This is a genomic window from Chryseobacterium sp. NFX27 (assembly GCF_049887855.1).
Taxonomy (GTDB): Bacteria; Bacteroidota; Bacteroidia; order Flavobacteriales; family Weeksellaceae; genus Chryseobacterium.
In genome coordinates this window covers 1-57,671 of the sequence record NZ_JAGEKK010000020.1, presented here as the reverse complement: position 1 = coordinate 57,671, position 57,671 = coordinate 1, and the positions used below count along the sequence as shown (strand labels likewise).

55 protein-coding genes (1 of these 55 running past the window's edge) are annotated in these 57,671 nt (G+C 38.2%); 25 read left to right on the top strand and 30 right to left on the bottom strand.

The genetic code is table 11. The features are described from left to right. The 9 genes from hflX to J4Q03_RS18205 all read left to right on the top strand — a co-directional run. Positions 1-848 carry the 3' portion of a GTPase HflX gene (gene hflX, locus J4Q03_RS18245; RefSeq protein ID WP_426049549.1) on the top strand. The gene continues 379 nt to the left of window position 1, outside the view, so the window shows 848 of its 1,227 coding nt (coding positions 380-1,227); the start codon falls outside the window, past its left edge; the stop codon is at positions 846-848. Next, positions 848-1,477 carry a DUF4919 domain-containing protein gene (locus J4Q03_RS18240; protein WP_426049548.1) on the top strand — a complete coding sequence of 210 codons (630 nt, stop codon included), beginning with the start codon at positions 848-850 and terminating at the stop codon, positions 1,475-1,477. Before hflX ends, J4Q03_RS18240 begins: the two co-directional genes overlap by 1 nt. Positions 1,478-1,497: 20 nt before the next feature. Continuing rightward, positions 1,498-2,784: a cation:proton antiporter gene (locus J4Q03_RS18235; protein ID WP_426049547.1), complete on the top strand. Its 1,287-nt coding sequence runs from the start codon at positions 1,498-1,500 to the stop codon at positions 2,782-2,784. 49 nt (positions 2,785-2,833) lie between these two features. Continuing rightward, a complete protein-coding gene (locus J4Q03_RS18230; RefSeq protein ID WP_426049546.1) occupies positions 2,834-3,553 on the top strand; it encodes a DNA alkylation repair protein in 720 nt (239 codons plus the stop codon). Positions 3,554-3,638: 85 nt separating this feature from the next. Then, positions 3,639-4,307 (top strand): hypothetical protein, encoded by a 669-nt coding sequence (locus J4Q03_RS18225; protein ID WP_426049545.1) that lies wholly within the window; start codon positions 3,639-3,641, stop codon positions 4,305-4,307. Positions 4,308-4,323: 16 nt separating this feature from the next. Beyond that, entirely contained in the window at positions 4,324-6,354 is a 2,031-nt protein-coding gene (locus J4Q03_RS18220; protein ID WP_426049544.1) for a hypothetical protein, read from the top strand. Beyond that, on the top strand, positions 6,355-7,587 hold the full coding sequence (locus tag J4Q03_RS18215) for a hypothetical protein (RefSeq protein ID WP_426049543.1): 1,233 nt from the start codon (positions 6,355-6,357) through the stop codon (positions 7,585-7,587). Between the two features lie 36 nt (positions 7,588-7,623). Next, complete coding sequence (locus tag J4Q03_RS18210) at positions 7,624-7,962, top strand: DUF6122 family protein (protein WP_426049542.1); 339 nt, start codon at positions 7,624-7,626, stop codon at positions 7,960-7,962. A 241-nt stretch (positions 7,963-8,203) separates the two neighbouring features. After that, positions 8,204-9,274 carry a calcium:proton antiporter gene (locus J4Q03_RS18205; RefSeq protein WP_426049541.1) on the top strand — a complete coding sequence of 357 codons (1,071 nt, stop codon included), beginning with the start codon at positions 8,204-8,206 and terminating at the stop codon, positions 9,272-9,274. Between the two features lie 66 nt (positions 9,275-9,340). Here the strand turns inward: J4Q03_RS18205 and J4Q03_RS18200 are convergent, their stop codons facing one another. Beyond that, positions 9,341-9,721 (bottom strand): group III truncated hemoglobin, encoded by a 381-nt coding sequence (locus J4Q03_RS18200; protein ID WP_426049540.1) that lies wholly within the window; start codon positions 9,719-9,721, stop codon positions 9,341-9,343. A gap of 204 nt (positions 9,722-9,925) precedes the next feature. On the opposite strand from J4Q03_RS18200, the gene J4Q03_RS18195 reads away from it, so the two are divergent. From J4Q03_RS18195 to J4Q03_RS18175, 5 genes are all read left to right on the top strand, one after another. Further along, positions 9,926-10,927, top strand: coding sequence for a hypothetical protein (locus J4Q03_RS18195; protein WP_426049539.1), 1,002 nt, complete (start codon positions 9,926-9,928; stop codon positions 10,925-10,927). A 259-nt stretch (positions 10,928-11,186) separates the two neighbouring features. Then, positions 11,187-12,152 (top strand): ion channel, encoded by a 966-nt coding sequence (locus J4Q03_RS18190; protein WP_426049538.1) that lies wholly within the window; start codon positions 11,187-11,189, stop codon positions 12,150-12,152. A 3-nt stretch (positions 12,153-12,155) separates the two neighbouring features. Further along, positions 12,156-12,644 carry a YkgJ family cysteine cluster protein gene (locus J4Q03_RS18185; RefSeq protein WP_426049537.1) on the top strand — a complete coding sequence of 163 codons (489 nt, stop codon included), beginning with the start codon at positions 12,156-12,158 and terminating at the stop codon, positions 12,642-12,644. A 113-nt stretch (positions 12,645-12,757) separates the two neighbouring features. Next, entirely contained in the window at positions 12,758-13,090 is a 333-nt protein-coding gene (locus J4Q03_RS18180) for a hypothetical protein (RefSeq protein WP_426049536.1), read from the top strand. A 176-nt stretch (positions 13,091-13,266) separates the two neighbouring features. Beyond that, positions 13,267-13,527 (top strand): hypothetical protein, encoded by a 261-nt coding sequence (locus J4Q03_RS18175; RefSeq protein ID WP_426049535.1) that lies wholly within the window; start codon positions 13,267-13,269, stop codon positions 13,525-13,527. Between the two features lie 36 nt (positions 13,528-13,563). On the opposite strand, the gene J4Q03_RS18170 is transcribed toward J4Q03_RS18175, so the two are convergent. The 5 genes from J4Q03_RS18170 to J4Q03_RS18150 all read right to left on the bottom strand — a co-directional run bounded on the left by J4Q03_RS18170 (position 13,564) and on the right by J4Q03_RS18150 (position 17,692). Continuing rightward, entirely contained in the window at positions 13,564-13,770 is a 207-nt protein-coding gene (locus J4Q03_RS18170; protein WP_426049534.1) for an iron chaperone, read from the bottom strand. After that, entirely contained in the window at positions 13,737-13,925 is a 189-nt protein-coding gene (locus J4Q03_RS18165) for a hypothetical protein (protein ID WP_426049533.1), read from the bottom strand. The genes J4Q03_RS18170 and J4Q03_RS18165 overlap by 34 nt, the downstream gene beginning before the upstream one ends. Before the next feature lie 127 nt (positions 13,926-14,052). Next, positions 14,053-15,411 carry an NADP-specific glutamate dehydrogenase gene (gdhA, locus tag J4Q03_RS18160; RefSeq protein ID WP_223558007.1) on the bottom strand — a complete coding sequence of 453 codons (1,359 nt, stop codon included), beginning with the start codon at positions 15,409-15,411 and terminating at the stop codon, positions 14,053-14,055. 190 nt (positions 15,412-15,601) lie between these two features. After that, complete coding sequence (gene dprA, locus J4Q03_RS18155; RefSeq protein WP_426049532.1) at positions 15,602-16,711, bottom strand: DNA-processing protein DprA; 1,110 nt, start codon at positions 16,709-16,711, stop codon at positions 15,602-15,604. 213 nt (positions 16,712-16,924) lie between these two features. Continuing rightward, positions 16,925-17,692, bottom strand: a complete 768-nt coding sequence (locus J4Q03_RS18150) for a rhomboid family intramembrane serine protease (protein ID WP_426049531.1) — start codon at positions 17,690-17,692, stop codon at positions 16,925-16,927. A gap of 257 nt (positions 17,693-17,949) precedes the next feature. Here J4Q03_RS18150 and J4Q03_RS18145 point away from each other — a divergent pair, with 257 nt between their 5' ends. Both J4Q03_RS18145 and J4Q03_RS18140 read left to right on the top strand, forming a co-directional pair. Continuing rightward, complete coding sequence (locus J4Q03_RS18145) at positions 17,950-18,876, top strand: DUF3078 domain-containing protein (protein WP_426049530.1); 927 nt, start codon at positions 17,950-17,952, stop codon at positions 18,874-18,876. Between the two features lie 222 nt (positions 18,877-19,098). After that, positions 19,099-20,019, top strand: coding sequence for a DUF3078 domain-containing protein (locus J4Q03_RS18140; protein ID WP_426049529.1), 921 nt, complete (start codon positions 19,099-19,101; stop codon positions 20,017-20,019). A gap of 72 nt (positions 20,020-20,091) precedes the next feature. Here the strand turns inward: J4Q03_RS18140 and sufD are convergent, their stop codons facing one another. The 5 genes from sufD to J4Q03_RS18115 all read right to left on the bottom strand — a co-directional run bounded on the left by sufD (position 20,092) and on the right by J4Q03_RS18115 (position 24,754). Then, positions 20,092-21,399: a Fe-S cluster assembly protein SufD gene (gene sufD, locus J4Q03_RS18135; protein ID WP_426049576.1), complete on the bottom strand. Its 1,308-nt coding sequence runs from the start codon at positions 21,397-21,399 to the stop codon at positions 20,092-20,094. 117 nt (positions 21,400-21,516) lie between these two features. After that, positions 21,517-22,260, bottom strand: coding sequence for a Fe-S cluster assembly ATPase SufC (gene sufC, locus J4Q03_RS18130; RefSeq protein WP_426049528.1), 744 nt, complete (start codon positions 22,258-22,260; stop codon positions 21,517-21,519). A gap of 108 nt (positions 22,261-22,368) precedes the next feature. Further along, positions 22,369-22,755, bottom strand: coding sequence for a GxxExxY protein (locus J4Q03_RS18125; RefSeq protein WP_426049527.1), 387 nt, complete (start codon positions 22,753-22,755; stop codon positions 22,369-22,371). A 150-nt stretch (positions 22,756-22,905) separates the two neighbouring features. Then, a complete protein-coding gene (sufB, locus tag J4Q03_RS18120) occupies positions 22,906-24,354 on the bottom strand; it encodes a Fe-S cluster assembly protein SufB (protein ID WP_426049526.1) in 1,449 nt (482 codons plus the stop codon). 70 nt (positions 24,355-24,424) lie between these two features. Next, entirely contained in the window at positions 24,425-24,754 is a 330-nt protein-coding gene (locus tag J4Q03_RS18115) for a HesB/IscA family protein (protein ID WP_111954251.1), read from the bottom strand. A 145-nt stretch (positions 24,755-24,899) separates the two neighbouring features. On the opposite strand from J4Q03_RS18115, the gene J4Q03_RS18110 reads away from it, so the two are divergent. Further along, entirely contained in the window at positions 24,900-25,739 is an 840-nt protein-coding gene (locus J4Q03_RS18110) for a GLPGLI family protein (protein WP_426049525.1), read from the top strand. 52 nt (positions 25,740-25,791) lie between these two features. Here J4Q03_RS18110 and ypfJ read toward each other — a convergent pair whose 3' ends face one another. Further along, complete coding sequence (gene ypfJ / locus J4Q03_RS18105; protein ID WP_426049524.1) at positions 25,792-26,649, bottom strand: KPN_02809 family neutral zinc metallopeptidase; 858 nt, start codon at positions 26,647-26,649, stop codon at positions 25,792-25,794. Positions 26,650-26,725: 76 nt separating this feature from the next. Here ypfJ and J4Q03_RS18100 point away from each other — a divergent pair, with 76 nt between their 5' ends. Genes J4Q03_RS18100 through J4Q03_RS18090 form a run of 3 tightly spaced genes read left to right on the top strand, consistent with a single transcriptional unit; the run spans position 26,726 to position 28,503 of the window. Then, complete coding sequence (locus J4Q03_RS18100; protein WP_426049523.1) at positions 26,726-27,046, top strand: hypothetical protein; 321 nt, start codon at positions 26,726-26,728, stop codon at positions 27,044-27,046. After that, positions 27,046-27,372 carry a hypothetical protein gene (locus tag J4Q03_RS18095; RefSeq protein ID WP_426049522.1) on the top strand — a complete coding sequence of 109 codons (327 nt, stop codon included), beginning with the start codon at positions 27,046-27,048 and terminating at the stop codon, positions 27,370-27,372. Before J4Q03_RS18100 ends, J4Q03_RS18095 begins: the two co-directional genes overlap by 1 nt. A gap of 3 nt (positions 27,373-27,375) precedes the next feature. Further along, positions 27,376-28,503, top strand: a complete 1,128-nt coding sequence (locus J4Q03_RS18090) for a glutathionylspermidine synthase family protein (RefSeq protein ID WP_426049521.1) — start codon at positions 27,376-27,378, stop codon at positions 28,501-28,503. Here the strand turns inward: J4Q03_RS18090 and J4Q03_RS18085 are convergent. From J4Q03_RS18085 to J4Q03_RS18030, 12 genes are all read right to left on the bottom strand, one after another. Further along, positions 28,493-30,571 carry an LTA synthase family protein gene (locus J4Q03_RS18085; protein ID WP_426049520.1) on the bottom strand — a complete coding sequence of 693 codons (2,079 nt, stop codon included), beginning with the start codon at positions 30,569-30,571 and terminating at the stop codon, positions 28,493-28,495. The genes J4Q03_RS18090 and J4Q03_RS18085 overlap by 11 nt on opposite strands. Before the next feature lie 223 nt (positions 30,572-30,794). Then, positions 30,795-31,313, bottom strand: a complete 519-nt coding sequence (ribH, locus tag J4Q03_RS18080) for a 6,7-dimethyl-8-ribityllumazine synthase (protein ID WP_426049519.1) — start codon at positions 31,311-31,313, stop codon at positions 30,795-30,797. Between the two features lie 3 nt (positions 31,314-31,316). Beyond that, positions 31,317-32,024, bottom strand: a complete 708-nt coding sequence (locus J4Q03_RS18075; protein ID WP_426049518.1) for a tetratricopeptide repeat protein — start codon at positions 32,022-32,024, stop codon at positions 31,317-31,319. Positions 32,025-32,228: 204 nt separating this feature from the next. Further along, positions 32,229-32,765 carry an adenine phosphoribosyltransferase gene (locus J4Q03_RS18070; RefSeq protein ID WP_426049517.1) on the bottom strand — a complete coding sequence of 179 codons (537 nt, stop codon included), beginning with the start codon at positions 32,763-32,765 and terminating at the stop codon, positions 32,229-32,231. Continuing rightward, the gene (locus J4Q03_RS18065) at positions 32,765-33,958 is read right to left on the bottom strand and encodes a hypothetical protein (protein WP_426049516.1); all 1,194 of its coding nucleotides are present in this window, start codon (positions 33,956-33,958) and stop codon (positions 32,765-32,767) included. Before J4Q03_RS18065 ends, J4Q03_RS18070 begins: the two co-directional genes overlap by 1 nt. Positions 33,959-34,097: 139 nt before the next feature. Then, the gene (locus J4Q03_RS18060) at positions 34,098-35,117 is read right to left on the bottom strand and encodes a hypothetical protein (protein ID WP_426049515.1); all 1,020 of its coding nucleotides are present in this window, start codon (positions 35,115-35,117) and stop codon (positions 34,098-34,100) included. A gap of 172 nt (positions 35,118-35,289) precedes the next feature. After that, on the bottom strand, positions 35,290-36,621 hold the full coding sequence (locus tag J4Q03_RS18055; RefSeq protein ID WP_426049514.1) for a quinol:cytochrome C oxidoreductase: 1,332 nt from the start codon (positions 36,619-36,621) through the stop codon (positions 35,290-35,292). A gap of 8 nt (positions 36,622-36,629) precedes the next feature. After that, positions 36,630-37,340 carry a c-type cytochrome gene (locus tag J4Q03_RS18050; protein ID WP_306840767.1) on the bottom strand — a complete coding sequence of 237 codons (711 nt, stop codon included), beginning with the start codon at positions 37,338-37,340 and terminating at the stop codon, positions 36,630-36,632. Then, positions 37,333-37,854 carry a DUF3341 domain-containing protein gene (locus tag J4Q03_RS18045; protein ID WP_426049513.1) on the bottom strand — a complete coding sequence of 174 codons (522 nt, stop codon included), beginning with the start codon at positions 37,852-37,854 and terminating at the stop codon, positions 37,333-37,335. Before J4Q03_RS18045 ends, J4Q03_RS18050 begins: the two co-directional genes overlap by 8 nt. Further along, the gene (gene nrfD / locus J4Q03_RS18040) at positions 37,841-39,238 is read right to left on the bottom strand and encodes an NrfD/PsrC family molybdoenzyme membrane anchor subunit (RefSeq protein WP_306840765.1); all 1,398 of its coding nucleotides are present in this window, start codon (positions 39,236-39,238) and stop codon (positions 37,841-37,843) included. Before nrfD ends, J4Q03_RS18045 begins: the two co-directional genes overlap by 14 nt. Positions 39,239-39,263: 25 nt before the next feature. Further along, positions 39,264-42,329 carry a TAT-variant-translocated molybdopterin oxidoreductase gene (locus J4Q03_RS18035; RefSeq protein ID WP_426049512.1) on the bottom strand — a complete coding sequence of 1,022 codons (3,066 nt, stop codon included), beginning with the start codon at positions 42,327-42,329 and terminating at the stop codon, positions 39,264-39,266. A 23-nt stretch (positions 42,330-42,352) separates the two neighbouring features. Further along, the gene (locus J4Q03_RS18030; protein ID WP_426049511.1) at positions 42,353-43,714 is read right to left on the bottom strand and encodes a c-type cytochrome; all 1,362 of its coding nucleotides are present in this window, start codon (positions 43,712-43,714) and stop codon (positions 42,353-42,355) included. A 182-nt stretch (positions 43,715-43,896) separates the two neighbouring features. Between J4Q03_RS18030 and J4Q03_RS18025 the strand changes: the two genes are divergently transcribed. Continuing rightward, the gene (locus J4Q03_RS18025; protein WP_426049510.1) at positions 43,897-44,445 is read left to right on the top strand and encodes an SPOR domain-containing protein; all 549 of its coding nucleotides are present in this window, start codon (positions 43,897-43,899) and stop codon (positions 44,443-44,445) included. A gap of 47 nt (positions 44,446-44,492) precedes the next feature. Here J4Q03_RS18025 and J4Q03_RS18020 read toward each other — a convergent pair whose 3' ends face one another. The 6 genes from J4Q03_RS18020 to J4Q03_RS17995 all read right to left on the bottom strand — a co-directional run bounded on the left by J4Q03_RS18020 (position 44,493) and on the right by J4Q03_RS17995 (position 52,718). Then, positions 44,493-45,770: a DUF6080 domain-containing protein gene (locus J4Q03_RS18020; protein WP_426049509.1), complete on the bottom strand. Its 1,278-nt coding sequence runs from the start codon at positions 45,768-45,770 to the stop codon at positions 44,493-44,495. A gap of 74 nt (positions 45,771-45,844) precedes the next feature. Beyond that, entirely contained in the window at positions 45,845-46,759 is a 915-nt protein-coding gene (locus J4Q03_RS18015; RefSeq protein ID WP_426049508.1) for a choice-of-anchor J domain-containing protein, read from the bottom strand. An 87-nt stretch (positions 46,760-46,846) separates the two neighbouring features. Continuing rightward, positions 46,847-48,388 carry a protein adenylyltransferase SelO gene (locus J4Q03_RS18010; protein ID WP_426049507.1) on the bottom strand — a complete coding sequence of 514 codons (1,542 nt, stop codon included), beginning with the start codon at positions 48,386-48,388 and terminating at the stop codon, positions 46,847-46,849. A 75-nt stretch (positions 48,389-48,463) separates the two neighbouring features. Continuing rightward, positions 48,464-50,842, bottom strand: coding sequence for a penicillin-binding protein 1A (locus J4Q03_RS18005; protein WP_426049506.1), 2,379 nt, complete (start codon positions 50,840-50,842; stop codon positions 48,464-48,466). Between the two features lie 6 nt (positions 50,843-50,848). After that, the gene (locus J4Q03_RS18000) at positions 50,849-51,313 is read right to left on the bottom strand and encodes a gliding motility lipoprotein GldH (protein WP_426049505.1); all 465 of its coding nucleotides are present in this window, start codon (positions 51,311-51,313) and stop codon (positions 50,849-50,851) included. Next, complete coding sequence (locus J4Q03_RS17995) at positions 51,306-52,718, bottom strand: PSP1 domain-containing protein (RefSeq protein ID WP_426049504.1); 1,413 nt, start codon at positions 52,716-52,718, stop codon at positions 51,306-51,308. The genes J4Q03_RS18000 and J4Q03_RS17995 overlap by 8 nt, the downstream gene beginning before the upstream one ends. 279 nt (positions 52,719-52,997) lie before the next feature. Here J4Q03_RS17995 and J4Q03_RS17990 point away from each other — a divergent pair, with 279 nt between their 5' ends. The 4 genes from J4Q03_RS17990 (at position 52,998) to J4Q03_RS17975 (ending at position 57,530) form a co-directional block, all read left to right on the top strand. Further along, complete coding sequence (locus J4Q03_RS17990; RefSeq protein ID WP_426049503.1) at positions 52,998-54,236, top strand: OmpP1/FadL family transporter; 1,239 nt, start codon at positions 52,998-53,000, stop codon at positions 54,234-54,236. Positions 54,237-54,246: 10 nt separating this feature from the next. Next, a complete protein-coding gene (locus J4Q03_RS17985; protein WP_426049502.1) occupies positions 54,247-55,809 on the top strand; it encodes a G-D-S-L family lipolytic protein in 1,563 nt (520 codons plus the stop codon). 85 nt (positions 55,810-55,894) lie between these two features. Next, positions 55,895-56,833, top strand: a complete 939-nt coding sequence (locus J4Q03_RS17980; protein WP_116010304.1) for a ribose-phosphate pyrophosphokinase — start codon at positions 55,895-55,897, stop codon at positions 56,831-56,833. 55 nt (positions 56,834-56,888) lie between these two features. Continuing rightward, positions 56,889-57,530, top strand: coding sequence for a 50S ribosomal protein L25/general stress protein Ctc (locus J4Q03_RS17975; RefSeq protein ID WP_426049501.1), 642 nt, complete (start codon positions 56,889-56,891; stop codon positions 57,528-57,530). The last annotated feature ends 141 nt before the right edge of the window (positions 57,531-57,671 follow it).

The window sequence follows — 57,671 nt, the reverse complement described above, 5'->3', positions numbered from 1 at the left end:
AGGTGGAACTGGCACAGTACCAATATCTTTTGCCGCGTCTGACGAGAATGTGGACCCACCTTGAACGTCAGAAAGGGGGAATCGGGATGAGAGGTCCCGGGGAAACAGAGATTGAAACTGACCGCCGTATCATCCGTGACAGGATTTCCCTGTTAAAAGACAAACTAAAAACCATCGACAGGCAGATGGCTACTCAGCGTAACAACCGCGGAAAGGTAGTGCGCGCTGCTTTGGTGGGATATACCAACGTAGGAAAATCTACGCTGATGAATGCGCTTTCCAAATCTGAGGTTTTTGCAGAAAATAAATTGTTTGCCACCTTAGATACAACGGTAAGAAAAGTGGTTATTGGCAATTTGCCGTTTCTGCTTACCGATACGGTAGGATTCATCAGAAAACTTCCGACACAGCTTGTAGAGTCTTTTAAATCTACGCTGGATGAGGTCCGTGAAGCAGATTTGCTTATTCATGTGGTGGATATTTCCCATGAAAGCTTTGAAGATCAGGTTGAATCTGTTAATCAGACGTTAATGGAGATCAATGCCCATCAGAAACCGATGATCATGGTCTTTAATAAAATTGATGATTTCAGCTATGATAAAAAGGATGAAGATGATCTTACACCATCTACAAAAAAGAATGTTTCTCTGGAAGAGTGGAAAAAAACATGGATGGGTAAATCTAAATATCCGACTGTATTTATCTCTGCTCTAACGAAAGAAAACTTCCCGGAAATGAAGAAAATGATCTACGATGAGGTAATGAGGATACACATCTCCAGGTTCCCATACAATGATTTCCTTTTTGAATATTTCGACAACGATGAAGAAGAAGAAAACAACGATTAATGAAATATAACTTTTTCCTGTTATTGCTTTTCATTTCGGTTTTCGGCTTCAGCCAGAAATCAAAAATTGATTTAAAACAAATTGAGAAAAGCCTTAAGAATCCGGATTCTCCCTACAATTATGAGAAACTGATTTTTAAATACAAAGGATATCCTAAATCTCTGGACAGTATTGAAGCCCAGTATCTTTACTATGGCAGAAATTTCAGGGATGATAAAGTTTCAGCAGTTGATGAGAATTTTAAAAGTCTGACGGATGCCTTTAAGCAGGGGAATTTTGAAGAGTGCATCAGGCTGGGTAAAGTTCTTTACGGTAAAGATCCTACCAATCTGGATGTACTTCTTGTCCTTCTGAGGGCCTATGACTCCCGGAAAGACGGAAGCAATTTTATGCATCATCTGAACCAGTTCCGACTGCTTACCGAAGGAATAAAGAACTCCGGAAACGGAAGCTCTGAAAAAACAGCCTATTTAGTCAATTCTGTAGGCGATGAATACATCCTGCTGAATATACTGAATATCGGAAAAGACTATGTAAGAGGGTCACAGCCTGCCAAAGACGGAATGTTTGATATTTGGGAAAAAGACGGGCGTAAACTGTATATAAAAATCCTTTATTCAGACCTATAAATTAATTAAAAAAACACTTAGTGGAATTATATTATTCATTTTCAGCCTTAATAGTATTAGCATCAATTTTTGCATATCTCAATTACAGATTCCTGAAACTTCCCAGTACTATCGGGATTATGGTGATTGCCATCGTGGTTTCTATTTTTCTGGTGATGTTTGGAGAAACAGTGCTTCCGAGAACTTTTGGGCATCTTAACAAGTTAATGAATGGTATAGACTTTACAGAAGTTCTGATGGGTGCCATGCTTAATTTCCTGCTCTTTGCAGGAGGAATTCATATCAATATCAATGATCTCAAGGAGCAGTTCAGGCCGGTATTGATATTTTCTACGGCTGGAGTGGTTATTTCCACATTTGTAGTAGGATTCGGGATGTTTTATCTGCTGCCTTTTTTAGGAATTCAGCTTCCGTTTATCTTCTGTCTGCTTTTTGGAGCGCTTATTTCCCCTACCGATCCGGTAGCTGTTTTAAGTATTCTGAAGCAGGCCAATGTTTCTAAATCACTGGAGACAAAAGTGGCTGGAGAATCTCTTTTCAACGATGGTATGGCCGTAGTGGTATTTACAGTCGTAATGCAGCTTGCCATTGGGAAAGAAGTGGATCTGGGTGTTGAAAGTATCGGATTGCTTCTGCTGAAAGAAGCAGGTGGTGGAATCCTGCTCGGTGTTTTATTGGGATGGATCACTTCCAGGCTGATGCGTGAGGTGGATGACTATATCATTTCTGTTCTGGTAACACTTTCCGTAGTAATGGGAGGGTATCTTGTTGCAAGACAGATGCATATTTCCGGGCCTTTAACGATGGTTGCCGCAGGTTTATTCATGGGTAATTTTAACGTAAGTTTCAAAATGAAATCCATTACCCAGGATTATCTCATCAAATTCTGGGAGCTGATCGATGAAATTCTTAATGCTGTTCTATTCCTTTTTATAGGTTTTGAACTGTTGATGATCAAAGACTTAAAACATTTTATGGTTCCGGGACTTTTGGCCATTGCAGTCGTTTTAATTGCCCGTTTTATTTCGATCTGGGTCCCTACAAAATTTATGTCTCTTCGAACAAGATTTAGTCCGCAAACCGTAAAGGTTCTCGTCTGGGGAGGAATCCGAGGTGGAGTTTCCATTGCATTGGCGATGTCTATCCCGAAAAGTGAATACAGTGAAATTATCTTAAGTATCACTTACTGTGTAGTTGTATTTTCCATTATTGTTCAGGGACTTACTATTGCCAAGGTAGCCAATCCGAAAGCCATTGCAAAAGAAGAAGAAACGCAGGAAAGTGTTGTGGCGGATGAACATGCTTAATAAACAGTTTATAATTGTTCATCATTAATTAGATTCATAAAACCACTGCATGAGCAATATAATCAAAGAAATACAAGAAGCATTAGCGGTTCTTTCCGTTCCCGAAAAAGCTGAATTCTTTCCGAGGTTCTTCAAAACAGGAAAAGGAGAATATGGAGAAGGAGACCTGTTCTTAGGCGTGAAAGTTCCGGATCAGAGATCTGTTGCTAAAGAATATTATGCTAAGATAAGCCTGCAGGATCTCAGTGTTCTCTTATCTTCAAAATACCACGAACACAGGCTTACTGCACTCTTCATGCTCATCTTTAAATTTGAAAAAACAAAGGATAAAACTGTGAAAGAAGAAATCATAGAGTTTTATCTGAACCATCTTCCGTATGTTAATAACTGGGATCTGGTAGATTCAAGCTGCTACAAGATTTTGGGAAGGTATGCTTTTGAAAACGGAAGAGAAGAATTGTTGAGAAACCTTTCAGATTCTGAAGAAATGTGGCACAAGAGGATTGCTGTTGTAGGTACAATGCACTACGTGAAAAAAGGCTCTTTTGAACTGACTAAAGAATTTGTAACCAAAAACCTGAAACATACGCATGACCTGATGCATAAAGCCAACGGATGGCTGCTTAGAGAAATGGGACAGAAAAACGAAACTGAGCTGATCAGTTTTTTAAATAAACATTATCAGGAGATGCCGAGAACCTGTCTGAGATATGCCATCGAAAAGTTGGATGAGGAAGTAAGACAGGATTATCTGAAAGGCAGAATTTGAAAAAATGGCTGTTTTCAGTGAAATAACAGCGTCCATAAAGTATTTTCAAACGGAATTAAGTAGTTTTGTGTTTTAAAATTCAATTATGAAAAATCTTCTGAAGCTTTTTTTACTGCTTTTTCCTTTATTATTGCTGACCAGCTGTTTTGATATTTTGGATAAAGTGAATGTTAAGGCCGACGGAACAGGAGAATATACCATTATTCTTAACGCCAGTAAAAGCAAAACAAGGCTGGCTTCCATTTCTAAGATGGAGACGATTAACGGAAAAAAAGTTCCCAAAAAAGGTGAAATTGAAAATAAAATCAATGAAGCTGCCAGAATTTTTAAAGCAACCCCGGGAATCAGCAACGTAAAAACTTCAATGGATTTTGATAATTACATCATCAAACTTAGCTGTAATTTTAAAAAGATTGAAAATATTAATGCCGGACTGGAGCAGCTGAAAGCCAAAAATATCCTTGGAAAAATGGTTCCTACACAAATTTACAGCCAGAACCTTCAGAAAAAAACATTGATCAGAAACAAGGTCAACACCTTCAAAGCGGATTACGACAAAATGGGAAAGGCAGATAAGGAGATTTTCAATAATGCCAGATACACCTCGGTAATGCAGTTTGAAAATACCGTAAAATCACAGACCAACAGTGCTTATCTGCTGGCTCCGAATAAAAAAGCGGTAAAACTGGAAGCGGATATCCTGGACCTCATTTTTCAAAAAAAACAATTACAAAACACAATATTATTTCAATAAACTTTAACATTTAACCATGAAATCTATATTATTAAAAACACAAATAATTACTTTCGTACTATTTGGTTTTATGCTTGTTTTTGCACAAAAAAGCATGAAACTTCCCAGCGATGCCATATTTTATATGGAAATCAACGGAAAACAGCTGAATCAGAAAATCAACTGGCAAAAGCTTAATCCTTTATTGCATGAATTAAGCAAAAAAAGTAAAGAAAAATCTTCGTGGAATGATTATTCCAAGACGGGAATTAAGTATGATGCTATCCAATATCATTATGCCAGTTTTAATGACTCAATACAGACCTATACGACTCATTTTATTGTAGATAATAAAGAAAAGTTTCAGGAATTCATCAATTCTACCAAGAAAAAAGGATTGGAAATTTCTAAGAAAAAGAATTATTCTTATGTGGATATAGATGATAATATTTTTGTTGCATGGAATAATGACCGTGCTGTTTTGAGTATGGTGAACTATACCAAGCCTTATAAAGATATGTGGACTGAAACTGTTATAGACAGTACTGCAACCGTTGCAGACAGTGTGGCTGTTGCTGCTGTGGACAGTGCTTATGCCATAGAACCGGAAATACCCTTCGATTATAAAGAGGAAATAATCAGTCTGAAACAAGATATTAAATATTTAAAAGATAACATCAGGGAAAATAACAAGGAGATCACCAGAATTCAGAAAGATATCAAGTATCTGGAAAAGAATCACAAATATCCGAAGGAAAACGTAGACACCCAGCATTCTGAAGGTGAAGGTAAAGCTGAAGAAGTTTATCCAAGAGAGGAAGAATATGCAGAAACTGAAATAGATACGGCCTACCAGAAAGAACTGGATTCTGCGCGCATTGAAAACTTCAAAATAGTGAAGAAACTTGCAGAAGACCGTTTCGACCAGTACTTCAGCTCAAACTTAGAAATTGAAGTGCCGAAAGCTATGCTTACATTCAGAGATACTAACGCCGATGCCTATGTTTACACAGATTACGGAAAGATGGTCAATGACGGCATCTATGGAAAAATGATGAAGCGTTTTGAATTTGGGCAGTTTTTAAGAAATGCATACGAATCAAGTTCATACTACAATTTATATTTTGACAAGGATAAAGTAAAGCTGGTCAATAACTATCAGCATAAAAATCCGGAAATCCAGAAGACCATTTCATCCTTTTATAAAGGCAAGAAAAATAAGAAACTGGCGGCACTGATCAATGAAAAAAGCATTGGCTATTATGTTATGAATGTAAACGGCGCTAAAACTTTTGATTTGATGTACGACCTTCTTAAAGACACGGGAGACAGTGAGTATAAAAAAGAAATGGAGCTCATGATGGAAACCATGAAAATTGTTCTGGATGAAGAAGCCATCACCAAAATAGCGCCGGGCAACGGAATCTTTGTCCTGAATGAATTAAAGTCCAAAAAAGTAGAGTATACAGATTACGAGTATGATGACGACTACAATGAAAAAGAAGTAAAGAAAACCAAAGATGTAGCCGTTCCCAACTTTACATTTGCTTTTGCAACAGAAAATGAAGGCTATTGGAACCGTGTTTTCAATGTAATGGCTACCAATAAGCATTTGTCTAAGAAATTCTCAAAAATAGGAAGCTTTTACTCATTCAAGGATGAAAAAGGAGGCGGATATATGGATCAGCTGTACATGACGGTAAAAGACGGTATCGTTTACCTGACCAGTTCTACAGACAATATCAGCCCTCAGGGTCAGTCTGATGTTTCTAAGCAATGGGCGAAAGATTCATCTAAATATCCATTATCCGGAAGGCTGGATATTCAGAAACTTTTAATCGGTTTGGAAAAAGAATTCAAAACACCTTCCGAAAGAAAATCACTGGATCTCTTCAGAAAGAATGTGGGTGAAATGTATTATAAAACAGAGGTGAAAGGAGAAAGCGTAGAAACAGAAATAGACTATAATATTAAAAATTCTTCGGAAAACAGCTTAATGTATTTCTTTGATCTGTTCGATGAGATTTATAAAATCAATGAAGAAGAAAAGAAGACTCAAATACTGTAAATGAACAAGAAAAAAATTATTGTCCCGTTAACTCTTTTACTCGCAGCTGCGTTCTATTTTGTATTTTTCTATAAAAACAAAACATTACAGTTTGTTCCTGGAAATGCAAATGCCGTTGTTTTGATCGATGTTAAAAAATTAACGGGACAGTATATTTTAAGCTTCATGGCGCATCCCTCAAAATGGACAGAAAGTAAAACGAAGGATAAAAAAACGGTTTCATTACAAAATTCAGGAATCAAAACTCCGGATTTTTTACAGATATTCCACCTCAAAGACACTAAATTCTCAGAATGGTACAGTGTGGTTGAACTAAAAGATCCGCAAAAATTCTCAGCTTATTTAAAGGGCCATCAATTTGTGAACCAAGGGAAAAATGTATTCCGGAAAGATCAGATTTTTGTCAAAATACAAGGCGGAAATGGGATCGTCGGAACTTCTGCTTCTGCTTTTGAGAAGATCGGGCAATGGCTTTCTTCAGAAAAAAAAATCCTGAATGCAGATCGGTTTATCAATAAGTCTTTAGGAAGTATCTCTTTTATTTCCGGACAGAAAATTCAGAATTTTTCTATTGAACTGAAAATGGATGAAATTGAAATAAAAAACACTTCAGAAACAGGTTCTTTAGCTTTCATTGCTGCTGACATTCAGAAAAAAAACCGCTTTTTAGACGTCGAGCTGGATGCCCGTAATGTGAAGAATTATGCTTCTCTTTTGAATAAAAATCTTGTAGATTCTGCCCAGATCAGTTATTTTAGAGCTACCGCCGATCTAGAACGGGTGAATGACACTATCATCAGCTACGGCTACGATGATAATTTTAATGAGATTGAGAAAAAAACCGTTCAGAAAATCATCCAGCCTAAGTATATAATTGATATTCAAAGCTCAGCTTCCGAAAAGGCCTGGGAATATTTTCAGCATAAAAAATGGATCAATGCCCAGAATCAATTCACGGCAATTCCTTTTCAGCCGAATACTATAGAACAAAATAATAGCGGATTTATCATAAAATCTACCAGAAAACCGATCGCTTTATCCCCAAAGATCAAAGAAAATTATATCTTCGTCAGAAACAGTCCCATGCTGGTCTCTTCATTAAGTATTTTATCAACGACAGAGAAAAAGCTGTTTACCGATATAGAATATGTATTTTACGGGAATAAGGCCCAAAGCTATTGGGTGAAAATCAAAGCGAAGAAAGGAGAACTGCCATTGATTTTAAGATGGTAAAGGCTCCGTAAACCTAAAAAAACTGACTGAGTATTAATGACTTTATCTGAAATTGCATTACTTAAAACATTCACGCATTATTTTTTGCATCTGGTTTTTCCGGTTTTCATAGCCTTTATTTTCTTTCGCAAAAACTGGAAGAAAGCCTATCTCATTATGCTGGCTACCATGCTCGTAGATCTGGATCATATTTTTGCCAATCCTGTTTTTGACCCTTCAAGAAATAGTATAGGTTTTCACATTTTACATTCCTATTATGCCATTGCGGTGTATTTTTTGCTGCTATTTTTTAAAGGAAATATCAGAATTGTGGCCATCGGTCTTTTGTTTCATATGCTGACGGATTTTCTGGATTTTAACCTGTGGGTGCACTAAGGGGAAGGAAGATGGAAGACGGGAGGTTGGAAGTTAATATTCAGTTTCAATATCAATGGTGGTGGTAGTAAATTAATAAAGTAGGTTTTAAAAGAATAAAAAGTGGGTAGGGGTTATCCTTTATGACCTCAATAACTTCCCTCTTCGAACTTCAGAACCTTACTTATTAGATTAAAATATGATTAATATTTTCTTTTGATATTTCAAATTTCATAGATTTTTTGTATTTTGTAGACGCTTTATGAGATTAAAAGAACTTTTACATTATACGTATATTTTCCCTGTCTTTGCTGTAGGGTATTACTTCTCCGGATTAATGGGAACCGGAATTTTATATGATGTTATTGCAGGAATCCTGCTCACCGGAAGTGTCTTATCCGCAGTGCATCACGCTGAAGTGGTAGCTCATAAAGTAGGGGAACCTTTCGGAACCATTATTCTCGCCCTCTGTATCACTATTATTGAAGTTGCGCTTATCATCTCGCTGATGGTCGCCGGCGGAGATCAGGCGATCACGCTGGCCAGAGATACCGTTTTTGCTGCCGTAATGATCATTCTTAACGGAATTCTGGGGATTTGTATCCTTATAGGCGGTGTAAAATATCATGAACAGTTCTTTGCAAGGACTTCCGCTACGACCTATCTGGTAAGCATTGTTTCAATACTTGTCCTTACCCTTGTCCTTCCCAACTTTACCTCTAGTGTCAACGGGCCCTTCTATAACGAAGCACAGCTTATTTTTATCTCCATCGCCTGTCTTGTGATCTACGGCGTTTTCCTGATGGTACAGACGGTGCGTCACAGAAGCTATTTTATCGTTCCTGATGAACATCCGGAAGAACATTATATTCCCTCACTGAAAAAAACGCTCATCAGCTTTGGCTTTCTGGTAGTATGCCTGATTATTGTTGTCCTGATGGCTAAAGGACTTTCCGGAACCATTGAAGAAATGGTACAAAGTATTGGTGCTCCGAAATCTTTGGTAGGGGTAATTATTGCGGGTGTAGTACTTCTTCCTGAAGGAGTGGCCGCCATACGTGCTGCAAGAAGCAACCAGATACAATCCAGCTTAAACCTGGCATTGGGATCTGCTTTGGCAAGTATTGGATTGACAATTCCGGCAGTATCTGCTGTTTGTATCATGTACGATATCCCATTGGTATTGGGACTTGATAAAAAAGATATTATCCTCCTTTCATTATCCGTATTTATAGTGATGCTTTCTTTAAGCCGCGGAAAAACGAATGTCCTGTACGGAACGGTTTTATTGGTGAATCTTGCAGCCTACATTTTTACGGTTATCGTTCCATAATTAATCTTCACTACCAAACTCTCCGACTCTCTCAAACCCCTGAACTCTCAGACTCCCGAACGTATATCAAAGTCTCCTCGCCAGCTCCATTTTAAAAGCCATCAGCCTGGCAATGTTTTCGGATTTATAAATGGCCATATCAGCATTTTCTCCGGCAAAATTTTCCTCAATGGTTTCTCTCCAAAGCTTTAGCCACTGATCAAAGTGCTTCTGTTCCATTGCCTGAATTTCATTGATCGGAAAATGAACACCCATGGGATTGCCTTTATAGCTCATCTGCCCAAAAAGAATAGACTCCCAGAAAGAATACATTTTCGGAAGGTGTTTGTCCCAGTCTACTTTGGCTACATCATTAAAGAAAAAACCAATCGTCTCATCTTTAACGACTTTCGTGTAAAATGAATTAACAAGATGCTCAATGTCTTCTCTTGATTCCAATTTTTTCATACTTCAAATGTACTGCAAAATCAAATTAAAAATTCATGTAGCGACTTGATAAATTTCATAAAAAAAAATTGACTCAAATTGCAAAGGTGACAAAAATTAAATCATAATTTAATTATGGTTAAAATTTATTTAATTCGTAAAAAAAGCCTGTTAATGAGTTTTGATTTTGTAGATTTAATTATTAAACACTAAAAAATTATTAAAATGAATAAAAAAATCAATTCTTTATTGGCCCTTTTATTATTAGCATTCTCTGCATCATGTTCAAGAGATGAAGTGAATTCTATTAATGATGATTCGGAAAATGTAAACTATATGGATGTAAAGAACGTACAGCTTACAGAGACACAGATGCTTCAGAAAGGATGGAAAATTGTAGATGAGTTTAAATTAGCGGGAACGAGTAATGACATAAGCTCAAACTATAGATCAGCCAATGAAGAAGAACTTGAAATTCCTTTTAAATCAAATCACCTGAAAGATATGGGGTATGATATCAGTTTTTCTGGAGAAAGAATAAGGCTGAAAAATGTTTTTGCCTACGCGGGCCAGGTTCCCGATGGAATTATATTTGATCCTGATTTGTCCGTTGATGGAGATGTCCGGAATACGGCTCCTAATCCTAATGTCTCTATTGTTTTAGGAACTCCTGAGGTAACGATAAAAACAGACGGGGTAGATCTGCCGGATAATGCCTATACTACGGAGGCTGTTAATAATGGAGACAGGGAAAGTGAAATTACAGTATCTTATTCTTATAAAAAAGGATATGCTACCTCCTGGAAACGTACTGTCTCAGGGTCATTTGAGGTGGCAGCATCAGTATCCGTTGATATTCCGCTAGTTGCAAAGGCTTCAGCAAGCACTAAAGTTGTGGTAGGAGGGGATACAACGGAAGGTACAGAAAATTCAGAAGAAATTACAGAAACCAGCACTTACAAGGCTATTGTGCCGGCCCATTCTAAAAAGACTATTTCTATTCTGACGAAATTAAAAGGGTCTTCTGTTGAATACTTTGTGCCTATGAAATTAACCGGAAGATTGCAGGCCAACTTTCCTTCTCCGGTAGATGGACATTATTATTGGGCTTTTCCTATTGAAAATTTTCCTAATTTCCTTTCCAATGTACACGGAGAATCTGGGATTGTAAAATCTGTCAGCAATGTAAGTGTTACTGTGCTGGAATCACCCGCACAAAAGATATAAACTACTTAAATAAAAATGGTATTAACAGCAGAAATTCAAAATTTTCTGCTGTTTTTTGTTATGTCTTTTTTGAGTAAAAGCTCCATAGAGACTATTAAAAACCATCTGCCATTTGAAGACATCATTTTAAAAGAATGATTGCTAAAAAACACAGTCATCTTAAAGGATTCTATTCTTAACTTTGCTTTTTAAATATCCGGAAGAAGAAAGAGCTGTAATCTTCCTCCTGCTTAACGTAACCCAATTAAATGATTAAGAAATGACCAGAGGATTCAGGAAAAAAATCCGTCAGAAAAACACCGAAAACAGCGGTTTTGGAAGCAATGCGTCCGGAAGGTTCATCAATAAGGACGGGCTACCGAATGTAAAACGAAGAGGCGTGAATGTATTCAATAGATTGAGCTGGTATCACACCATGCTGAACCTGTCGACTTTCCGCTTTTTATCTTACCTGGTGGTCGCCTATATTCTGATTAATCTGGTATTCGCGATGATTTACTATCTCATTGGAGTGGAGCATCTTACCGGAATTGATAAAAGTGATCCTCTGAACGAGTTCATTGATGTGTTTTTCTTCAGTTCACAAACCTTTACCACAGTGGGTTACGGAAGAATTGCGCCCGTAGGTTTTATGGCGAGTTTGGTAGCTACCTTTGAAGCTTTCCTGGGATTGCTTACCTTTGCCATTGCAACCGGACTTTTTTACGGAAGATTTTCAAGACCAAGAGCTTACCTCCGGTTTTCCGATATTGCAGTTATTGCTCCGTTTAAAGAATCAAGGGCTTTGATGTTCAGGCTGGCTCCTTATAAGAACAATGCCTTGACAGATGCAGATGTTATTGTCTCAACGGCTATTGAAGTGATAGAGAATGGGATCCCAAAAAGTAATTTTTATTCTTTAAAAATTCATCTGAGTAAGATCAACACGTTGGCGCTGAACTGGACAGTAGTTCATGAAATAAAGGAAGATTCACCGTTCTACGGCTTTTCTGAAGATGATTTTAAGAGCACAGATATTGAGATTATCGTTCAGGTCCGGGCATTTGATGAAGTCTTTTCCAATACTGTCGTTCAGAGGTCTTCCTATGTATCGGAAGAAATTGTTTATGGAGCTAAGTTTGCCCCAATGTATTATCCGGATAATAATGATCAGACAACCATATTGGACCTGGATAAAATTAATGACTATCAAAAAGCAGATCTCCCTTCTTTGCAGGAGATATAGATAATGAATGTAGACGTTTACAAAAAACAGGCTTTACAGAAGCAGAAAGAACATAAGAAATTTCTGGACGGACTGAAAAAGAAACCGCCCAAAAATCTCGATTATATCGTGCAGGAAACCCATGACGAAGTTTTTGATGAAGTGGATTGCCTGCAGTGTGCCAATTGCTGCAAAACAACAGGACCTTTATATACCGAAAAAGATATTGAACGCATTTCAAAACATCTGCGAATGAAACAGGCTGATTTTGAAGCTAAATACTTAAGGGTAGATGAAGATAACGATAAGGTGCTTCAGAATCTTCCGTGTTTTTTCCTGAATAATGACAATACCTGCTCCATCTATGAAGTAAGGCCCAAAGCCTGTCGGGAATATCCGCATACAGATCGCAAAAAGATCTACCAGATCAATAGTTTAATGCTCAAAAATACTGTCATATGCCCGGCTGCATTTGAATTCGTGGAAAGAATGATGAAGAATATTTCGAAATAATCCTTCGTATAAAATATCTTAAATAATTATAAAGTACGTTAATTAAGACTGTTATACATAATTTAGTAAAAAGAGTGTCGTTTAAGTTAAACAACCATTTAAAATATTACATTATGAAAAAGTTAGTTTTAACTGCAGCGTTTACTTTAGTCGGCGTAATCGCAGTATCGGCCCAGGCACAGACACAACCACAAAAGCCAGCCGATACGTCTAATAACCAGACCACTCAGACACAACAGCAGAATACACAGCCGAGCACTACTACAGACACCAGTACTCAAACACAAAATACCACATCAACTGTTACGGTGGATGCGGCGACAACTCCCGCTGCAACAACTGATGCTACGGCTACAGTGAATACGGAGACCGCAACAGATGCTACAAAACCCGCAGAGGGAAAAGAAGGAAGAAAAGCTAAGAAAAAAGCAAAGTCATCTAAGTAGTAAATATTGAGCAAAGTAGAAAGGGAATCCTGGGATGAATGTCTCAGGATTTTTTAGTGGAGTTTTACCATTTAAATTATCTTAAAGAATTATAAAACACGTTAAAACAGTTACTTACAGAATGTTTTAGTATAAAAATTGCATTTAACATAATACCATTCTAAATTATTAATATTATGAAAAAGTTAATTTTAGCAACAGCATTATTAGTAGGAACAGTAGCTGTTTCGGCACAGACAATTCCACAGAAAAGAGACACCACGAGATCTGATACCACCAGGAGCAATCGGGATATGAGGACTGACAATAGTACTATGAATAATCCAAATAACACTAACACCAACAACAATTGGGATAAGTCGAAAACCGACACAGCGAATTCAAAAAATAAAGACGCTGTAAAAAGAGACAGAAAAATAAAAAATAAAAATAAATAAACCGTAAATATAGAAAGGAATCCTGGGGCGAATGTCTCAGGATTTTTTTTGATCTATTTCATTGGCTCTGAACTGCACTATTCTTCTAACAAGTTCCACTGGAATGTCCTGGTCTGCCGGAAACTGAACCGTTCCTTTTGAAAACTTATATTGTTTTTGTTTAAACTCTTTTTCAAAAGCACAGATGCCTTCAGGACCGGGATAAAATCCTACATGTTTTTTATAGCCTGCAAAATAGCCCAAAGGTTTTCCCTTGTATCAGGCATCTGATAGCCGATATATTCTTCAAGCCCTATAATTTCGGAATGGATAGTTTCTCTTAGTTTTATAAGTTTCTGCTGAACTTCATCAGGAAACAAAAGAATATATTCATTTATATTTTTGAAGGTGTTTTTCATCCTGTAAAAATAAAAAAAGCGCAGTATAATACTGCGCTTTCTCCTTTCACTTTTTACTTTTTTCCCATTATCCCGGGAACAGGCTATATCAAAAAAGGCTGGGAATTTCCCAACCTTTATTTTATTTTTATACCACTCCCTGAGCCAGCATTGCTTCCGCCACTTTCACGAATCCGGCAATATTTGCCCCTTTCACGTAGTTTACGTAGCCATCTTCGTCTTTTCCGTAGTCTCTACAAGCTTTATGAATACCGATCATGATTTCTTTCAGTCTTGCATCAACTTCTTCAGAAGTCCAGTTAAGACGGATAGAGTTCTGCGTCATCTCAAGACCTGAAGTAGCAACACCTCCGGCATTGGAAGCTTTACCAGGTGAGAATAATATTTTATTATCCAGGAAATAATTGATTGCGTCTAAAGTAGAAGGCATATTCGCAGCCTCAGTAACGCAAAGACATCCGTTCTCTACCAAAACTTTAGCATCTTCAAGATCCAGTTCGTTTTGGGTAGCAGAAGGAAACGCTACATCACATTTCACTTCCCAAGGACGTTTTCCGGCGTGGAACTCAGCAGAAGGATATTTTTTAGCATAGTCTTCAGCTCTGTTGTTTCCGGAAGATCTAAGTTCTAATAAATAATCGATCTTTTCTCCGCTGATACCGTCTTTATCATAGATATAACCGTCAGGTCCAGAGATTGTTACTACTTTAGCACCAAGCTCAGTTGCCTTTTTGATTACTCCCCATGCCACATTTCCGAAACCTGATACACTTACCGTTTTATCCTTGAAAGTCTCATTAATTGTTTTAAGCATCTGCTCTGCGAAGTATACCACACCATATCCTGTAGCTTCAGGACGGATCAGTGAACCTCCGTAAGCAAGACCTTTTCCTGTAAGTACCCCGGTAAATTCGTTTCTTATTTTTTTGTATTGTCCGAATAGATATCCGATCTCTCTTGCTCCTACACCAATGTCTCCTGCAGGTACATCTGTTTCAGGACCGATATGCTTGCATAATTCAGTCATGAAAGCCTGACAGAAACGCATTACTTCCATGTCAGATTTACCTTGTGGATCGAAATCCGAACCTCCTTTACCTCCTCCCATTGGAAGAGTAGTCAGTGAGTTTTTAAATACCTGCTCGAAAGCTAAAAATTTAAGAACTGAAAGATTTACGGTAGGATGGAAACGGATTCCTCCTTTGTATGGTCCGATGGCAGAGTTCATCTGAATTCTGAAACCTCTGTTGACCTGGATCTCTCCTTTATCATCAACCCATGGAACTCTGAAGATAATAATTCTTTCAGCTTCAGCCATTCTTTCCAGCAGCTTCATTCCTGTATATTCCTTTTTGGTCATAATAAACGGAATTACAGTCACAGCTACTTCTTTTACGGCTTGTAAAAATTCTGGTTCATTAGGATTTTTTGCTTCAATCTTGGCAATAAACTCCTGGATTTTCTGGTCAATATTATATTGTTCCATATATTAGGGTTGAATATTATTGTCAACAAATTTAATTTTTTTTTCAAGATTCACAATACTGTATTTCAACATTGTTGAAAATTAAATAATAATGTTTCGAAATATTATTAAATTGATAATTTATGATCAAATTTTATTAAATATTAAAATTTAAGTCTCAAATAATGCAATATTAAGAAATCGTTAATTCTCAAATTGCCATGAATTGCCTCCCGGAAAATGATTTTAGTTTCCCCAAAAGCTCCAATTCTAAAATTATAGGGAGAATTTTATAAGAAGGAACCGAAATCATCTCTGCAAGATCATCCAGAGATACCTGAGGATGGGCTTTTATAGACCTATATACGCTTTCCTGAGTGTCAGTAAGTTGTAGATCTGTTTCACTATATGGGAACAGTTCCGCGACTTTACCTTTTGAATGATTAAGCCCAATTGAATCTATCAGCACTTTAACAGAGGATATGGCAGCTGCTTTATTCTGGAATATCAGCTGGTTACAACCCTGGCTGTATGGATCCGTTATCTTTCCGGGAAGGGCAAAAACTTCACGGTTATAGTCGTTGGCAAAGGATGCGGTACTTATAGACCCGCCACCAAAACCTGTTTCTACCACTATCGTTGACGGAGAAATTCCGGCAATGATTCTATTCCTTTGAATAAAATTTTCGCGGTCCGGCTTTCGGGAAGAATTAAATTCTGTTACTAATGTCCCGCCTTCCTGCAGTATTCTTTCAGACAGTTTCCTGTTTTTGGATGGGTAAAGCGTATGAAAACCATGAGCAAGAACGGCCATGGTAGGTATTTTAAACTGAATAGACTGCTCATGAACCTCTTTGTCAACGCCAAGTGCTAATCCGCTGACAGACATGTATTTAGAAGACTTGCTGGCTTCGAAGAAATCTCCTATGAACTGCTTGCCGTAAGAAGTCATATTCCGTGTTCCTACAATGCTGATTTTCTGTAAGCAATCATCAAAATTTCCTTTTTGGTAGAGAATGGCAGGAGCATCATCACATTCATTAAGCAGATAAGAAAGCTCCTTGATATGCCGCAATCTGATCCGGATGTTATTCTTTTCACAGAATTTGATTTCGTTTTCTGCAAACTTCAGGTATTCTTCATTTCCGATATCGGCTACAGTTTTTTTTCCTATGCCATCTGTTTTACTGAATTCCTTTTTTGCTCTTTTCCATGCTTCCTCAGCATTTCCAAAGGTGCGGATGAGTTTTTGAAAATTAATGTCGCCGATCAGGCTGCATTCACGTAAGGCGATTGCATAGAGATACTCTTCAGTGATCATGTGTGTTTTTTTTCAAATGTAATAAAATAACCTGAGTTGAATATTGTCAGGAAGCCTGAAGTTTGAAGAGGGGAGCTATTGATTACCTAATGAATAGCCATAGGCCTGTTTATTACTTTTTTAATAGAGCTCACCAGAACTTTCAATACCTTTCAGAAATTCTAAGTCTAATAGTAACTTTCAACCTCCCTCTCCGAGCGTCCAAATTCCATTTTATTTCTTTCTTAATTCATCCAAATGATCCCAGATGTCATCTCTTTTTTTATAAGGCAGCTCCAGAAAGTCTTCCGGATGATTTTCTTTATACTCTTGCCACAGTTTATCGTCTTTTTCGCTGTAATAGTTTGGGAATTCCCAGATGTATTTCTTTTTCCTGTCGCCCACATTTTTAAAGGCAAAAGCAATGATGCTTCCCACAACAGCTCCCGAAAGATGAGCCTGCCATGATATTTTGCTGGGTTCCTGAAGATTGTAGAATAATTCCTCCGGAAACATGCCCCAAACCAGACTGCCGTAATATAAAACAACAAGCAGCGATATGGTAAGAAGTTTCATATTCCATTTGAAAACTCCGCTGAAGAACAGAAAGAAGGCAAGGACATATACCACGCCGCTGGCTCCAATGGTACAGGTATACATATAATCGCCGGTGAGGATGTCTATCGGAGGCAGCAGCCAGACCAGGAGGCCCGTAGCCAGCCAGCCGATCATAAAGACTTTATTGGCAACTAACGGATAGAACTGGTATAACAGAAACAGAAGAACAGCTACCGGTATAGAGTTGCTTATGATATGATCTATATTTCCATGCAGAAGGGGAGAGGTAATAACTCCCAGTAAGCCTTCCGGTAATAGAGGTATTATAGCCCCAAAACAGCTTTGAAAAAAGCCCTGCATCTGCAGAAAGTAGCCGAACCACATGGCCGAAAGCATCAGCAAAGGGGTTATCACGGCTCTTTTGGAAATTATATTTTTAAACATGTCGAGGTTACGTCAAATCAAAAGCCAATGATAAATTTCGGAAAATTTGTCGATGTATTTCAAAGACTGGTGTTTATTTTAAGACAAAAGGTTTCAATTTTAATACCTCAAACTTAATATTTTGAGTTTGAATGTATTAAAGTGGCTTGTTTTTGGTTTATTAAAGAAAACTTTATGTATTTAAAGCTTTTTATCAGTCAATTCCTGCGTTTAAAAAAATTATATTAATATTTTTGTAATGAAAATCATGTAAAATAATGAAGAAGTTTTTATTGATTCTTTCCTTTTCTATAGGGATTTATGCAAGTGCACAAGAAGAATTGAAAAGAGATTCAGTAGTTGTAGATACGGTAAAATCCTGGTCGGTATTAGGAAAAAATACTCTGATGATCAATCAGGCTGCCTTTTCAAACTGGGTAGGCGGAGGAGCCAACAATGTGGGATGGCTTGCCGGAGTAAATTATAACATTACCTATGAAAAAGATAAGGATCTGTGGGAAAATATTATTGTCCTGGATTATGGGCAGAATGATACTAAAGGACTTGGGGTAAGGAAAACACAGGATGTGATCAATATTTCTACCAATTATGGGCGTAAATTTTCAAAGAGCTGGTATTTCTCTTCAGGAGCCGGGCTGCAATCACAGTTTACTACGGGATATGAAGACGGAAATAATCCGGCGGCTAAAAAAATCTCCAATTTTATGGCTCCCGGTTATCTGAATCTCGGTATGGGTATCACATACAGGCCTAATGATAATCTTACGGTAACCATGCGCCCTGTCAACGCCAGATGGACATTCGTTCTGGATAAAGACTTGCAGTTTGCAGGAAGCTACGGGTTGAAAAATGACGGTGATACTTCACTTTTACAGTTCGGTTTCCTTGGAACAGCTTTATATAAAGTAAAACTGATGGATAATGTTCATATCACCAATACTGCCTCTGTGTTCTCTAATTATCTGGATCATCCGGAACGCTTGGTTCTTGCTTACGGAGCTGTTGTAAACTTTAAAGTGAATAAGTTTATTTCATCCAATATTACGGTGGATCTGCTTTATGATCATAATCAGATTCAGAAAACACAGCTGAAGCAAACGCTTGGGATAGGATTTTCCTATATCTTGAATAATGGCGTAAAACGTTCTGACCGTAAAGACAGCCAGTGGTGGATTAAAAAATAGATTACATTAAATTCGATATGAAAGCGCTTCTCTGAAGCGCTTTTGTCATCAATAATAATATATTTTAAGTAGAGATAAGTTCATTTATGCTTTTCATGACCATTTCGAAGGTATATTTTGCTGGTTTTTAATGCTGTAAATAATAATTTAATATTTCAAATAGGAGTGATTAGTTTTTTAACAAAAATTATATGTATATTTTTGTAATGAAATACTTTACTTATGAGAAAAATTTTATTGGCCGCTTTCCTTTCTGTTGGAATCACCACAATGGCTCAGGAAGCTAAAACTGATGCTGTAACTGCAGATACCATAAAAGCATGGTCCGTTCAGGGACAGAATACGCTAATGCTCAACCAGGCTGCTTTCTCAAACTGGGTTGGAGGAGGAGCTAACAATGTTGGGTGGCTTGCCGGAGTTAATTATAACCTTACTTACGAAAAGGGAAAGGATCTCTGGGAGAATATTATCATCCTGGGTTACGGACAGAATAATACAAAAGGCATCGGGACCAGGAAAACACAGGATGTGATCAATCTGTCCACCAATTATGGGCGCGAATTTGCTAAAAACTGGTACCTTTCAGGGGGGATAGGCCTTCAGACACAGTTTGCCGGAGGTTATGAAGACGGAAATAATCCTGATGCTAAAAAGATCTCCAATTTTATGGCTCCCGGATACCTTAATATCGGTGCCGGTGTTACGTACCGTCCCAATGATAATTTTACAATGACACTTCGTCCGGCCAATGCCAGGTGGACGTTTGTTCTGGATGAAGATCTCCAGACCGCAGGAACTTACGGACTTAAAAATAACGGAGATTCTTCTCTGTTTCAGTTCGGTTTTCTGGGTACTGCTATTTACAAGATCAAGATTATGGAGAATATCAACCTGACTAATACTGCATCAGTGTTTTCAAACTATCTTGATCATCCTGATCATCTGGTTCTGGGGTACAGCGGAATTCTTAATATGAAGATCAACAAGTTTATTTCAACGAATATTACGCTGGATCTGTTGTATGACCATAACCAAATTCAAAAAACGCAGCTTAAACAGACTTTAGGAGTAGGATTTGCGTATAATATTGATAACGGAAAAAAACGTTCCGATAAGAAAGATAATCAGTCCTGGCTGAAATAATTGTAAGCAGGATTTAACAATAAAAAAAGCACTTCGATCGAAGTGCTTTTTTGGTATCAATTTATATTAGTCTTAAAATTCTATATCAACCTGAAGCTTTTCAGCTAAAAGTTTTGAAATTTTTTCTTTAAGCGGTTCAATATCAATGTTCTGCATTGCATCATTGGCAAAAGCATATAAAAGCAAAGCCTGAGCTTCTTTCTTGGAAATTCCTCTTGCTCTTAAATAAAACAGTGCATCTTCATTAAGCTGGCCTACTGTACAGCCGTGTGAACATTTTACGTCGTCTGCGAAGATCTCCAATTGAGGTTTGGTATCAATAGTCGCTCCTTCACTTAGCAATACATTGTTGTTCTGCTGGTAGGCGTTGGTTTTCTGTGCAATTTTATCTACGAAAACCTTTCCGTTGAAAACGCCGTGTGCGTTTCCGTCGAAAATACCTTTGTAGTTCTGGTAGCTTTCACAGTTCGGGAAATTGTGGTGAACTGCTGTGTGGTGGTCCACCAGCTGATCTTTTCCAATAATTGTGATCCCATTCATAAACGAATTGATATTGCTTCCGTTATGAATGAAGTCCAAGTTATTTCTTACAAGCTTTCCTCCAAAAGAGAAAGTATTTACAGTGGTTAAACTGTCCTTTTCCTGTCTGGCAAAAGTACTGTCGATCAGATATGATGTGTTGTTGTCATTCTGAAGCTTATGCCAGTCTGCTTTTGCATTGGGATATGTAAAAATCTCCGTCACAGAATTGGTCAGTACATACGTACTGTCGAAATTATGGTGACTTTCTATAACCTCAACTTTTGCTCCTTCTTCTACAATCAGTAGGTTTCTTGTATTGTAGAATGTATTTTCTTCCTGATTCTGAGAAATGTAGAAAATGTGAATCGGTTTTTCGATCACTACATTTTTCGGAACTTTCAAGAAAAAACCATATTTGCAGTACGCAAGATTTAAGTTCGTGAAAGCAGTATCTTTAGAAGCAATGGTATTGAAATACTTATCAAATACTTCTTTATGTTTCTCATCATTCAACGCATAGTTAAATGAAAGAAATTCTACATTCTCGATAGAAACTTTTGAAAGTTCTTTATGAAGTTTACCGTTTACAAAAACGATCCAGTCAAAATTTTCTTCACCCAAATGCAGCTGATCCAGCTGTTCTCTGGTGATATTATGACTTTCTTTAGGGAAAAAATTATAGTTTTTCTCTGTGATCTCTTTGATGCTGGTATATTTATATTCTTCGTCTTTTTTTGTCGGAAAACCTAAGTTTTCGAAGTTTTGAAGAGCAACTTTTCTATCTTCATCCAGAAATCTGTGACGAAGGCTCTCCAAAAATTCACCGTGATTGTCAATAATCTGATCGTATAAAGCCATTACTGATATTTCGGCCATCACACCTTATTTTATATATTTAAAAATAATAATATTTACTGCGGTTTTTCCGCATCTTCAGGAAGGATTGATAAAATCCCTGCTGAAAGAGTTTTCTTCTTAGTTAAGAAGCCAGTCGTAGCCTTTTTCTTCAAGTTCTAATGCAAGAGATTTATCACCGGTTTTGATGATTTTTCCATTGGCAAGAACGTGAACAAAGTCAGGCTGGATATAGTTAAGCAATCTCTGATAGTGGGTAATCAGAAGAACTGCATTTCCTTCATTTTTAAAGTGGTTCACACCGTCTGCAACAATTCTTAATGCATCAATGTCCAATCCTGAATCCGTCTCATCAAGAATAGCCAGTTTAGGATTAAGCATCATCATCTGGAAGATCTCGTTTCTTTTCTTTTCACCTCCGGAGAAACCTTCGTTAAGTGATCTTGAAAGGAAATCTTTTTTTATACCTAATTGCTCAGATTTTTGACGGATAAGGGCAAGCATCTCTTTTGCCGGCATTTCCTCCAGTCCGTTTGCTTTTCTTGTTTCGTTTAAAGCAGCTTTAATAAAGTTGGTTACAGAAACTCCCGGAATTTCTACTGGATACTGGAAAGAAAGGAAGATTCCTTTGTGCGCTCTGTCTTCAGGAGCATCTTCGCTGATGTTTTCTCCCTGAAAAAGAATTTCTCCGTCTGTAACTTCATAATCTTCTTTTCCTGCAATAACAGAAGAAAGAGTAGATTTTCCAGCTCCGTTCGGTCCCATGATTGCATGAACTTCCCCCGGTTTTATTTCAAGATTAATACCTTTTAAAATTTCTGCGCCATCTTCAATTTTGGCGTGCAAGTTTTTTATCTCTAACATATATTCAAGTTTATCGCAACGTTAGACTAAGATTTTTATCTCCTTTGCTTTTATAAGATAAACAAAGGCGCTAACGCTTATCAATGAAATACTATTTCTTTAATTAATCTAAAAATTATCAAGACCGTTTGCTATTCTCATTACACCGTTTTTAAAAAGGTGAGAGTTGAAATTTATTAACATTCCTAGCTTATAGTTTCCTAATCTTAAATAATTTTTCAATTGTGCAGCATGAAAATTGTTCAAAATTTCAACAGATTTAAGTTCTAAAACAACTTTGTTTTCAATCAATAAATCCATTTTGAAAGCATTTTCCAACAGCAGCTCTTCGTATTGGATATTTAGAGGTTTTTGTCTTTCAACTTCAACTCCAGTTTTCTTTAGTTCATAAAAAAGGCATTCTTCATAAATACTTTCAAATAAGCCTATTCCTAATTTCCTATGAACCTTTAATCCATTTTCAAAGACAATCTTTGAAATCTCATTTTCGGTCATTTGTGTAATTTTCGCAAAGATACATAAGTTAATTAGAGAAAGTCTCTATTCAAACCTTGTATTGCTTTCTTAAGCGTTAGCGCCTTTGTTTATCTTAAAAAAATAAACAGTCCGCTATTAAAAAAGCTTTGTTTTCCTTTGCGATAAAATCTATCCCACAGAACCTTCAAGAGAGATTTCCAATAACTTCTGAGCTTCAATGGCAAATTCCATTGGTAGCTTATTCAATACTTCTTTACTGAAACCATTTACAATCAGGGCTATAGCTCTTTCTGTATCAATCCCTCTCTGGTTACAGTAAAAGATCTGATCTTCTCCGATTTTTGAAGTGGTAGCTTCATGCTCCAGCTGGGCAGTAGGATCTTTGATTTCAATATAAGGGAAAGTATGTGCACCACATTCATTACCCATCAACAGGGAATCACACTGGGAGAAGTTTCTTGCTCCTTTTGCAGAAGGCATTACTTTTACCAGCCCTCTGTATGAATTCTGAGATTTTCCTGCAGAAATACCTTTTGAAATGATTGTAGATTTGGTGTTTTTTCCAATATGGATCATTTTTGTTCCTGTATCTGCATATTGGTGATTGTTGGTCACAGCAATAGAGTAGAACTCACCAATAGAGTTATCTCCTTTCAGGATACAAGACGGGTATTTCCATGTTACAGCAGATCCTGTTTCAACCTGTGTCCAGGAGATTTTTGCATTTTTCTCGCAAAGTCCTCTTTTCGTTACAAAGTTGAATACTCCTCCTTTTCCTTCTTCATTCCCCGGATACCAGTTTTGAACAGTAGAGTATTTAATTTCTGCATTATCCATTGCGATCAATTCAACAACAGCTGCGTGAAGCTGGTTTTCATCCCTTGACGGAGCTGTACAGCCTTCAAGGTAAGAAACATAACTTCCTTCATCAGCAATCACAAGCGTTCTTTCGAACTGTCCTGTTCCTGCCTGATTGATACGGAAATAAGTGGAAAGTTCCATTGGGCATCTTACACCTTTTGGAATATAGCAGAAACTTCCGTCAGAGAATACTGCGGAATTCAGTGCTGAATAAAAATTATCTCCTCTTGGAACTACTTTTCCAAGGTATTTTCTTACTAAATCAGGGTGGTTTTTAATAGCTTCTGAAATGGAACAGAAAATAATTCCTTTTTCCATTAAGGTCTCCTGGAAAGTGGTTTTCACAGAAACGGAATCTATTACGATATCTACAGCAACTCCTGAAAGTCTTTTTTGTTCTTCGATATTGATTCCTAATTTTGCAAAAGTGGCCAGCAATTCAGGATCGACTTCATCTAAGCTCTCCAATTCAGGTTTCGCTTTTGGTGCAGCATAATATTTAATAGCCTGAAAATCGGGCTTTTCATATTTGATGTTTGCCCAGGTTGGTTCTGTCATTTTCAGCCAGATTCTGAAAGATTCCAGACGCCATTCTGTCATCCATTCCGGTTCCTCTTTTTTAGCGGAGATCGCACGGACGATATCTTCATTTAAACCGATTGGAAACTCTTCATAATCTATCTTCGTTTCCCACCCGAATTCATATTTTTTATTTTCTAGATCGACTCTTAAATCGTCTTCAGTATATTTACTCATTGTTTTTTTAATTTCAGATATTAGGCTTCAGATTCAGAAATAGTTCTGATATCTTGATCTAATGTCTTTTCTATAAAGAAAAACTCTCTCCACAACCACACGTTCTGGATGCATTAGGATTGTTAAAAACAAACCCCTTTCCGTTTAATCCTCCTGAGTATTCAAGAGTTGTTCCTGCCAAATAGAGGATAGATTTTTTATCTACAACAATTTTGATTTCATTATCTTCAAAAACCTGATCTGCATCTGTTTTTTTATTATCGAAACCTAAAACATATTCTAAACCAGAGCATCCTCCACTTTTAACCCCTACTCTTATATAATCCTCAGCAGCGTTGAAACCATCCTCTGTCATCAGCTGAATGGCTTTTGCTTTTGCTTGATCTGATACTTTTATCATTGTATTTATTTAGAATGATTTAATTATGCAAAAATACGTACAATAATTAGGAAATAAAAATCCGGAATTTTATTTTATCGATTTTTATTATTGATGGCTTAACTTTGTTAACCTTTTGAAATCCAAACAATAAATTTATTCTATAATGAAAAAAATAGGCATCATTGCTTTAGCGCTGTTAATGCAGCATATTTTTGCGCAAACCAATCGGTTTGTTTATCAGGTAACCATGAAACCGGGCGCAGAAAATAAAAGCGATATTAAAACTGAAAATGCGTATTTAGATATTTCCGCTGAAAAGTCTCTTTTTTATTCAGAAAACAGGTATAAGAGAGATTCTATCCTGCAGAAGGCTTTTCAGGGTGGAGGAGGCAGAGGTTCCGTAAGCAGAGAGCAGATGGAAGGAGTGAGAACCCATATCAATTATTCTGTAGAAAAAGATAAGGTAAGCCAGAAGACTTATTTTAAGGACAGAATAGGGAGAGATGTCTACGTTTATGAGGAAGACCGTCCTCTGAACTGGAAAATGTCTTCTGAAACAACAAAGATAGGAGAGTATAAAGTTCAGAAAGCGACAACAGATTTTGCCGGAAGAAAATGGACGGCCTGGTTTACTACAGATCTGCCTTATCAGGATGGTCCGTATAAGTTTGGAGGTCTTCCGGGACTGATCGTGAAAGTGGAGGATGATAATGGTGATTATTCTTTTGACTTAATGAAGAATTATAAAATTGCTGAAATCGTAACTCTCAACCAGTTTGGAAATACTTTGAAAGTAAAAAGAGCGGATTATGTAAAGCAGCAGGAAAAATATAAAACAGATCCAATGTCATTCATGCAGAGTGGCGGCGGAGGCTTCCCGTCACCCCCGAGAGCTGGCGGAGGAAGAGGCGGTAATCAGAATCCTGTAGATATGAGAAAAAGAATGGAAGAAAGAGCAAAAGAAGAAGTGAAAAAGAACAGTAATCCAATTGAACGGCCATAAAAATAACCCCTGAAGAAATTCAGGGGTTTTTAATTGTATATAAAAAAAGGATTTATTTTAAAAGTTGGTTGAAAGTATCTCCCTGTTTGATGTCTCCGGTGTTGTATCCTTTCATAAACCATTCTTTACGCTGGGCAGATGAGCCATGGGTAAAGCTTTCCTGGTTGACATAACCCTGAGATCTTTTTTGAATATTATCATCGCCAACAGCTTGGGCTGCATCTATGGCAGATTGTATATCGCCTGGTTCAAGAATACCTTTTGTATCATTTGTTCTTTTTGCCCATACTCCGGCATAAAAATCTGCCTGAAGTTCGGTGGCTACAGAAACCCTGTTCATATCTGTTTCAGAATATCTTCCGCTTCTTCTTAATGCATCTACCTTTTGTGTGGTTCCCAGAAGAGTCTGCACATGATGTCCTACTTCATGAGCTAAAACATAAGCAACAGTAAATTCGGTTACTTTGGCTCCAAATCTTTGTTGGAGTTCATTAAAAAAGCTCATATCCATATATATTTTCTGGTCTGCAGGGCAATAAAACGGTCCCATGGCAGATTGAGCTGTTCCACATCCGGATTGTGTGGTTTCTTCAAAAAGAACAATCCCCGGCTTTGTATATGTCATTCCATTTTCTTTAAAGATTTGGTCCCAGGTAACGATATTCCATTTACCCATCATATCAACCATTTCTCCAATTTTCTGCTCTTCGGCTGTAAGTTCCCGTGGTTGCCCATTTCCGGAAGACTGTATACTCCCGGAGTTCAGAATGCCTGAAGGATCACCTCCTAAAAAGAAAATAATCGCAGCTATAATTAAAGTCCCGAGGCCTCCACCTACAACCATACCTCCACTACCACCAGAACCACGGCGGTCGTCTACGTTCCCGCCTCTATCGTCTGTCCATTTCATAACAATTTTTTTTGCCTTGTAAATTTAAAATAATATCGTTACTAAATTACTACTTTTGTGAAAAATTACTGCCCGCGTGAAAAAAATTAAACTTTGCCTGTTATCAGCTGGGATCATGGCGTTTACAGGATGTAAAAAAGAAAAAGAAGATGAAGTAAACAGTGTAGATAAGAGTGGCTCTATTGAAACTGTACTTTCCGTTGAGCACCTGGATACTGCAGATATTCTTATTACCAAACACAGGATCTGGAAGGATAAAAAGCTTTTTAAAGAGATCATTAAAAAAGATACTATTCCCAGTTTGGGGGATACCCTTGTTGGTGGAGAAGACAGTGACGGTAATGACCATATCGCCAAAACGAAAAAAGACTATGAATTTTTTATAACGGTTCAATAATGAAAAAGTCCAGTTCTATAAAATTACTTTTTGTAACGGGTATATTGGCCGCCTGTTCTCAGGAAAAACCAAATGATCAAAAAGAAAAGAAAGTCTATATGAGGTCCGATACTACAGCTTCTTACACAAGAAGTCATGGTTTTTTGGCGGGAGTCCTTCTTTATCATGCATTCAGACCGTATGGGGCTTACAGCTACGGATCTTATCAAAAGGCCGGCTATTACAGTGATGCGATAAGTACCAAATCAAATATCGGGAGAAATAATTACAAAGGAAATGTAGTAAGAGGACAATTGGGAAAAAGAGGTTTTAGTGCCTCATCATAAATTATGGAAAGAATTCAGTCACAGTTCAGGAAAAACTGGCAGCATAAACTAGAGAACTTAGGGTTTGGCTATCATTCTCTGGATGGTCTTTATTGGGATGAAAGTCATTATTACCAGTTCAGCCCGGAGGAAATTGATACAATAGAAAATGCGACTTCAGAACTATGGCAGATGTGTCTGGAGGCTGTAGATCATGTTATTGCAAAAAATCTTTGGGAAAAATTCAATATTCCCGAATGGTTCCGGAATTATATCATCACAAGCTGGGAAGAAGACCATCCCTCCATTTACGGAAGATTCGATTTTGGATTTGACGGTAAAAGCTTGAAATTACTGGAGTTTAATGCTGATACACCAACTTCACTATATGAAGGCTCCGTGATACAATGGTACTGGCTTCAGGAGCTGTTTCCCTATAAAGATCAGTTTAATTCCATTCATGAAAAGCTGGTGGGATACTGGAAACATCTTAAAAATTATATGAATCCGCTTCATATTTATTTTGCATCCCTTACCAATATTGAAGATGTCACTAATGTTGAATATATGCGTGACTGTGCTTCTCAGGCGGGATTTAACACGGAATTTATCCCGGTTCAGGATATCGGCTGGGCTGAAGATATTTCAGAATTCGTGGCTGGTGACCGTTCAATCATGGAATATATTTTCAAGCTTTATCCTTATGAGTGGATCCTTGCAGACGGTTTTGGGGAAAAGCTCGTGAAAAACGGTTTCAGATCCCAATGGATTGAGCCGGCATGGAAAATTTTACTTTCTTCCAAAGCTATTCTTCCGATCCTTTGGGAGATGTATCCCAATCATCCTTATCTGCTGGAGTCTTACTTTGAGCCCGGACATCTGAAAGATTTTGCTAAGAAACCGATCTATTCCAGAGAAGGGGCTAATGTGATCCTGCATAAAAATAATATCCCGGTGGAGGAAAATGACGGTGTTTATGGCAAAGAAGGCTTTATTTACCAGCAGCTATTCGATCTTCCCAATTTTCAGGGTAATTATCCGGTGATTGGCAGCTGGGTCATCGGACAGGAACCTGCGGGCATTGGAATCAGAGAAAGTGTTCATCTGATCACCAATAACCAGAGCCGTTTTGTCCCTCACCTTATCGGTTAAGTTTTTTCTCTTTCAGCCAGAATGAGGTGGACTGATAAGCAGAAACAGCATCATTGACTAGTTTCTGATCAGGATTCTTCATCAGCGTTTCATGATAGTAAAGTTTAAATTCAGGAGCAAGATTGCTGGGTTCCAGCCGTAAAGAATACTGTTTTACCTTTTTAATAGGTGAAATGATTGTCAGATGTCCGTCTTTTACAAATCCAAGATCCTGATAAGTGGCGATATAAGCTTTTGGCTGGAATTCTTTTTTGAAGACATCCTGGCCAAGAAATTTAGAGGTATAATTGAAATTCAGCAATCCGAAAAGTGTTGGCATGATGTCTATCTGAGACATCAGCTTGTCAAACTTCTGGGGCTGTATGAAATCTTCTGAGAAAATCATCGCCGGAATCCTGTATTTGTCCATTGGAAGTTCTGTTTTGCCTGCACTGGATGCACAGTGGTCGGCAATGATTACAAAGACCGTATTTTTATACCAATCCTGTTTTTTAGCCATTTCAAAGAACTTCTTAAGTGCATAATCGGTATATTTTACACCTCCGTCACGGGATTTTGCCGTTCCCGGAATGTCAATTCTTCCGTCTGGATAGGTGAAAGGTCTGTGATTGGAAACGGTCATCCAATGATTAAAAAACGGCTTTCCGGATTTGGCCTCAGCGTTCATGGTCTGGATCGCTTTTTTGGCCATATCTTCATCGGCGACGCCCCAGACATTGGCGAACGAGATCTCTTCGGGTTTAAAATTGTTTCTGTCTACAATATCATACCCGTTTCCAGTAAAGAAGTCCTGCATATTATCGAAATAACTGTAACCTCCATACAGAAATTTCACATCATATCCTTTAGATTTGAATACACTTCCCGTCGTGAATTTATTTTTGTTATCATCTCTTTTGATGACGCTTTCCCCTGCGGTAGGAGGAATGCACAGTGTTAACGCTTCAAGTCCCCTTACGGTTCTGTTTCCGGTAGCATAAAGATTGGTGAACAATATAGAACGGTCTGCGAGGCTATCCAGGAAAGGAGTGATTTTTAAAGTACCTCCATAATGTTCCATGAAATCAGCGGATAAGCTTTCAATTGAGATCAGGACCACATTTTTCTTAAGCTCCGGCTGTTCTGAGGTCACATTTCTTGATAATGAGGGCTCTGCATACTGGCTCAAAAAGTTCTTTTCAGCTTTCTGCTGAGCTATCTGCGGGTAAAACTGGAAATAGTCCAGCTCATTGTGGGTAAAGGCCCAATAGAATTTTGGAAGTCCGTTATTTTTGATCTCATCCGCAAAAACATTGTCTGATCTGATCTGCATTAATGAAGATACTCCCAAAAGGCTGATGCCAGCCAGAACCGTAAACGTTCCCAGCAACACCATTTTCTGCTTAAAATTCGGAAGCTCTAAAAGTTCACTTTTCGTTTTCTTATAAATGAACCATGTAACAGCTAAAGTGGCCATAAGAATAGCCAGAAATAAAGGAATAACAGGGTAGCTTTCCATGATGTTCCCAATAACTTCATTGGTGTAAATTAAATAATCTACAGCGATAAAGTTATAACGTACCCCGAATTCATTGTAGAAGAAATATTCGCTTACCGCATTAAAAATGATGAGAAGGACATATAATAATAAAGTGATGAAATATAATGTATTGCGAATCTTTATCCTTTTTGAAGGAAGGAAAAGGATAAGGCCGAAGAAAATAGTTTTCATTCCTACAAATGCGAGAACTACTTCTGTAACAGAACCTCCATACTGATCGAAAATATTGTTTGGGATGAGCAGGATATACAGAAAAAACAGGATCAGAGCCCCGAAAATAATATATCCGTACGGCTTTTTATATTTGGAATCTGACAGGAATAAAAAGTAAACAGCCAATAATGTACTGGCTAAAGTGAAAACAAAAATATCATTCAACAGACCAATAGATAGGACTTTAATAATTTCAAAAAAACCAAAGCTGGAGGTTGTGATAGGGTGGAGTAGAAAAACAATCCTCAGTATCAACGAAATGATCAGATAGAAAATCCCTAGATATAGGAATGGTTTTATTTTGCTTTGAAACATGTACAATAAATCTGAGTTAATTCGCGCAAAGATAGCTTTTGTATATAACTTTTAGATAAAAAAAGCGGGAATATGATATTTCTTATGGTTTTTTTGAATTATTATTGAATATTTAACTTATTCTTTAATTGGATAGAAAGGCTAAACAAGTGTCGGAATGCCTGATGTCATCAAAAAAGGGCTATTAAAAAATAGCCCTGTATATTGTTAAGATGTATTAAGATTAAGAGTGTCCGAAACCGATGTTTCCTTTTTTGTCAGAAAGGTTCTTTTTGAAGTCAATCATTCTCAAAGCGGTTACGGCTGCTTCTACACCTTTATTTCCAAGGTCTCCGCCGCTTCTGGCGATAGACTGTTCCTTATTGTCGTCTGTCAATACACAGAAAATAGTCGGTGTATCTGTTAAAACATTGCAGTCTTTGATTCCCTGTGCTACTGCTGCGCATACAAAATCAAAATGAGGAGTTTCACCACGGATCACACACCCGATAGCAATTACTGCGTCGTATTTTCTTTCTTTGCAGAGCTGCATGCTTGCATAGTTCAGTTCAAAAGCACCCGGAACCGGAAAAAGCTTAATGTTTTCTGGTTTTACCCCTTCTTTTTCAAGAATTTCTAGGGCTGCATCACGAAGATTGTAAGTTACAAAATCATTCCACTCAGAAAAAACAATGCCGATAGAAAAATCTTCGGCATTTGTTATATGAAGTGGCTTGTAATCGGAAAGATTAACTGTTGCCATTTTTTAAAAGTATTTAGTCATTTCAATATAAGAATCAGACATTCCGTTATCATAGTCCTGATATTTCTCGTCAATTGTAGAGAAATATTTCTTAGCTTCTGCATTTTTCTTTAATCCTAATGCTACGATACCTGCTTTTCTTGTGAAATAATAAGTGGTATAAGGATCGTCAGAAGCCGTTGAAGCTTTGTCTAATAAAGAAAGAGCTTCATCATTTTTATTAAGACCTGATTTTGCATCTGCCATAGCACCGAATTTCAATGCCATTAATGTTTTGTTGTCAGATGAAAATTTGTCTAATAGATCATAAGCTTCCTGGAATTTTCCCTCTTTGAATTTTAATAAACCTGCATTGTAAGCAGAAAGTTCACCAACCTTCGTGTTTGAATATTCATTATATGTTCCTATAAAGCCTGGATTAGCTGCGGATTTTCCACCTAAAGCTTCTTTATCTTTACCTTCTGTCTGTTTTTTCTGAGCAGCAAGGAAACTTTTTACAGCTTCAACGTTCTTAGGAGCTACTACAAACTGTTTATAAGCAAAGAATCCTAAAACACCCAAAACGAGTACCCCGAATACAATACCCAATTGCTTTGAATATTTCTCAAGGAATCTTTCAGTGTTTAAAGCCTCTCTGTCAAGGTCTTTAAAGAACTCAACCGTTTCTTTACCTTCTTGCTCATTTGGAGCATTCTTTCCCAATTTTGCCATAAATTCTTAAAAATTGAAATGCAAATTTAATTGTTTCTGAATGATTTACAAAATACTTTGACAGTATTATTAATGAAATGTTATAAAAGACTAATTTAAATCTTGATTTTACTTTAAATAGATGCTTTGATTCCGTTCAGCATGACTCTCTAATCATAATTTATTGAACGGAATCGAGACATTATATCGTTGGCCTCAGATAGGTTAGTATTCAAGGATGTTATAGATCTCTGCCCCGAATTTCTTCAGTTTTTCGTGGCCGTTCAAATCTTTCAGACCAATAAGAAAGCTGAACTGTGAAACGGTTGCCCCTTGCTTTTCTACAAGTTTCGCAGTGGCCTCGGTAGTTCCGCCGGTTGCCAAAAGATCGTCATGGATCAGGATTCTCTGTCCTTTTTTGATCTGGCCTTCACGGGTTTCAATGATGGCACTTCCGTATTCCAGGTCATATTTTTCTGAAGCGACCGGTGGGGGAAGCTTTCCTGCTTTTCTGATTAGTATGAAAGGAACTTCCAAAGCAACAGCTATGGCAATTCCGAAGAGGTAACCACGGCTTTCTATTCCGCAGACTGCATCTACTTTTCCTTTACTGAAAGCAGCCAGTTCTGTGATGACATCTTCATAAAGTTTAGGATCCAGAAAAATAGGTGAAATATCCTTGAACTGAATTCCCGGGATGGGAAAATCAGGGATGTTTTCAATGGTTTGTTCGAGTCTTTTGATCAGTTCTTGTGAAGCCATTAAGGGTTTATTTTATAGCTGGAAATTTTCCAGTCTCCATTTACATTTTTAAGTCCGAAAGTTACTTTTAGAGATGTTGTTTTTCCGTTCTTATCTGTTACATCGTATGTTGCATTCACACTGGCACCGCTAGTGTTGGCAGCGTTGGTGGTAATATTTTTCACACTTACATTTTTCACAGATCCAAAGCCTGAAGTTGGATTGGAGAATGATTCATAGCTTCCCCAGCTAGGATTGCTTGAACTTTCATAGGCTGCCTTAAGATTTTGAGAGCTTACACTGCTTAAGAACTTGCTGACTGTGCTTTTAGGATCCGCTGCCGGCTGTTTGGGTGCTGCTGGTGTTGTGACAGGAGCATTTGGATCTGCAGGTGTTGTGGCTGTAGGATTGTTTGGATCGATTACAGCGTTAGGATCCTGTGTTACAGCCGTTGAATCATTTTTAGGTACAGCAGGAACCTTTAAAGCTGAAGGATTGACATCGAGTCCAATTTTAGACATTTTGAATGTCTTTGCTGTAGTTTTTACTGAAACGGTAATATCTATTTTGTTGTCTACCACTTTTGCAGCAGGAATTGAAGAGAACTTTAAATTGAAGCCCTTAAAATTATTATCCTGCATCAGGTTTTTAGCTGTAGAAAGCTTTACACCATTACTGAACACTTCCAAAGTAGCTTCCAGTCCCGCTCCGGTAAATGAGACAGGGTTTCCTGACCCATCTACAAGTCTCGGTACGATCTGAATAGCCGTAGGAGCTCCGGCTCCGTCATCGCCGGTTGGCCTGGTTATAATACTTAGTGAGCTTGCTTTTACATCATTTGCATCGGTTTCTTTAGCTTTATCATCCCCGAAGATATTCATTTCTCCAAGAGAAGGTGGAGATGTACTGGCCCATTCAATTCCGTTTTTCTGGGCAACTTCATCGGCCAATGTAAGAATTTCAGGAACCTTTTTCCCGTCGATAAGCTTTCCGAGGGCTTTAAGCTCTTCTACATCACCTTCTGCCTCTACACCGAAAGTCTTTAGAATATAAAGCGCCTCGTTGAATTTGATCTGTTTAATTGTTGAAAGGCTGGAAGTCATATCATTGATACTTGACTGCAGCGTTTTAGTATTCGTAGCATCTACATGATCCTTTCTGCATGCTGTAAATAGCAACAGACTGAAAACAAGTAGAAAAGAAAACTTTTTCATTTTATTTTGTTTATTGCAAATTTAATAAAACCTTTATTAATAGTGAGTTTTTATTTTTCTTTTGTTTCTCTTTAGGTCTTGTCCTCGTTTAATGATGGGCAATACTGTTAGTCGTATTTCTGGCAATTCAGATAAAGGGTTAATTTTTAGGTTTATTCTGCTGTTCTTTCAAATCATCTTTGAAAAATGAACTGAAGATGGTCTGCATATTTGGAAATGAAGCTTCCTGCCAATACTTGGTTTTGTAACTGCTGTTTTCCTTATCAAATTTCACTTTTTCTATATCGTCGTCATTACTGAAATTAAGTTCTGCGGGATAAAAATTATTGTATAGAATGATCTGGTTGTAATTAGGTTCGCTTTTATGCTTAAGTTTTACAAAAGCTACCTCATTGTACTCAAGGAAATCTTTCAGACTTTTCTCTGAATCTTTTTCAAAAGACATATTAAGTATGGTTCTGATATCATAGAATCTGAATCCAAATAAAGAAAACTCTTTCTCCTGGAGAGCGGCACCTGTTACCTCGATCTGGTCTTTGCGGTCGCCTTTTAGTTCTTTAATGGTATTTCTTTTGGTCTTGTATTCTTCGGGATTCCCTACATTCTTGAGTTTTGGGAGCTGTAAGGAGCTGCCGTAATCCCACGTTGAAGTTTCTTTCTTTTCATTTTTAGCTCCTAATCTGAAGACTCTATATTGCTCAACATTTGTGCTTTTCAGTTTTTTGGTTTTGTTATCGAAAACATACGTTACGATTCCGTCTGCGTAGCTGTTCAGCTTATTGTTCACTGTTACGTAGGCATTGAAATTTCCTTTGATCATAATGTATTTCGCAGGTTTAGTATTCCTGATGACCACAGTTTCTATTTCCTTGACCTGATCATTGATTTTAATGACATCCTGATTGAGTTCTGCAAAAGTGAGAAGGGCAACGGGAAAATTATTATAAACTAATTGAAACTTTTCCTGATCAGGGGATATCGCCTTTTTTTCTATCTTACCGTCGATGTCAGAAAAGGCGAGGATACTTCCGTCTTTTCCGAAGACTGAAACTTTAGGCAAAGGCTTATTCGTCTGTTCGGAAACGAAAGTTATGGTTTGTGCCTGCATGAGACTGAACAGAAAAATGAACAAGGCGAAGAACAGATAATTTCTTTTCATAATAATATTTTGTTTACGGTTTACTGAAGTAATGTAATTCATCAATCTTTATTATTAAGACACTTAAAATTCAAAATGGTTGCCTGAGCAGTTTAAAAATGTTCACCTGTCTGCATAAAAAAAGACTGATCATTACAATCAGTCTTTTTTATTTTATTTCTGTTACAAGTCCTTAGAAAGGATACTCATAAATTTCAGATTCATGTAAGAATGGGTTTCCTGTAGGAATCAGCTTCAATTTAGATAAAGCGCTTAATACAGTAAACATGAACAGCCCTGCTACGAATAGAACAGCTCCCGCTATTAATAGGAATACTTCAGGATTTTTCCAGTAAGGTCCTACCGTTCCCGGCATTACCATATTGAAGTAATCTAAAAGGTGGCCTAAAATAACCACTACAGCCATAGTTGTTACTACTTTGTAGTTTCTCTTGATGCTGCTGCTTACTAACACCAATAAAGGTAATAGGAAGTTGATGATCAGCATTGGTAAGAAGGTAGGTCCGTAGTGCTGGAATCTTCCAAAGAAGTAGTTAACCTCTTCCGGAACGTTCGCATACCAGTAAAGCATAAACTGGGCAAACCATGTATATGTCCAAAGCATACTTGTAGCGAAAAGGAATACTCCTAAATCGTGTAAGTGGTTGTCATTGAACTGAGGTAAGAATCCGTTTTTCTTCAGATAAACACTCAGAAGGATAATCACAGCAATTCCACTTGAAAGGCAGCTTACCATTGAATACCAGATATACATTGTAGAATACCAGTGAGGGTCAATAGACATCAACCAGTCCCAAGCCCAAGCTGCAGAAGCAAATCCGAAGAATGCAATATATCCTACTGCCCATCTGTAAAGCATCTGATAATCTACTTTAGATTTAGTTTCATCTACTTTCTTAGACTGAGCTTTAAGTTTCCATGCAAAGAAAGAAGCACCTACTACATAAATGATCGTTCTGATGGCATAGAAAGGGATATTTAAGAATCTTTTCTTTTCAAATAGGATCACGTCGAAATGGGCAGAATTAGGGTCTGTCAATTCGGGATCCATCCAGTGGAATAAGTGGCCATTGTGAGTGATATTCAATATCATCATAATAACCAGAATGGCACCACCATATGGGATATAAGAAGCAATAGCTTCCATTACTCTTGTAATAATAATAGGCCAACCTGCGTGTGCAGCATGCTGAATACAATAGAAGAACAATACAGCACAACTAACTCCAAAGAAAAAGACAGCTACAAAATGCAGCGATGCCAGAGGCTGGTTGTGAACCTGAAGCTGTGCGTGCTCTAAATGAGATGCATGATCCTGAGGTCCTACCATTTCACTGGAGTGTGTAGGGGCAGTATGGCCAGCAGAATGAACTGCCTCCATCATGTGCTCTATTCTTTCAGTAGTCATTCCTTTATTCATAAAGAAACCGATAGCAAATAGCACTAAACCTACAACAAGAAGGATTATAGAAGTTGATTTTAATTTTGGTGAAAAACTATACATTTCTTTTCTTATTTTTTAGTTGCGGTAGTAGTCTCTGTTGTTTCGGCAGCTGGTGTAGCTGTAGCCGTTGTAGCTGCTGCAGGTGCTGCTGCTCCTTTTTTGAAGGCATTCATCACATACATTGCCACTCTCCATCTGTCACCAGGGTTAAGCTGGCCAGCATAAGATCCCATTGCATTTCTACCGTTAGTTAATACATAATGAACAGATCCTACAGTAAGTTCTCTGTCAGCATAGTTGGGTACACCAGAGAAAGCTCCGCTTTGTACAATTGGTCCTTGACCATCACCTCCTGTTCCGTGACATGTTGCACAAGTACGATCAAACAGCATTTTTCCTCTTTCAATATCTTTAGCAGCGTTAGCCGGGTTAAGAGGGGATACTGTCAGATTCTTGGAAGCATCATATCCTGCATTGTATTGATCTGCATTTTTAGGAAGCAATCCTTCTTCAAAGATTCCATCTTTATTTTGAGCAACTGATCCTTCTACTGGAGCAAGACCTGTTGCAAAACTATTTTTAACGAAAGCAGGAATTTCATTTTCATGATCTGAGTAGGCATCCTGAGCTTTCATCAATGGATCGTAAGCTACAGGAAAGTACATATCAGGAAAATATACCAGTGGTGTATTTTCTTTTGGTCCGCAAGAATTAAGTAAAACCGTTGTTAAACCTAAAACAGCTGTAATTTTTAATACATTCTTTTTCATTTTAAGCATCTTTAACAGTTATTTCTTCAACCCCGGTATCAATAAGCAACTGTTTTACAGACTCTACGTCATCAGTTACAAATTCCATCATGAATTTATCATCAGTAGTTCTTGGATCTGGGTTCTGAGCTGGAGCTCCCGGATACATTTTGTTTCTTACTAAGAAAGTCAATGACATCATGTGAGCGGCACAGAATACCATTAATTCAAACATTGGAACTACGAATGCAGGCATGTTGTGTGCCCAGTCAAAAGCAGGTTTACCACCAATATTCTGAGGCCAGTCATGATTCATTACATACCATGTTACAGTAGCACCGATGGTAACCCCGTAAAGAGCGTAGAAGAATGCAGCATCAGAAATTCTGGTTTTCTTTAACCCTAAAGCTTTATCAAGTCCGTGAACCGGGAATGGAGTATAAACTTCGTTTATCGCAATCCCTTTATCGTTGAATGCTTTAACGCCGTTCATCAGATCGTCGTCGTCAGCATAAAGTCCGTATACAATTTTAGTGGTGCTCATCTCCTTCTTTTGCTTTATAAGTTTCACCTGAAATTTTCAGAATCGATTTTAATTCAGCCTGTGCAATTACAGGGAACGTTCTTGCGTATAGTAAGAATAATACAGAGAAGAATCCGATTGTTCCTAAGTATACACCCACATCAATGATCGTTGGCTTAAACATAGTCCAAGATCCTGGTAAATAATCTCTGGAAAGGTTGATAACGATGATATCGAAACGCTCGAACCACATACCGATGTTGATGATTAATGCAATAATAAATGTTGCAATAATATTTGTTCTTATTCTCTTGAACCAGAATAGTGCAGGAATAATTAAGTTACAAGATATCAATGCCCAGAATGCCCACCAATAAGGTCCTACAGCAGCACCCGGAGAAAGATATGTAAAGTCTTCGAATCTAGATCCTGAGTACCATCCGATGAAATATTCAGTAGCATAGGCCACAGTTACCATACCTCCTGTCAGGATAATTACGATGTTCATAATTTCGATATGATACATGGTGATATATTCTTCAAGATGACATACTTTTCTGGCAACCAGCAATAGGGTCTGTACCATTGCGAATCCTGAGAAGATCGCACCGGCAACGAAGTAAGGAGGGTAGATTGTAGAGTGCCATCCTTTAATAACCGAAGTTGCGAAGTCAAAAGATACCGTGGTGTGTACGGAGAATACAAGTGGAGTTGCTAAACCTGCAAGAACCAAAGAAAGTTCTTCGAATCTCTGCCAGTGTTTTGCTTTACCACCCCATCCGAAAGCCAGGAATGTATAAATTTTTCTAGTCCAAGGAGTTTTAGCTCTATCTCTGATCATTGCAAAGTCAGGGATTAATCCCATGAACCAGAATACAGTTGATACTGAGAAATACGTTGAGATTGCAAATACGTCCCAAAGTAGAGGTGAGTTGAAGTTCCCCCAAAGAGAACCGAACTGGTTAGGTAAAGGGAATACCCAATATCCTACCCAAACTCTACCCATGTGGATTACAGGGAAGATCGCTGCCTGTACTACCGCAAAGATCGTCATTGCCTCTGCAGATCTGTTTACAGACATTCTCCAACGCTGTCTAAATAATAATAATACTGCGGAGATTAGGGTCCCGGCGTGACCGATACCTACCCACCATACGAAGTTGGTAATATCCCAACCCCAGTTAATAGTTCTGTTAAGCCCCCATGCTCCAATACCTGTTCCGATAGTATAAGCGATACAGCCAAATCCGTAGATGAATAGAACTAAGGCTGCATATAGTGATACCCACCATAATTTACCTGCTCTTTCTTCGATAGGTCGTGCAATATCTTCTGTGATATCGTGATAAGTTTTGTGACCAATAATTAGAGGTTCCCTTATCGGAGCTTCGTAATGTCCTGACATTTTTTACCTATTTATTATTTAAACTTTATTTTTCTACTCTGTTTCTTACTTTAGTGTGATAGAACACGTTTGGTTTTGTGCCGATCTCTTCAAGTAAATAATATCTTCTGTTGCTGGAGTATAATTCTCTCACTTCAGATTCTTTGTCATTCATGTCTCCAAACGTCATTGCTCCGGTAGAACAAGCAGCAGCACAAGCACAAGAATTTTTGAATTCGTTGTCTGTTACTTTTCTGTTCTCTCTCTTAGCAGCTAAGATTGTAGCTTGAGTTTCCTGGATACACATTGAACATTTCTCCATTACCCCTCTCGTTCTTACCACTACATCCGGGTTAAGTACCATTCTTCCAAGATCGTTATTCATATTGAAATCGAACTTGTCATTCAGGTTATACGTAAACCAGTTGAAACGTCTTACTTTATAAGGACAGTTGTTAGCACAATATCTTGTACCGATACATCTGTTGTAAGCCATGTGGTTCTGACCCTGCTTACCGTGTGAAGTAGCCGCTACCGGACATACCGTTTCACAAGGAGCGTGGTTACAGTGCTGGCACATTACCGGCTGGAAGATTACATCCGGATTGTCTGCAGGGTGGTTTAACGCACCTCCGTCTCCGAATGCTGTACCATACAATTCCGGTACTGCCATTCCTTCTTTCAATCCTTCGTATACTTCTACCTTCTGTCTTGAAGAATAGTAACGGTCAATTCTTAACCAATACATATCTCTGGACATTCTGATCTCTTCCTTACCTACTACAGGAACGTTGTTTTCTGCCTGACAAGCAATAATACATGCTCCACAACCGGTACAAGAGTTCAAGTCGATAGATAAGTTGAAGTGAGGCCCGTCCGTATCATCGAAAGCATCCCAAAGGTCAATCTTTCTGGCTGGAAGAGCTCCACTGATCGTGTGGTATTCCAAAGGCTTGTTCCATCCTTTGTGCTCATCATCAAATGCTACGTTTAAGAATTCTGCCAAAGGAACTTCCTTAGCGATTTCGTAACGTCCCATCAATGTATTCTGAAGCTGGATACCTGCGAATTCGTGATCTTCTCCTGTTTTTTCGATTTTAACTCCTGAAACAGTTAAGTTAGAACCGTCAAATAAAGGATAAGCGTTTACCCCTGTATCAGCAGTAGTTCCTGAGTTTTTCTTACCATATCCAAGCGCAAGACCTACAGATCCTTCTGCCTGTCCTGGCTGAATAAATACAGGAACATCTTTTATTGTTACTCCGTTTACAGTAAGATTTACGATAGAACCGTCCAGCTGCATTCTTGCATTAAGATCGTTTTCAATTGCGAATTTTTCTGCGTCTTTCGGAGAAATTGTCAAATAGTTATCCCAAGACATTCTTGTGATAGGGTCCGGTAATTCCTGAAGCCAAGGGTTGTTAGCCTGAGTACCGTCACCCATTGAAGGCTTGGTGTATAATACTAATTCTAATTCAGAAGCTTTGAAGTTTCCTAATTCAGTAATGGCCTGAGCAGCATTTCCTCCGGAGTAAGATAATGCAGTTGCATTATTTGAAGTAGTGATACCGTTATATAGGGCTTTGTTGAAAGAGGTAGATCCTAAGATAGAAGCAGAGCTGGCTTTCAGATAATCATAATAATTATTAGCCGCATTGTTCTTTCCGTTTTTCCAAACCAACAGGGATTCTTCAATCTGTCTTGATTTGTAGATCTTCTGAATAGTTGGCTGCATTAATGAATATACTCCAGTCTGAGGCTCAATATCACCCCAAGACTCCAGCCAGTTAGCAACCGGGATTACAGCTTTTGCTGCTTTGTACATTTCGTTTTTCTTATCAGCTACAGCAACAACACAAGCTACTTTAGCTAAAGATTTCTTGAAATCTTCTCCTTTCGGATGAGAGTAGATAGGGTCTACATTGTTGGCGATCAATACGCCCACCTGACCTGCATTTACCCATCCTAAGAATTCCTGGTATCTCGCTTTATCAAATTCTTTCAGGAAGTTAGCTTTACCAGTGAAAGCAACTGATCCTAATTTTTGGTTGATTAAATGTGCTAAAACCTGTGCTCCTTTAGAACCGTCAGCTAAAACAACAGCTTTGCTGCCTTTTGCTTTAAGCTCATTTGCAATTTCAGTAGCAGTCTTGTCTGAAGTACCGCCACCTACAATTGCATTGTAAACCTCAACTAAAGTTTTGTTTACAGCACTTGGCTTTAATCTGTATCTTGAGTCAGCATTAGCACCAGTCAATGACATATTGGATTCCACCTGAATGTGTCTCAACATGTTTGGTCCCGGCTTTCTGGCTGCTGCATAAGAAGTTTCTAAGCTTGAAGCGTTATAATCTCCTAAGAAATCTGCCTGGAAAGAAACAACCAATTCTGAGCCTTTAAGGTCATAAACAGGTAATGCTCTCTGTCCGAATACTTCCTGAGCGGCATCTAAAGCTGCAGCGTGAGGGTAAGCATCATACGTTACAAGTTCAGCAGTCGGATATTTAGCTTTGAATTCAGCAAATAACTTTTTGAAAGTTGGAGAAGGGAAAGAGTGTGACAAAAGCACGATCTTTTTACCTGCTGCACTGGCATCTGCCAGACCTTTCAGTACAAAACTGTCTACTTTATCGAAAGTTTCGTCTTTACCGTCCAGTTTAGGCTGTTTTACTTTATCGTTATCATAAAGAGAAAGTACACTGGCCTGAGCTCTTGCGTTAGTTTTTCCTAAATCGCCCGCTGCCGGGTTCGGATCTATTTTGATAGGTCTTCCTTCACGGGTCTTTACTAAAACGCTGGCGAAGTCGAATCCGTCAAAATAAGTTGAAGCGTAATAATTCGGAACCCCCGGAATAATATCGTGTGGCTTTACCACATAAGGAATCGTTTTGATCACCGGAGCTTCACAGGCAGCCAATGTTACGGCTGCTGTAGAGAATCCTAATATTTTTAAGAAATCTCTTCTTGAAGTACTGGATCCGTTCTGTTCAGCATCTCCAAGGAAATCTTCTACCGGAATTTCTTCCTGAAACTCTTTCTGAGCCAGCTTATTGTTCAAAGCTGGGTCTTTAAGTTCATGAATACTTCTAAATTGTATTTTGTTTGAAGCCATTTATACTTCTAATTTTTTAGTTATTAATAATGACATTTACCACACTCAAGACCTCCAATTGCATCTACAGTGATCTTACCGCCATCCTGAGGATATTGTTTTTTCAACTTGTCATGTAGATTCTTGAAGTATTCTTTATTATAACCGTTGTTCATATCAACCTCAGTAGTTCTGTGGCACTCGATACACCATCCCATAGTGAAGTCATTAGCCATCTGAACAACATTCATTGTATCAATTTTTCCGTGACAAGCTTTACATACAACATCAATTTTGTTGTTTGGATTCTTTTTGTTGAAAGAATTAATGATCGCCTGTTCACCTGCTACTACGTGCTGAGAGTGGTTGAAGTACACGAAGTCTGGCATGTTGTGGATTCTGGTCCATTCAACCGGCTGTGTTTTTCCAGTGTACTGCTGTTTTGCAGGATCCCAGCCTGTAGCTGCATAGATCTTCTGGATCTCACCGTCGTAGAATGCTTTATCTTTTCCTGGCTCCATGTAGTGGTCTGCGTTATACTCAGAAATTGTTCTGTGACAGTTCATACAAACGTTCATGGAAGGAATTTCAGATACTTTTCCGTATTTGGCACTGGAGTGACATAACTGACAGTCAATTTTCTGTTCCCCAGCGTGAATTTTGTGAGAGAAGTAGATAGGCTGTTCCGGCTTATATCCTTTGTAAACCCCGATCCACATGATCCAGTTCCAAACTCCATAAGCGGCCAGAAGGGCAAGAATCGCCAATATTCCTTTACCGATGTAGTGGTATTTCTCGTAGATTTCACTGAAAGATTTAACTCTGGTTTCGTTAAGTCCGGCTAAGTCTTCAGACTGACCTAATTTAACCAATTGTCTCAGTTTAATTAAGATCCAAACTAATAAAGCGGCTATTGCAATAAGCGAAATAATAACAACACTTGTTGTTGTTTTGTCTGCCGGTGCTGCAGCTGCTCCGTCTGTTGCAGTTGCCTTGTCGTCAGTTTTAGCTGGCTCGGGAGCCGGAGGATTAGTTGTATACTCTAAAATGTCATCAATATCCTTCTCTGTAAGATTAGGAAACTGTAACATTTCAGTTTTGTTATACTTTTCGAAAATCTCATTGGCGTATTTATCCCCAGAAGCTCTAAGAGCTTTGTTGTCTTTGATCCACTTGTGAAGCCAATCTCTGTCTACACCACCTTCTGTCTTCACTCGTTCTACAACCCCTTTCAAAGGAGGTCCTATTACTTGTTTGTCCAGCGCGTGACATGCAGTACAATTCGCTTTGAAAAGTTTTTCGCCGTTTTTAGGATCGCCGTCTTGCCCGTAAATTGAAGCACTGGTTGATAGCAATAAGCCTATCGCGATCAACGTTTGTTTATAATGCTTTCTCCAACTAATCATTTAAATTATCTTATGTTAGTAAAATATTGAACCAATCAATTCCGCAAAAATAATATTTTTAACAGGAATTTAACGGTATATGGAAAAGGGAAAATATCATTTACGTTTAATTTGTATTGATTCTAAATAGTGTTGTTTGGTATAATTTTTTAATTTTAATAGATTTGCAGAAACAAGTTTAAATGAGAAATTTAATCAAAATATTTTCAATATTATTTTTATTTGGGTTTTATAGTGTTGAAGCCCAACAGGTTGTTCAGAAAGATACTCTGGCGGGAACGGAGCTAATTATGACTATGGATTCCAAAGTAAGTGCTGCTTTGGGAGGCATTGAAGATAAATGTTCCAGAACTTCAGGTGGTCCTTCGGTCAGGGAAAATAATACGGACAGTGGAATTGTGACGAGTCCAAAGCCTCCAAAGATCTATGTTCCGAGCAGGGAATTGAGCAATGCAGAAATCTGCCGTAAGAATCCGAGGATTTTAGGATTTAAGATTCAGATCACAACGGTAAAAAGTAATGAAGAGGCCAACGAGGTGAAATCTTATTTCAGAAAAAGATTTCCGAACCTGAAAGTGGAAACGGATGCTTCTTTAAGACCGAATTATAAGATTCTGGCAGGAAGTTATTTTACAAAACAAAGTGCAGCTTCAGATCTGTCAAAAATAAGAGAATACTTCAAATCGGCAATCGCTGTACAGTATAGAATTTTCTGTTCTGAAGCGAGATAACGAGAATAAAATAAACAAACTAAAGCTGAGGATTTTCTCAGCTTTTTTTATTGGTAGTAAGTATCTAAGAACTGGAAAAAATCAGCCATTCTGAACAGGTTATTGGCCAGCAGAAAAGAAAATAGAATAACCACTGTCACCATCAGAAATGATAAGATTTTTGGCTGTGATCTGTAGGTGTAAAAAAGCCATCCCAAAAGCAGTGGATAGACAAAAATAAAATGTCCTGCGTAGATGTAGGAAGTATGAAGACCGAACCGCATAATGCAGTGAATCACAATATCAAACATGAATGAAATAGCAATAATCTGCACCAGTTTATTTTTGAAATTTTTCAGATAACTCCATAAAATGAGAGCCAGCAATACGATGATAAAAGTATAACAAAAGACGGAGGAATAGGGTTCCATTAAAAGACCTTTGAAATTGAATCCTTTCATATTATGCTTATCTGTGGTCATGAAACTTGGAAATAAAATACTGCCTCCGAAAAAATAAGAAAGCATCATATCCCAGTCCGGAATAGATTCTACATTGGAAAATTTTTCATACTGCTGGTTGGTTTTTGAGAAAATATTTTCATACTTAAAATCAATTCGGAGTAAATAAAGAAACACAAAGCAGACTGTAGTGAGTCCGACACGGAAAACTGCGTTTCCAAATTTTTTCCAGCTTCTGAAAAGATCCTTTTCAAATAATATGGGAATAAAAACTTTAGCCAGGTTGGTGATAGTAAGACCTCCGATGGTAATTCCGGCCAGCGTTAAGGCAGATCCGGGAATCTTTTCTTCCTTTCTGAGTTTTACGGCTGCATAATAATTGTAAATACACAGCAGCAGCAGGGTATAGGTGAAATTCTCCGGAGTGAAGGAAAGGATAATGCTGGTGGAAAAAATTCCAAAAAACAAAACAAGAAATAGGGTAATCATTAGCGGAAGCCTGATGATGTTCTTCAGGTACTTGAAAATCTGAACGATGCATAAGCTTATAGCTATATTACTCAGCCATGCCAGGGTAAGCCTGAATGTAGCATCCATTTTTCCACCAGAAACAAAAAGAGAAAACTCCCGGATCCAATTGAAAAAACAATAGGCCAAGGGATGTCTCTCAAAGCTTCCGCCTGTCATTACAATCGCTTTATTGTCAAAGCTGAAATAGGCATCCCAGGGAATTCTGCTGTCAAAAATAATCCTGTAATGAAGAGCGATATAAGTGCCCAGTATTCCATAGCAGAGCAGGAAGAACATGAATACTGCCAATTCTGTGTAAGAAGATGGAAAGACCTGCTTTAACAGGTTGGTGAGTTTTGTTTTAATAAAAGACACGTGTCAGTTTTTTGCAAAAATAAAATAAAAAAGCTCACCATGTCCGGTGAGCTTTAAAGATATAGGGAAAGTAATTATTCTTTTATTACTTTTTCTGTTGTAGCTGTTCCGTCTGCAAATTCAACCTGAAGCAAATATGCTCCTTTTGAAAGAGAAGAGATATCTACTTTGTCAGAGGTTGATTTCAATACTGATTTTCCGGAAAGATCTAAAACTGTTGAAGACTTGATCTTTTTATCGGTTTTAATATTGAGCTCTCCTTTTGTTGGGTTAGGGTAGATGTTTGTTGTTTTTGCTTGTGGTCCTGTTTCATCAGTTGAAAGAGTTCCAGTTGTGATTTTTACATCATCAACCATAAACATGTAAGTATCAGCAGAAACGCACTGAATACCAATACGCACTGTTTGTCCAGCATAAGCATCTAGAGAATATGTTTTTTGTTCCCAGTTTGGGTAAGGGGCTGATAATGAGGTGGCACCTGATATAATAGTAAAATTTGCAGAAGATGTAGGAGTACCTGAACCAACATATACACCAATTTTGTACTTCTCAAGTCCATACGAGTTCGACATTGATTTTACCCATAATGAAAGTGAATTAGAAGCAGCTCCTAATGTTACCGAAGGAGATATAAGCCAATCATTGTTAGCAACAGCGACATCAGGAACACCAGCCCAGCAAGCAGCATATTTTTGACCACTGTGAGGATCAAAATTTCTTACCTCTGTTCCTGATGTTGCATTAGTTACAGCAGCTGTAGTAGGGTTGAAAATTTGAAATGCCATAGGGGCGCCAGCATTATTCCATAATGGATCGTCTGTTCCTCCTGTATAAGTGTTAAGTTGGTCTAAATCTAACGTTTGCCAGTTACCAAATCCCGTAATTACAAAATCTGTGTAAGAATCAAAATTTTCATTTAATAATACTGTTTGCGCCTGAGTAGCGGCTCCACTAAGCATTAAGCTTAGAGATAGTAGAAGTTTTTTCATAATATTAATTTTTTTCTAAAATTAGTAAAAATTAACAATATGGTGTAAAAAATTCAATAAAAGTATAAGAAAATTGTGTTTTATCCGTTAAGAACTGCAGGAAAGTGTAGAACATCCAGTTGTGTTATCGTAGGTTGAAGGTCTTTTTACAGAAAATTCGGGATACAATTCTTCATAAGGATTTTCTAAGGCGCGGGTAAGCTTTCCGAGCATTTCTGTTTTTCCTGCAGTAATCTCTTCGATGCATTGATAAAGGAGATAATTTCTCAGTGTGAATTTCGGATTTGACTGTCTCATCAGTGATAATGACTCTTCTCTTGAAATCATATTGGATAATAATCTTGCCTCATATTTTTTTATGAAATCTTCCAGCTTTCTTACTTTCTCATCAGTAAAAACAGAATAGGAAATCTTTTCAAGCAAAGATTTGATGTCAATATCGGGGCTTAATTTTTCCAGCTGATTAAAAAACAGCGTGTAATCCAGGTGAAGTTCCTGCATTAATCCCTGCCAGTTAGTGAAAAAATCTTCATCACTCTCTCTAAGTTCATCGAATCCGAACTTTCTGCAGAGCATTTTGTCATGGGATTCCCAGAAATAGGTTCCATATTGGTTTAAAGTATCTTCCAAAAACTTTTCATCTTTGATTAACGGATGAAGGGCATTCGCCAGCTGCCAAAGGTTCCACTGCGAGATCTGGCCCTGTTTTCCAAAAGCATATCTCCTTCCTGGAAGATCAGTTGTATTTGGGGTAAAATTCAGATCATATTCGTCCATCATCGAATAAGGCCCGTAATCTATGGTTAGGCCTAAAGCGGACATATTATCAGTATTCATTACTCCATGGACGAATCCCACTCTGAACCATTCGGTCATAAGATCAGCCGTTCTGGTGCATATACTTGCAAAAAAGTCTTTGTATTTCTGAATTCCGTCTGTTGTGATTTCCGGATAATAATTTTCAATAGTGAAATCTGCCAGGTCCTGCAGGGTATTGTATTCCCTTTGTGCGGAAAGCAGTTCAAAATGTCCGAAACGGAGAAAGCTTTCTGCGGTTCTGATCACAACAGCCCCTTTTTCCAGTTGAGGATTTCCGCTATACATTATATCTCTTACCACATCTTCACCGGTAAAAGCAAGGCTTAACGCTCTGGTTGTAGGAACTCCCAGGTGATGCATGGCTTCGCTCATCAGGTATTCGCGTACTGAAGACCTCAACACCGCTCTCCCGTCTGCATGCCTGGAATATGGAGTGGCCCCGGCACCTTTCCATTGTATTTCTGTTTTTTTTCCATCCTTATTGATAATCTCCCCCGCAAGTATTGCCCTTCCGTCTCCAAGCTGTCCCGCCCAGTTCCCAAACTGATGCCCCGCATACGCAGTAGCATACGTCTTTACATTTTCAGGAAGATGATTTCCTACAAGGAAGCTCAGGTCTTTTTCTTCATATTTTCCCAGACCGATCTCCTCGGATAAAACTTCATTAAAAGCAATCAGCTCCGGTTTATCAAAACCTGCCGGTTTTACTGTTGCAAACAAAACTTTCGGAGTATTTCTCTGCATCGGGTTGCCGGAAAGATCTCCTGGAAATATATCGGTAAAAGGCTGTTTGATCTGTTCAATATTCATAGATCAAAGATATTAATTATAAAAGAAAAGACCTTTCATATTATTGAAAGGTCTTATGTATTTCTAAAAGAGAATTTATTTATTGAAATCTACCTCATCGGTGGAGTGAAGGTTGTCATTGATATTTTCTTCTTTCTTTTCTGTATTGTTTTTAGGCGTCGGGTCTGCCGGCCGTGGATTTTTGATCTCATCAATGGTCTGTAGACCTCCGTCATCTCCATATCCTTCACCGAGACCTTTTAAATTAGAACATCCGTCTTTCCAGTCTGATGGTCTGGTAAACTTATCGTCAGGGGTAATTCCCAGAGATTTGTCTGCCCATACTTTCTTCATGAAAATTGCCCAGATCGGTAATGCCATTCTCGCACCCTGACCTTCTCCGGTTCCGAAGAAGTGGGTTGCTCTGTCTTCCCATCCTACCCAGGCTCCAGTAGCCAGTTTCGGAGTGATTCCCATGAACCAACCGTCAGAGTTGTTCTGTGTAGTACCTGTTTTAGCAGCAATTTCCACGCCTTTTGATATTCCTCTTCTGCCTAATTCTCCTGAAGCGGTACCGTATTGTGCAACACCTTTCATGAGTTCTATCATGGTATAGGCATACATTGGATTCATTACCTCTTTCGGTTCTACATTTACTTCTTTGATCACTCTTCCGTTGGCATCTTCAATTCTCCAGATCATTTCCGGTTTATTGTAGTTTCCGTAATTGGCGAAGGTACTGTAGGCACCAAGCATTTCATAAATTGTAATATCCGATGAACCTAAAGCAATGGTATTGTTTCTAGGGATGTCTTCCGTAACCCCAAGATCTCTTGCAGTCTGGATAACGGCATCTACACCGGTCATTTCAATAAGTCTTGCAGCAATCGGGTTTTGAGAGTGTGCCAGACCGTCTTTTAACGTCAGCATTCCTCCTCTTCCCGGAACATTCCATCCGTTATGGCTGTATGAAGCGTTGGAAACCGTTGAACATGGGGTCATGCCAAGCTTCATGATTGCTGTAGCATATACAAAAGGCTTAAAGGTAGATCCTACCTGTCTTTTACCCTGTTTGATGTGGTCATACTGGAAATGCTGCCAGTCTATACCGCCTACCCAAGCTTTGATCTCTCCACTTCCCGGAACCATAGACATTAAACCTGCCTGTGCAATCTGTTTATGATATCTGATAGAATCCCAGGGAGACATTTCAACCTCTTCTTCACCAGCCCATGTAAAGCGGGAAGTTTTGATCGGCTTATGGAATTCCAGTAAGATAGAATCTTCAGAAACTCCGGCAGCTTTAAGTTGTTTGTAACGGCCGGTTCTCTTCATTGCCTGGGTCATTACGCTGGTTACCTGCTTATCCGTCAAATAGTAGAAAGGTCTGTTTTTTCTGCCTCTTTGCTCAGCATCAAATCTTTTTTGAAGGTCTGTTAAGTGTTCCTTAATTGCTTGTTCTGCATATTTCTGCATTTTTGAATCAAGGGTTACATAGATCTTTAAGCCGTCCTTGTAAAGATTAAGTTTCTTGCCGGTTTCTTTTTCATAGCCTTCAAGATATTTATCAATTTCCTTTCTTAAATAAAATTTATAATACGCAGAGTAATCATCATTAATATTTTTGATTGGATGATAATCTACTTCAACAGGTGTACTGACTGCTTTATCATATGTTGCCTGATCTATATAGCCTGTTTCAAACATTTGCTGTAAAACAACGTCTCTTCTGCGTTTAGAACGCTCAGGGTTTCTCATAGGGTTGTTAGCGATAGGTGCTTCTAACATGGCTACGAAAACGGCGGCTTCCGGAAGAGTAAGTTGGGAAGTTGTTTTATTAAAATAAATTTTGGAGGCCATCTCAATACCGTTCGCATTATAGGTGAAATCGAACTTATTGAAATATAATGTGATGATCTCTTCTTTGGTATATCGTTTTTCAAGACTTACTGCTACAGACCATTCCTTTAATTTCTGGATAACCCTTTTAATAGGGTTTTTAGAGGGTTCTTTGGTAAATAACAGTTTAGCCAGCTGCTGCGTGATTGTAGAACCTCCACCTCTGTCTCCACCATATCTCACAGCTCTCAGAATAGACTTTAAATCAATTCCTGAATGCTCTTTAAAACGCTCATCTTCCTTTGCCTGTAAAGCATAGATAAGATAAGGAGGCAGTTGTTTGTAGGTAATTGGCTGTGTTTTCTCCTTTTCAAATTTTCCCAGTAAAACACCGTCCGATGAAATGATTTCAGAAGCGACATAGATATCAGGGTTTTCAAGCTCCTTTACATCCGGCATTTCTCCAAGAAATCCCTGGGAAACAGCAAAGAAAAGTCCTGAAATACCTAAAACTACTGCAATGAGTCCAATCCAAATGAATCTAACCCATCTTTTCCAAGAGGTATCTTTCTTTTTTTTGGGAGGAAGAGGGAAGGTTTTTCCCTTGTTTCCTGCATTTTGTCTGTTGTCTTCCATTTATGGTTACGGTTTAGCCGTTTCTACTTTTACTCCAACGTCTTCAATTCCCGGAAGGTTGTCATTTCTCATCGCCTGGATCAGGCTGATTTCATATTTTCCTTTTCCCGGAAATTTATAGTTCATTTTATACTGAAATAATGCTTCCTTCGTATCGCCAAAACCTGTACCAAGCCATTCTCCGTTTGGCTTTGCCAGGACATAATTCAGGGTATCCGTTTCCTTCTTTTTGTTCTGGAGGTTGGTGAAATTGACAATAAATCTTATATTGCTGTAAGGGTAAGTGTTGTTATTTCTTACGACAAATATAATATTTTTAGGATTCTGCGGATCTGAAACTTCAAGATTAAATTTTTGCTCACTTTTCTTATTCCATTTGTTATTAACGGAATTCATTATGACATTCTCTCCCGAGGAGGAGTTGCAGCTAAAGAAAAGGATAAGAGGTAATAATCCTAAAATTTTACGCATTTTTATCTTTTTTTGGAGGATATTTCTTTTTAAAATTTTTCTTGTTTGGGTTCTGCTGTTTTTTTTCAGGGTCGGAAGAAGCATCAGTTTTTTCCGTTTGCGCTTTTGGCTGCGGTTTTGGCTGTTGCTTTTGCTGCTGTCTTGGCTGATTTCCAGCATTAGCATTAGGATTTTCGAATCTTTCCGGTCTCTCGGATCTTTCAGTCCTTTCCGGTCTGTTTTTCTTTGGTCCCTGGTTTTGCCCCTGCTGTCCTCCCTGGCTTTGCCCATTGTTGTTGGGTCTGTTCTGGTTTCTGTTCCTGTTGTTGCCTCTGTTCTTCTTTTCGAATCTGTCCATATTGTTTTCCTGGATCAGATCGATGGTCTGAATTGGGGTATCAGGCTGCTTCAGGTCTTCTAAAGGAAGGATCTTTTCGCCTCTTTTATTTTTAGCCATTAGCTTCTTAACAAGGTCAATATCAAAATCATACCATGCCATAGAGCTGTCTACGTAAGCAAACCACATTTTCTTTTTGAAAACATCTATTTTAATACAGAATGCTCTTCCTTTTTCCGTATCCAGAGTGGTTGAAGAAGAAGGGAAGTGGCTTAATGCATCAAGGTAGCTGTCCAGTTCATAATTCAGACAGCATTTCAGCTTACCGCATTGTCCTGCAAGCTTTTGAGGATTAATGCTCAGCTGCTGATATCTGGCAACATTCGTATTCACAGATCTGAAATCCGTAAGCCAGGTCGAGCAGCAAAGTTCTCTTCCACATGATCCTATACCTCCAACTTTTGCAGCTTCCTGCCTGAACCCGATCTGTTTCATGTCGATCTTAGTTCTGAAAGCACCTGCGTATTCTTTGATCAACTGTCTGAAATCCACCCGGTTATCTGCCGTGTAATAGAATGTGATCTTGGAAGAGTCTCCCTGATATTCCACATCTGTTACCTTCATTTCAAGACCTATTCTATGAGCGATTTTTCTCGCCTCAATCTTTACACTGTCTTCTTTTTTTCTGGCTTCCTGCCAGACCTCAAGGTCTTTTTGGTTAGCCTGTCTGTATATTTTAAGTATAGATTCTTCAGGAAATTTTTTCTTTTTCATCTGAATCTTTACTAATTCTCCGGTGAGGCTTACAACGCCTACATCGTGTCCGGGACTCGATTCTACTGTTACTACGCTACCTATATGTAAAGGAATATTGTTTACATTTTTATAAAACGATTTTCTGTCATTTTTAAATCTAACTTCCACAAGATCACACCTGTTCGATGCGGGATTGTTGATGTCAGAAAGCCAGTCGAAAACACTTAATTTATAACTATTACCACAGGTATTTACACTTTCACAGCCATTCGCGGTTTTTTTTGGTCCGCAAGAATGGGCAGAATCGCCGGATGTTTTGCATCCACAACTCATATAACTATTTTTTATAATCTTGCAAATTTATGTAAATTTATCTTTATGCAATTCTAAAATACTTAAATATTCAATTTCACGATTGTTTAACCTTAAACGTGAAAAATATATCCTGATTAAAAAGGGGATAAGTTACTAGAGTATATGGGTTTATGTTGATATATTTCTAAAGTGCTATTTTAAACATAATTTTCTTTTGGTATATTGTTTAAAATATTAAGAAATATTAACAGACGTATTCAAAATAATTTTATATTTGGGTTATATAATAAACAGTCTATGAAAAAAATATTAGTATCAACTGCTTTATTGGCGGGTGTTTTATCTTATGCAGGAGGCTTCAGGGTATCTCTGCAGGGAGTGAAACAATTGGCAATGGCGCATACTAGTGCTCATGCCGAAGATGCAAGTGTGGCATTCTTTAACCCAGCGGGGATGTCATTTATTCCTTCCAAACTGAGTATAGTGGCAGGAGGGTTCGGTGCAAGTAATAAAGTTACTTTTCAAAACTTGAATACTTTGCAGAGTACAGAAACAGATAATCCTATTGGTACTCCGTTATATGCTGCGGTTGCTTATAGACCGATAGAAAATTTATCTGTTGGTTTCAGTTTTTCAACGCCTTTCGGAAGTACAATCGAGTGGCCGGGAGATTGGGAAGGAAGAGAAATGGTACAGAAACTGGAGCTTAAGAGCTTCTATTTTCAGCCTATGGTCTCTGTAAAGCTGGCACCTTGGATGTCATTCGGGGCGAGCTATATTTATGCAAAAGGCAAAGTAGACTGGGATAAAGCGGTAACGCAGTTTGGCGGTGAATTAAATATTAAAGACGAAAAAGCAAGCGGAAGCGGCTACGGATTCGGGTTCTATTTCAGACCTGATCCTAAATTAGATATCAGTATTGCTTACCGTTCACCTATAGATATGAAAGCTAAAAAAGGAACTGCAACATTCAAGTTCCCTTCAGCATCTATTTATCCATTATTAGGACTGGACCCAAGTACAGGACAGGATAAATTTACTGCAACACTTCCTTTAGTGGAAGAATATACCATTGGTTTAACATATAAAGTGACACCGAAATGGTTAATTTCAGCGGACTTTAACTATCACGGATGGGAAAGATACAGCAAGCTGACTCTGGATTTTGCTACGGCTCCAGTGGGGAATCAGCCAGACCCTACAGTTCTTGTGTCTCCTAAAAACTTTAGAAACTCAAAAACATTCAGATTGGGTACGCAATATGCATTTACGGATATGATTTTTGGACGTTTGGGTGCTTACTATGATGAGTCGCCATACACTGATGAGAACTTCATTCCGGAAACACCATCATTTAATACGTATGTAATTACCGGAGGTGTTGGCTTTAAGCTAAAGCAGTTTGGAGTTGATATAGCAGGAGGATATGCCCTTCCGCAGGCCAGAGATGTAAGAAATGCAAGTCTTGGCTTTAACGGACAGGCAAAAGCTGAAGCATTTTACTTTGGTTTAGGTTTATCGTATAACCCTTTTTAATTGAAAGACTATGAAAAAAATTATAATATCAACACTTGCCGTTTCCGCACTTTTTTTTACAACAAGCTGTGAGAATGACTTTGATACTGATGTAAAAGATATTCAGGTGACAAGCGGGGAGGCGAACTTTTCCAATTATGTTTCTTTAGGGAACTCCTTGACATCCGGTTACAGGGATGGAGCTCTTTATAGCAGCGGACAAAGTGAATCTTATCCAAGCATTATTGCAATGCAGATGAAACTTGCCGGTGGCGGGGCATTTAAACAGCCTTTAATGCCTAATGATGTAGGTGGATTTATTGGACTGCCTGGTTTTCCTGGAAAATTGAATCTTCAAGTGACTGCAAGCGGAAGTTTGGGTCCGGTGGCGAGTAGTCCTGCAGCAGCATTGGATAATGTAACTGCCGGTGGACCTTACCACAATATGGGGGTTCCCGGGGCTAAATCTTTCCATCTGGTGGCGCCTGGTTACGGTAGTGCTGCGAACCTTGCTCTAGGAGCTGCCAATCCATATTTTGTGCGATTTGCTACTTCTGCAACAACATCCGTTTTAGCAGATGCCATGGCTCAAAAACCTACATTCTTCTCTCTTTGGATTGGTAATAACGATGTGTTGTCTTATGCTACTAATGGAGGAACGAATTCTCAGACTGTGGGAGGAGTGACTACTTATACTCCGGCAACAGTTCAGAGTGGTAATGTGAATCCGCTAACTTATAGATCAAATGATATTTCCGATCCTAATCTTGTCGCTGGATCTATTAAAAATGTACTGGATGGTCTTAAAAGTGTAGGGACAACAAAAGGAGTTATTGCAAATATTCCTTATGTTACATCCATTCCTTTTTTTACGACAGTTCCTTACAACCCTTTAACACCGACAACTTTAGGAGCTAATTTGTCAGCTCTTAATACAAATATATATGGGCCGTTGAAGCAGGCACTTACAGCTTTCGGAGCAGGAGATAGAATTAATTTACTTTCTTCCACTTCTTCCAATCCTGTTTTGATTAAGGATGTTGCTCTTACGAATCTGTCGGCACAGCTTACTGCTGCCTTGACTCCTGCTTTAGGATTGCCTACAGCAACCGCATTTGGACAAATATTTGGACAGGCAAGACAAGCTACATCGGAAGATTATATCCTTCTTACAACAAGTTCTCTAATTGGAACTGCTGCACCTGGTGCACCAGCACCCGTAAATGTTTACGGAATTTCTTATCCGCTGCAAAATCAGCATGTATTAACAAAAACAGAGGCTTCTTACGTTAAAACGGCAGTAGATGCCTATAATAATTCTATAAAATCACTTGCTGATTCTTATGGATTGGCTTTTGTAGATGGGAATGCTAAAATGGTTGAGCTTAATGGAAAGTCAGGGATTCTTTACGACGGAGTAAGATATACTGCTAAATTCGTGACCGGAGGAGCTTTCTCTCTTGATGGTGTTCACCTTACAGGAAGAGGTTATGCAGTTATTGCCAACGAGTTTATCAAATCTATTAACGGAAAGTATAAATCTACGCTACCGCAGGTAGATCCTAACAAATATTCAGGAGTAAAATTCCCGTAATAATACAGGAAAATAAAAACTTAGAAACCACAAGAGCAATTCTTGTGGTTTTTTTTTAAATTTGCAAAATCTTTAAAAAGTAAAAATGGCAGATCAGTTAAGTTATCTATTTTGTACAAGAACCAGTAAGGACTTGGCAGAAAACATCGCCCAATATTATGGGAAAGAGTTAGGGAAAATCAACTTTCAGGAGTTCAGCGACGGGGAATTCGAGCCTGTTTTGGATGAGTCAGTAAGAGGAGGACGAGTTTTCCTAATCGGATCTACCTTCCCGCCTGCAGACAATCTTTTAGAGCTTCTATTGATGATTGATGCAGCGAAAAGAGCTTCCGCTAAAAGTATTACTGTTGTAATTCCTTATTTCGGACTTGCAAGACAGGACAGGAAAGACAAACCAAGAGCTCCGATAGGTGCAAAACTGGTTGCTAATTTATTAACAGCTGCAGGGGCAACAAGAATTATGACTATGGATCTCCATGCAGACCAGATTCAGGGATTCTTTGAAATTCCGGTAGATCACCTGTATGCTTCAAGTATTTTCGTAGATTATATCAGAGCCTTAAATCTGGATAACCTTACCATTGCCTCACCGGATATGGGAGGTGCGAAAAGAGCGAAGAACTATGCAGGCCACCTGAGTGCTGAAGTGGTAATTGCTTATAAAGAAAGGAAAAAAGCAAACGTTGTAGAAGAAATGTTCCTTATTGGTGATGTGGAAGGCAAAAATGTGATCCTTATTGATGACATGATCGATACTGCAGGTACACTTTGCAAAGCGGCGGACATTTTAATGGAAAAAGGAGCGAAATCAGTAAGAGCGATGGCCACTCACGGAGTACTTTCAGGAAAAGCTTACGAAAATATTGAGAACTCCAAATTGTTGGAAGTTATTGTAACTGACTCAATTCCTGTTAAAAATAATTTGTCAACTAAAATAAAAGTGCTATCTTGCGCCCCATTATTTGCAGACGTTATGAAGATGGTTCATGAGCATCAATCAATTAGCAGTAAGTTTATTATCTAATTGATTTTTAACGGATTGCAAAATTAAAACAAAACAATTTTTTAAATTTTTATAAATGAAATCTATTACAATTCAAGGTACAAAAAGAGAAAGCGTGGGCAAAAAGTCTACAAAAGCTTTACGTGATGCTGAATTAGTTCCTTGTGTTGTTTATGGAGGTGAAGCGCCTTTAAACTTCTCTGCTGAAGAGAAAGCTTTCAAAGGTTTAGTATACACTCCTGAAGCACACACGGTATCTATTGAACTAGACGGAAAAACAATTCCAGCTGTTCTTCAGGATATTCAGTTCCACCCGATTACGGACAAAATTTTACACGCAGACTTCTACCAGTTATCTGCTGATAAGCCAGTGGTTATGGAAGTTCCTGTAAGAATTACCGGACGTTCTAAAGGTGTTGTGGCTGGTGGTGTTTTACGTCAGTCTTTCAGAAAACTAAAAGTGAAAGCTATCCCTGCAAACTTGCCTGATGAGGTAGTTGTAGATGTTACTCCATTAAAAATCGGTAACAAGATTTATGTTGGAGGTATCAAAACTGAAGGATATTCTTTCGTACACCCTGACAATGCAGTTGTAGTAGCTGTTAAGATGTCTAGAAATGCAATGAAAGGAGGTGCAGTAGTTGAAGATGATGAAGATGAAGAAGTTGTAGCTGAAGAAGGTGCAGCTCCGGCAGCAGAAGAAACTGCAGCAGAATAATATTTGCTTATTCAATGTCTCGTCCTGAAAATCCGATACAGATTAAAGGACAAAAATAAATAATTAAACCAGAGCAAATTTGTTTTTGCTTTGGTTTTTGCTTTTATAAGTTTTCATTTTGATTTCCTTTTGTTTATGCAT

Excerpts from the sequence above, each read along its gene's own strand:
- J4Q03_RS18200 (WP_426049540.1), bottom strand. The coding sequence starts at position 9,721 with ATGAAAAAATTGGAATCAAGAGAAGACATTGAGCATCTTGTTAATTCA.
- J4Q03_RS18060 (WP_426049515.1), bottom strand. The coding sequence starts at position 35,117 with ATGAAAAGAAATTATCTGTTCTTCGCCTTGTTCATTTTTCTGTTCAGT.
- J4Q03_RS18205 (WP_426049541.1), top strand. The coding sequence starts at position 8,204 with ATGAGATTAAAAGAACTTTTACATTATACGTATATTTTCCCTGTCTTT.
- nrfD (WP_306840765.1), bottom strand. The coding sequence starts at position 39,238 with ATGTCAGGACATTACGAAGCTCCGATAAGGGAACCTCTAATTATTGGT.
- J4Q03_RS18175 (WP_426049535.1), top strand. The coding sequence starts at position 13,267 with ATGAAAAAGTTAATTTTAGCAACAGCATTATTAGTAGGAACAGTAGCT.
- J4Q03_RS17975 (WP_426049501.1), top strand. The coding sequence starts at position 56,889 with ATGAAATCTATTACAATTCAAGGTACAAAAAGAGAAAGCGTGGGCAAA.
- J4Q03_RS18095 (WP_426049522.1), top strand. The coding sequence starts at position 27,046 with ATGAAAAAGTCCAGTTCTATAAAATTACTTTTTGTAACGGGTATATTG.
- J4Q03_RS18230 (WP_426049546.1), top strand. The coding sequence starts at position 2,834 with ATGAGCAATATAATCAAAGAAATACAAGAAGCATTAGCGGTTCTTTCC.
- J4Q03_RS18005 (WP_426049506.1), bottom strand. The coding sequence starts at position 50,842 with ATGGAAGACAACAGACAAAATGCAGGAAACAAGGGAAAAACCTTCCCT.
- J4Q03_RS17980 (WP_116010304.1), top strand. The coding sequence starts at position 55,895 with ATGGCAGATCAGTTAAGTTATCTATTTTGTACAAGAACCAGTAAGGAC.
- J4Q03_RS17990 (WP_426049503.1), top strand. The coding sequence starts at position 52,998 with ATGAAAAAAATATTAGTATCAACTGCTTTATTGGCGGGTGTTTTATCT.
- J4Q03_RS18220 (WP_426049544.1), top strand. The coding sequence starts at position 4,324 with ATGAAATCTATATTATTAAAAACACAAATAATTACTTTCGTACTATTT.
- J4Q03_RS18055 (WP_426049514.1), bottom strand. The coding sequence starts at position 36,621 with ATGTATAGTTTTTCACCAAAATTAAAATCAACTTCTATAATCCTTCTT.
- J4Q03_RS18025 (WP_426049510.1), top strand. The coding sequence starts at position 43,897 with ATGAGAAATTTAATCAAAATATTTTCAATATTATTTTTATTTGGGTTT.
- J4Q03_RS18190 (WP_426049538.1), top strand. The coding sequence starts at position 11,187 with ATGACCAGAGGATTCAGGAAAAAAATCCGTCAGAAAAACACCGAAAAC.
- sufC (WP_426049528.1), bottom strand. The coding sequence starts at position 22,260 with ATGTTAGAGATAAAAAACTTGCACGCCAAAATTGAAGATGGCGCAGAA.
- J4Q03_RS17995 (WP_426049504.1), bottom strand. The coding sequence starts at position 52,718 with ATGAGTTGTGGATGCAAAACATCCGGCGATTCTGCCCATTCTTGCGGA.
- J4Q03_RS18185 (WP_426049537.1), top strand. The coding sequence starts at position 12,156 with ATGAATGTAGACGTTTACAAAAAACAGGCTTTACAGAAGCAGAAAGAA.
- J4Q03_RS18180 (WP_426049536.1), top strand. The coding sequence starts at position 12,758 with ATGAAAAAGTTAGTTTTAACTGCAGCGTTTACTTTAGTCGGCGTAATC.
- J4Q03_RS18125 (WP_426049527.1), bottom strand. The coding sequence starts at position 22,755 with ATGACCGAAAATGAGATTTCAAAGATTGTCTTTGAAAATGGATTAAAG.
- J4Q03_RS18000 (WP_426049505.1), bottom strand. The coding sequence starts at position 51,313 with ATGCGTAAAATTTTAGGATTATTACCTCTTATCCTTTTCTTTAGCTGC.
- J4Q03_RS18010 (WP_426049507.1), bottom strand. The coding sequence starts at position 48,388 with ATGAATATTGAACAGATCAAACAGCCTTTTACCGATATATTTCCAGGA.
- J4Q03_RS18195 (WP_426049539.1), top strand. The coding sequence starts at position 9,926 with ATGAATAAAAAAATCAATTCTTTATTGGCCCTTTTATTATTAGCATTC.
- J4Q03_RS18085 (WP_426049520.1), bottom strand. The coding sequence starts at position 30,571 with ATGTTTCAAAGCAAAATAAAACCATTCCTATATCTAGGGATTTTCTAT.
- J4Q03_RS18030 (WP_426049511.1), bottom strand. The coding sequence starts at position 43,714 with ATGATTAGTTGGAGAAAGCATTATAAACAAACGTTGATCGCGATAGGC.
- ypfJ (WP_426049524.1), bottom strand. The coding sequence starts at position 26,649 with ATGAAATGGACAGACGATAGAGGCGGGAACGTAGACGACCGCCGTGGT.
- J4Q03_RS18070 (WP_426049517.1), bottom strand. The coding sequence starts at position 32,765 with ATGGCTTCACAAGAACTGATCAAAAGACTCGAACAAACCATTGAAAAC.
- gdhA (WP_223558007.1), bottom strand. The coding sequence starts at position 15,411 with ATGGAACAATATAATATTGACCAGAAAATCCAGGAGTTTATTGCCAAG.
- J4Q03_RS18215 (WP_426049543.1), top strand. The coding sequence starts at position 6,355 with ATGAACAAGAAAAAAATTATTGTCCCGTTAACTCTTTTACTCGCAGCT.
- J4Q03_RS18225 (WP_426049545.1), top strand. The coding sequence starts at position 3,639 with ATGAAAAATCTTCTGAAGCTTTTTTTACTGCTTTTTCCTTTATTATTG.
- J4Q03_RS18145 (WP_426049530.1), top strand. The coding sequence starts at position 17,950 with ATGAAGAAGTTTTTATTGATTCTTTCCTTTTCTATAGGGATTTATGCA.
- J4Q03_RS17985 (WP_426049502.1), top strand. The coding sequence starts at position 54,247 with ATGAAAAAAATTATAATATCAACACTTGCCGTTTCCGCACTTTTTTTT.
- dprA (WP_426049532.1), bottom strand. The coding sequence starts at position 16,711 with ATGATCACTGAAGAGTATCTCTATGCAATCGCCTTACGTGAATGCAGC.
- J4Q03_RS18035 (WP_426049512.1), bottom strand. The coding sequence starts at position 42,329 with ATGGCTTCAAACAAAATACAATTTAGAAGTATTCATGAACTTAAAGAC.
- J4Q03_RS18050 (WP_306840767.1), bottom strand. The coding sequence starts at position 37,340 with ATGCTTAAAATGAAAAAGAATGTATTAAAAATTACAGCTGTTTTAGGT.
- J4Q03_RS18075 (WP_426049518.1), bottom strand. The coding sequence starts at position 32,024 with ATGGCAAAATTGGGAAAGAATGCTCCAAATGAGCAAGAAGGTAAAGAA.
- J4Q03_RS18210 (WP_426049542.1), top strand. The coding sequence starts at position 7,624 with ATGACTTTATCTGAAATTGCATTACTTAAAACATTCACGCATTATTTT.
- J4Q03_RS18165 (WP_426049533.1), bottom strand. The coding sequence starts at position 13,925 with ATGAAAAACACCTTCAAAAATATAAATGAATATATTCTTTTGTTTCCT.
- sufD (WP_426049576.1), bottom strand. The coding sequence starts at position 21,399 with ATGGCTTTATACGATCAGATTATTGACAATCACGGTGAATTTTTGGAG.
- J4Q03_RS18090 (WP_426049521.1), top strand. The coding sequence starts at position 27,376 with ATGGAAAGAATTCAGTCACAGTTCAGGAAAAACTGGCAGCATAAACTA.
- sufB (WP_426049526.1), bottom strand. The coding sequence starts at position 24,354 with ATGAGTAAATATACTGAAGACGATTTAAGAGTCGATCTAGAAAATAAA.
- J4Q03_RS18045 (WP_426049513.1), bottom strand. The coding sequence starts at position 37,854 with ATGAGCACCACTAAAATTGTATACGGACTTTATGCTGACGACGACGAT.
- J4Q03_RS18140 (WP_426049529.1), top strand. The coding sequence starts at position 19,099 with ATGAGAAAAATTTTATTGGCCGCTTTCCTTTCTGTTGGAATCACCACA.
- J4Q03_RS18240 (WP_426049548.1), top strand. The coding sequence starts at position 848 with ATGAAATATAACTTTTTCCTGTTATTGCTTTTCATTTCGGTTTTCGGC.
- J4Q03_RS18065 (WP_426049516.1), bottom strand. The coding sequence starts at position 33,958 with ATGAAAAAGTTTTCTTTTCTACTTGTTTTCAGTCTGTTGCTATTTACA.
- J4Q03_RS18115 (WP_111954251.1), bottom strand. The coding sequence starts at position 24,754 with ATGATAAAAGTATCAGATCAAGCAAAAGCAAAAGCCATTCAGCTGATG.
- J4Q03_RS18015 (WP_426049508.1), bottom strand. The coding sequence starts at position 46,759 with ATGAAAAAACTTCTACTATCTCTAAGCTTAATGCTTAGTGGAGCCGCT.
- ribH (WP_426049519.1), bottom strand. The coding sequence starts at position 31,313 with ATGGCAACAGTTAATCTTTCCGATTACAAGCCACTTCATATAACAAAT.
- J4Q03_RS18110 (WP_426049525.1), top strand. The coding sequence starts at position 24,900 with ATGAAAAAAATAGGCATCATTGCTTTAGCGCTGTTAATGCAGCATATT.
- J4Q03_RS18150 (WP_426049531.1), bottom strand. The coding sequence starts at position 17,692 with ATGTTTAAAAATATAATTTCCAAAAGAGCCGTGATAACCCCTTTGCTG.